The 57671-nt window shown below is 48.4% G+C and carries 45 protein-coding genes, 2 pseudogenes and 1 CRISPR repeat array (1 of these 48 running past the window's edge); of the genes and pseudogenes, 24 read left to right on the top strand and 23 right to left on the bottom strand.

Annotation, left to right across the window (positions count from 1 at the left end; genetic code table 11):
• Both ACQ4M4_RS04425 and ACQ4M4_RS04420 read left to right on the top strand, forming a co-directional pair.
• A protein-coding gene (locus tag ACQ4M4_RS04425; protein WP_430683257.1) for an NACHT domain-containing protein crosses the window boundary here: on the top strand, positions 1 to 1801 show its 3' portion. 527 nt of this gene lie to the left of the window's left edge; the window shows 1801 of its 2328 coding nt (coding positions 528-2328); its start codon lies beyond the left edge, outside the window; the stop codon is at positions 1799 to 1801.
• A gap of 5 nt (positions 1802 to 1806) precedes the next feature.
• Entirely contained in the window at positions 1807 to 2514 is a 708-nt protein-coding gene (locus ACQ4M4_RS04420) for a cupin domain-containing protein (RefSeq protein WP_430683256.1), read from the top strand.
• A 765-nt stretch (positions 2515 to 3279) separates the two neighbouring features.
• On the opposite strand, the gene ACQ4M4_RS04415 is transcribed toward ACQ4M4_RS04420, so the two are convergent.
• The 15 genes and pseudogenes from ACQ4M4_RS04415 to ACQ4M4_RS04345 all read right to left on the bottom strand — a co-directional run bounded on the left by ACQ4M4_RS04415 (position 3280) and on the right by ACQ4M4_RS04345 (position 30462).
• On the bottom strand, positions 3280 to 5064 hold the full coding sequence (locus ACQ4M4_RS04415; protein WP_430683255.1) for an ABC transporter ATP-binding protein: 1785 nt from the start codon (positions 5062 to 5064) through the stop codon (positions 3280 to 3282).
• On the bottom strand, positions 5061 to 6041 hold the full coding sequence (locus tag ACQ4M4_RS04410; protein WP_430683254.1) for an iron-siderophore ABC transporter substrate-binding protein: 981 nt from the start codon (positions 6039 to 6041) through the stop codon (positions 5061 to 5063). The genes ACQ4M4_RS04415 and ACQ4M4_RS04410 overlap by 4 nt, the downstream gene beginning before the upstream one ends.
• Before the next feature lie 54 nt (positions 6042 to 6095).
• Complete coding sequence (locus ACQ4M4_RS04405; protein WP_430683253.1) at positions 6096 to 8687, bottom strand: TonB-dependent siderophore receptor; 2592 nt, start codon at positions 8685 to 8687, stop codon at positions 6096 to 6098.
• A gap of 90 nt (positions 8688 to 8777) precedes the next feature.
• A complete protein-coding gene (locus ACQ4M4_RS04400) occupies positions 8778 to 9791 on the bottom strand; it encodes a helix-turn-helix transcriptional regulator (RefSeq protein ID WP_430683252.1) in 1014 nt (337 codons plus the stop codon).
• A 387-nt stretch (positions 9792 to 10178) separates the two neighbouring features.
• Positions 10179 to 10421, bottom strand: a pseudogene (locus ACQ4M4_RS04395) (ISKra4 family transposase); the annotation flags it as partial.
• A gap of 4 nt (positions 10422 to 10425) precedes the next feature.
• Positions 10426 to 19831: a CRISPR direct-repeat array (repeat unit 37 nt; unit sequence GTTTCAATCCCTGTAAGGGTTTTGGGTTGAGAGTGAC).
• Between the two features lie 248 nt (positions 19832 to 20079).
• Positions 20080 to 20352: a CRISPR-associated endonuclease Cas2 gene (gene cas2, locus ACQ4M4_RS04390; protein ID WP_430683251.1), complete on the bottom strand. Its 273-nt coding sequence runs from the start codon at positions 20350 to 20352 to the stop codon at positions 20080 to 20082.
• A 62-nt stretch (positions 20353 to 20414) separates the two neighbouring features.
• Positions 20415 to 21419, bottom strand: a complete 1005-nt coding sequence (gene cas1d / locus ACQ4M4_RS04385) for a type I-D CRISPR-associated endonuclease Cas1d (protein ID WP_430683250.1) — start codon at positions 21417 to 21419, stop codon at positions 20415 to 20417.
• A gap of 15 nt (positions 21420 to 21434) precedes the next feature.
• Entirely contained in the window at positions 21435 to 22028 is a 594-nt protein-coding gene (gene cas4 / locus ACQ4M4_RS04380) for a CRISPR-associated protein Cas4 (protein WP_430683249.1), read from the bottom strand.
• Entirely contained in the window at positions 22025 to 22192 is a 168-nt protein-coding gene (locus ACQ4M4_RS04375; protein WP_430683248.1) for a hypothetical protein, read from the bottom strand. Before ACQ4M4_RS04375 ends, cas4 begins: the two co-directional genes overlap by 4 nt.
• 40 nt (positions 22193 to 22232) lie before the next feature.
• A complete protein-coding gene (gene cas6, locus ACQ4M4_RS04370; RefSeq protein ID WP_430683247.1) occupies positions 22233 to 23078 on the bottom strand; it encodes a CRISPR-associated endoribonuclease Cas6 in 846 nt (281 codons plus the stop codon).
• 2 nt (positions 23079 to 23080) lie between these two features.
• Positions 23081 to 25405, bottom strand: a complete 2325-nt coding sequence (cas3, locus tag ACQ4M4_RS04365; RefSeq protein WP_430683246.1) for a type I-D CRISPR-associated helicase Cas3' — start codon at positions 25403 to 25405, stop codon at positions 23081 to 23083.
• A complete protein-coding gene (gene cas5d / locus ACQ4M4_RS04360) occupies positions 25386 to 26186 on the bottom strand; it encodes a type I-D CRISPR-associated protein Cas5/Csc1 (RefSeq protein ID WP_430683245.1) in 801 nt (266 codons plus the stop codon). Before cas5d ends, cas3 begins: the two co-directional genes overlap by 20 nt.
• A gap of 3 nt (positions 26187 to 26189) precedes the next feature.
• Positions 26190 to 27200, bottom strand: a complete 1011-nt coding sequence (cas7d, locus tag ACQ4M4_RS04355; protein ID WP_430683244.1) for a type I-D CRISPR-associated protein Cas7/Csc2 — start codon at positions 27198 to 27200, stop codon at positions 26190 to 26192.
• Between the two features lie 20 nt (positions 27201 to 27220).
• A complete protein-coding gene (locus ACQ4M4_RS04350; RefSeq protein ID WP_430683243.1) occupies positions 27221 to 29971 on the bottom strand; it encodes a hypothetical protein in 2751 nt (916 codons plus the stop codon).
• Between the two features lie 197 nt (positions 29972 to 30168).
• Positions 30169 to 30462 carry a hypothetical protein gene (locus ACQ4M4_RS04345; RefSeq protein ID WP_430683242.1) on the bottom strand — a complete coding sequence of 98 codons (294 nt, stop codon included), beginning with the start codon at positions 30460 to 30462 and terminating at the stop codon, positions 30169 to 30171.
• Between the two features lie 132 nt (positions 30463 to 30594).
• Between ACQ4M4_RS04345 and ACQ4M4_RS04340 the strand changes: the two genes are divergently transcribed.
• Entirely contained in the window at positions 30595 to 31431 is an 837-nt protein-coding gene (locus ACQ4M4_RS04340; protein WP_430683241.1) for a helix-turn-helix transcriptional regulator, read from the top strand.
• A 224-nt stretch (positions 31432 to 31655) separates the two neighbouring features.
• Here ACQ4M4_RS04340 and ACQ4M4_RS04335 read toward each other — a convergent pair whose 3' ends face one another.
• From ACQ4M4_RS04335 to ACQ4M4_RS04325, 3 genes are read right to left on the bottom strand one after another with little or no spacing between them, the layout of a single operon-like run.
• Positions 31656 to 31958 (bottom strand): IS1/IS1595 family N-terminal zinc-binding domain-containing protein, encoded by a 303-nt coding sequence (locus ACQ4M4_RS04335; RefSeq protein WP_430683240.1) that lies wholly within the window; start codon positions 31956 to 31958, stop codon positions 31656 to 31658.
• 49 nt (positions 31959 to 32007) lie between these two features.
• Positions 32008 to 32202, bottom strand: a complete 195-nt coding sequence (locus ACQ4M4_RS04330; protein ID WP_430683239.1) for a hypothetical protein — start codon at positions 32200 to 32202, stop codon at positions 32008 to 32010.
• A 12-nt stretch (positions 32203 to 32214) separates the two neighbouring features.
• Positions 32215 to 32847, bottom strand: a complete 633-nt coding sequence (locus tag ACQ4M4_RS04325; protein WP_430683238.1) for an FMN-dependent NADH-azoreductase — start codon at positions 32845 to 32847, stop codon at positions 32215 to 32217.
• Positions 32848 to 33384: 537 nt separating this feature from the next.
• Between ACQ4M4_RS04325 and ACQ4M4_RS04320 the strand changes: the two genes are divergently transcribed.
• Both ACQ4M4_RS04320 and ACQ4M4_RS04315 read left to right on the top strand, forming a co-directional pair.
• Positions 33385 to 34263: a helix-turn-helix domain-containing protein gene (locus ACQ4M4_RS04320; protein WP_430683237.1), complete on the top strand. Its 879-nt coding sequence runs from the start codon at positions 33385 to 33387 to the stop codon at positions 34261 to 34263.
• 40 nt (positions 34264 to 34303) lie between these two features.
• Positions 34304 to 35008 carry a hypothetical protein gene (locus tag ACQ4M4_RS04315; RefSeq protein ID WP_430683236.1) on the top strand — a complete coding sequence of 235 codons (705 nt, stop codon included), beginning with the start codon at positions 34304 to 34306 and terminating at the stop codon, positions 35006 to 35008.
• Here ACQ4M4_RS04315 and ACQ4M4_RS04310 read toward each other — a convergent pair.
• Together ACQ4M4_RS04310 and ACQ4M4_RS04305 are read right to left on the bottom strand one after the other, a co-directional pair.
• Positions 34977 to 35381, bottom strand: coding sequence for a VOC family protein (locus ACQ4M4_RS04310; protein ID WP_430683235.1), 405 nt, complete (start codon positions 35379 to 35381; stop codon positions 34977 to 34979). The two genes, ACQ4M4_RS04315 and ACQ4M4_RS04310, sit on opposite strands and share 32 nt — an antisense overlap.
• A 52-nt stretch (positions 35382 to 35433) precedes the next feature.
• Positions 35434 to 36351 (bottom strand): macrolide 2'-phosphotransferase, encoded by a 918-nt coding sequence (locus ACQ4M4_RS04305; protein ID WP_430683234.1) that lies wholly within the window; start codon positions 36349 to 36351, stop codon positions 35434 to 35436.
• 551 nt (positions 36352 to 36902) lie between these two features.
• On the opposite strand from ACQ4M4_RS04305, the gene ACQ4M4_RS04300 reads away from it, so the two are divergent.
• Complete coding sequence (locus ACQ4M4_RS04300) at positions 36903 to 38234, top strand: MFS transporter (RefSeq protein WP_430683233.1); 1332 nt, start codon at positions 36903 to 36905, stop codon at positions 38232 to 38234.
• Complete coding sequence (locus tag ACQ4M4_RS04295; protein ID WP_430683232.1) at positions 38231 to 38731, top strand: GNAT family N-acetyltransferase; 501 nt, start codon at positions 38231 to 38233, stop codon at positions 38729 to 38731. Before ACQ4M4_RS04300 ends, ACQ4M4_RS04295 begins: the two co-directional genes overlap by 4 nt.
• A 251-nt stretch (positions 38732 to 38982) precedes the next feature.
• Here ACQ4M4_RS04295 and ACQ4M4_RS04290 read toward each other — a convergent pair whose 3' ends face one another.
• Positions 38983 to 39936, bottom strand: a complete 954-nt coding sequence (locus ACQ4M4_RS04290) for a DUF5996 family protein (protein WP_430683231.1) — start codon at positions 39934 to 39936, stop codon at positions 38983 to 38985.
• A gap of 315 nt (positions 39937 to 40251) precedes the next feature.
• Between ACQ4M4_RS04290 and ACQ4M4_RS04285 the strand changes: the two genes are divergently transcribed.
• The 16 genes and pseudogenes from ACQ4M4_RS04285 to blaOXA form a co-directional block, all read left to right on the top strand.
• Positions 40252 to 40923 (top strand): TetR/AcrR family transcriptional regulator, encoded by a 672-nt coding sequence (locus ACQ4M4_RS04285; RefSeq protein WP_430683230.1) that lies wholly within the window; start codon positions 40252 to 40254, stop codon positions 40921 to 40923.
• Between the two features lie 48 nt (positions 40924 to 40971).
• Positions 40972 to 41706: a CPBP family intramembrane glutamic endopeptidase gene (locus ACQ4M4_RS04280; RefSeq protein WP_430683229.1), complete on the top strand. Its 735-nt coding sequence runs from the start codon at positions 40972 to 40974 to the stop codon at positions 41704 to 41706.
• Between the two features lie 157 nt (positions 41707 to 41863).
• Positions 41864 to 42877: a CPBP family intramembrane glutamic endopeptidase gene (locus ACQ4M4_RS04275; RefSeq protein WP_430683228.1), complete on the top strand. Its 1014-nt coding sequence runs from the start codon at positions 41864 to 41866 to the stop codon at positions 42875 to 42877.
• A gap of 39 nt (positions 42878 to 42916) precedes the next feature.
• Positions 42917 to 43657 (top strand): CPBP family intramembrane glutamic endopeptidase, encoded by a 741-nt coding sequence (locus tag ACQ4M4_RS04270; RefSeq protein ID WP_430683227.1) that lies wholly within the window; start codon positions 42917 to 42919, stop codon positions 43655 to 43657.
• Positions 43658 to 43834: 177 nt separating this feature from the next.
• Positions 43835 to 45604 carry a CocE/NonD family hydrolase gene (locus ACQ4M4_RS04265; RefSeq protein WP_430683226.1) on the top strand — a complete coding sequence of 590 codons (1770 nt, stop codon included), beginning with the start codon at positions 43835 to 43837 and terminating at the stop codon, positions 45602 to 45604.
• A gap of 261 nt (positions 45605 to 45865) precedes the next feature.
• Positions 45866 to 46546 (top strand): stage II sporulation protein M, encoded by a 681-nt coding sequence (locus ACQ4M4_RS04260; RefSeq protein WP_430683225.1) that lies wholly within the window; start codon positions 45866 to 45868, stop codon positions 46544 to 46546.
• Between the two features lie 71 nt (positions 46547 to 46617).
• Positions 46618 to 46905 (top strand): hypothetical protein, encoded by a 288-nt coding sequence (locus tag ACQ4M4_RS04255; RefSeq protein ID WP_430683224.1) that lies wholly within the window; start codon positions 46618 to 46620, stop codon positions 46903 to 46905.
• Between the two features lie 20 nt (positions 46906 to 46925).
• Positions 46926 to 47297: a hypothetical protein gene (locus tag ACQ4M4_RS04250; RefSeq protein WP_430683223.1), complete on the top strand. Its 372-nt coding sequence runs from the start codon at positions 46926 to 46928 to the stop codon at positions 47295 to 47297.
• 153 nt (positions 47298 to 47450) lie between these two features.
• A complete protein-coding gene (locus tag ACQ4M4_RS04245) occupies positions 47451 to 48347 on the top strand; it encodes a beta/gamma crystallin-related protein (protein WP_430683222.1) in 897 nt (298 codons plus the stop codon).
• 545 nt (positions 48348 to 48892) lie between these two features.
• Positions 48893 to 49240: a hypothetical protein gene (locus ACQ4M4_RS04240; protein WP_430683221.1), complete on the top strand. Its 348-nt coding sequence runs from the start codon at positions 48893 to 48895 to the stop codon at positions 49238 to 49240.
• A gap of 135 nt (positions 49241 to 49375) precedes the next feature.
• Positions 49376 to 50239, top strand: coding sequence for an SDR family oxidoreductase (locus tag ACQ4M4_RS04235; protein ID WP_430683220.1), 864 nt, complete (start codon positions 49376 to 49378; stop codon positions 50237 to 50239).
• A 179-nt stretch (positions 50240 to 50418) separates the two neighbouring features.
• Positions 50419 to 51033: a hypothetical protein gene (locus ACQ4M4_RS04230; RefSeq protein WP_430683219.1), complete on the top strand. Its 615-nt coding sequence runs from the start codon at positions 50419 to 50421 to the stop codon at positions 51031 to 51033.
• Positions 51034 to 51400: 367 nt separating this feature from the next.
• Positions 51401 to 52294 (top strand): AraC family transcriptional regulator, encoded by an 894-nt coding sequence (locus ACQ4M4_RS04225; protein ID WP_430683218.1) that lies wholly within the window; start codon positions 51401 to 51403, stop codon positions 52292 to 52294.
• A 116-nt stretch (positions 52295 to 52410) separates the two neighbouring features.
• Positions 52411 to 53247, top strand: a complete 837-nt coding sequence (locus tag ACQ4M4_RS04220) for an alpha/beta fold hydrolase (protein WP_430683217.1) — start codon at positions 52411 to 52413, stop codon at positions 53245 to 53247.
• A gap of 140 nt (positions 53248 to 53387) precedes the next feature.
• Positions 53388 to 53789, top strand: coding sequence for a RidA family protein (locus ACQ4M4_RS04215; RefSeq protein WP_430683216.1), 402 nt, complete (start codon positions 53388 to 53390; stop codon positions 53787 to 53789).
• 280 nt (positions 53790 to 54069) lie between these two features.
• Positions 54070 to 54807: pseudogene (blaOXA, locus tag ACQ4M4_RS04210) on the top strand (class D beta-lactamase); the annotation flags it as partial.
• Positions 54808 to 54951: 144 nt separating this feature from the next.
• On the opposite strand, the gene ACQ4M4_RS04205 reads toward blaOXA, so the two are convergent.
• Positions 54952 to 55812, bottom strand: coding sequence for a cytochrome c biogenesis CcdA family protein (locus ACQ4M4_RS04205; protein WP_430683215.1), 861 nt, complete (start codon positions 55810 to 55812; stop codon positions 54952 to 54954).
• An 89-nt stretch (positions 55813 to 55901) separates the two neighbouring features.
• A complete protein-coding gene (locus ACQ4M4_RS04200; RefSeq protein ID WP_430683214.1) occupies positions 55902 to 56507 on the bottom strand; it encodes a TlpA family protein disulfide reductase in 606 nt (201 codons plus the stop codon).
• Between the two features lie 364 nt (positions 56508 to 56871).
• Here ACQ4M4_RS04200 and ACQ4M4_RS04195 point away from each other — a divergent pair, with 364 nt between their 5' ends.
• A complete protein-coding gene (locus tag ACQ4M4_RS04195) occupies positions 56872 to 57483 on the top strand; it encodes a cupin (RefSeq protein ID WP_430683213.1) in 612 nt (203 codons plus the stop codon).
• Positions 57484 to 57671 lie beyond the last annotated feature (188 nt).

The raw sequence follows: 57671 nt of genomic DNA, 5'->3' as shown, positions 1-57671 counted from the left end.
GGAGCGTATGTCGGGTCTGGAGGCGGTGCAAAAGTATCACAGGCTGATCATTGTTGGAAAACCAGGGGCCGGAAAAACAACATTTCTCAAGCATTTAGCGATCCAGTGTAACCAGGGAGCTTTTGAAGCAGCTCGGCTGCCTATTTTTGTGACCTTAAAGGACTTTGCCGAAACTCCAGAGCAACCAGGGTTATTGCCCTATATTCTTCAGCGCGATTTCAGTAACCATCCCGCTTCCGAAGCAACCATCATCAGTCTCTTCCAACAGGGCCACGCCTTAATGCTGCTGGATGGGTTGGACGAAGTTCGCGCCGATGACCACGATCGCATCCTGCGGGAAATTCGCACCTTCTCAGAACAATTCTGCGACAATCGCTTCGTGATTACCTGCCGAATCGCCGCCTGGGAATACACCTTTGAAAAATTTACCGAAGTCGAGGTTGCCGACTTTGACAGTGCCCAAATTACAGCTTTTGCCGCGAAATGGTTTCATCAAAAACCTGTCAAACCCGGTAGCTTCCTGCGTGCATTAAACCATCATCCGAAGATTCATCAACTGGCGGTCAGTCCTTTACTGCTCACGTTGTTGTGTCTTGCCTTTGAAGAATCAGGAGAGTTTCCCGCCAGTCGTTCTGAATTATATAAAGAGGGCGTTGACGCGCTGTTAAAGAAATGGGATGCGAAGCGTGGCATTCAGCGGGATCAGGTCTACAAAAAGCTTTCCCTTCAGCATAAGCAAGACCTGCTCAGTTTCATTGCCTTATTGACCTTCCAACAGCAATCCTACTTTTTCAAACAATCCGTTTTGGAAGAGTATATTGCCGACTATATTGCAGATTTGCCGGATGCCCAGGCCGATCCTGAAGCGTTGCAACTGGACAGCGAAGCCGTGCTGCAATCCATTGAATCTCAGCATGGTCTCTTGGTGGAGCGGGCTAAAGGCATTTACTCCTTCTCCCACCTCACCTTTCAAGAGTATTTTGCCGCCCGTGAAATTGTCTTTAGCGCAACCCATCTCGATCAATCTCTTCACGATTTGCTGGAGCACCTGCACGATCGCCGCTGGCAGGAAATCTTTCTACTCACCACAGAAATGTTGCGGGATGCGAGTCGGTTGCTTGTTCCCATGAAACAGGCGATCGATCACCTGTTGGCCGGAGAACCCAAGCTTCAGCAATTCTTGTGCTACGTGCGCGATCGCGCCACATCCCCCACATTTACCTTCTGCAAACCCCTGGCAGCTCGTGCATTTTGTTTTGATATTGATTTTGATATTGATAAGCGACGGGCGATCGCCCTTCTGGCAGATCCCACGGCTAAAATTCTTGTCTGTGCTAGTTTCTTTACCCGTGTTCTCAATATTCACCTAGATGAGGCCATTGCGATTGCCCAGGATTACGAAGCATCTGCCCCTGCCGACCAAAAAATTACCGCCATGCGCTCCGCCGATGAGGCCATGTGGATTGGCATTCAAGTTGTCCTCCAATCCAACCACATCAAACCAAAATTGCGAAAACGGTTAGAGACCTTCACTCAACAGACGGAGGAAATATTACAGGATGAGGAAGCTCTGGAACAAATGGCAGATGATGCTCGAAAAATGGCGAAAGATAACTTGCATCATATTGGCAATGACGCTTGGAAACTGAGCGATCGCCAATTCACCGATCATGAGAAACATCTTCTCCGCCAGTATTATAAAGCCACTGAATTATTGCTCCGCTGTCTCAAGAGTGAAGGGTGTCGGATGGATCGCCAAACCCGCCAGCACATCGAAGAAAACCTACTGATGCCGAGTTAAACCCTATGGATATACAGTCCATTCACACCCCGTTTGTTCAATCTCTCAACTCGAACCTGACCCTAGCAACCTGGCAGAATCATGCCCTGGAACTGCCCGACAATGGAACCCATTGGGGCTTTGTATATCAGGGAAATCCCCAACTCCATCGCTACCGCGAAGCCCAAACGTTTTCCCTCTACCCTGGCATGTACTTCTGCTTACCAGGCGGGGGGCGTATCGGGGGCGAACAGTCCTGCGGGATGGTGATGACCTGTTTAAATACGGACGGGGCCTTTAGTATCGGGGGGCCAGTGGAATCAAACGGACGTTTTGCATACATTGATGGCGCAACAAACAGCGTTCTCATTCCACCGCTGCGCCTGGGGGAACCCTGCCTCAATGCACTCTACTTCCCCGCCGGATGTCATCAAACCTTGCACACCCATCCGAGCGATCGCCTGGGTGTAGTTCTGAGTGGATCGGGAGAAGCGCAAACCCCCGACCAGGTGGCTCAACTCCACCCCGGTATGATCTTCATCATTCCTCCTGAACACTTACACAAGTTTCGTACAGACACCAGCACCCTTTCCCTGGTCGTCTTCCATCCAGACAGCGACCTAGGCTTCTCCCATCGCAATAACCCAATGCTGAACCGCACTCTGGTGGAAGGGGTGAGTGCTGCCAAAATTTCCCATATCCAAACACCCCTGGATTGCTTCAAAACGGATTGATGTTTGGGTATTGTTCTAACCTGAGTTTTGGTTAAGGGCATTTTGGAAAGTAGCACGCTGTGCTGTCCTCCAAAATGCCTATTTTTATGTGCACATCTTGCAAGCAAAAATAGGCACTTCAGCTGATTCAGAACCATCGATGCCAGCGAGTTTGCCATCCAGCTAATCCATGATGGTGATACCTGCGGATTGCAACCCATCGCGAATGCGATCGCTCTCGATTGACCGCCTCAGCGTCCAGTTCGTTAGGAGATTTAGCTTCCTTGTCACCCCGTAAGGCCCGCGACTTCCTCATAGTCTGCCTGCACGTCGGGAGTGGCCGGGATCAAACCCTGGAATTGCCGGACAGATGAAATTTCGAGATCAGTGGAAAGGATTCACTGTGCGGGTTCTCAAACCGGGTTGCTTGCCGTAGCCGAGCATCTCGTACCTTAACGGTTCGTCCATGATGCAATCGCAGGGTACGATCGCATCCCTGACCGAATGCTTGAGGTAAATACTCCCGGCACTCTCCGTCCGCTTGATGGTATAGCGTTTCGCCTTGCTGGTGAGCGAGTTCATCTATTTCCCGGCAAGCGCCTGAACTAAGAACGAGAACCATGCAGTAAAAATTGAAGGTAGCTTAATAGAAGTGAATCTCATTAACGTCATATGTCATAAGGGTTCCCCTACCTTACTTGGTAAAAACCAACAGCTTCAGTCACAAACGGAGCCAAATTTGCATAACCTACCTCATTGGCTACGTTTGTGTTTCAACCAAATTGTTTATTGACCCAGCATTAGTGAGAGTCCAGACTGAACAGACCAGAGATTTGCATAAATTCCATTGAAAACTAACAACTCCTTATGAGTTCCCTGTTCCACAATCTGCCCCTGATCCATCACATAGATGCAGTCTGCATGGCGAATGGTGGAAAGCCGATGAGCGATCGCAATCGTGGTTCGGTTCTGCGTAATCTTTGCCAGGGATTTCTGAATTGCGGCTTCAGTTTCGTTATCCACCGCTGAAGTGGCTTCATCGAGAATCAGAATGGGTGGGTCTTTGAGGATGGCACGGGCGATCGCCAATCGTTGTCGTTGTCCTCCCGAAAGCTTCTGTCCTCTTTCTCCCACAATGGTGTCGTAGCCTTGCGGCAGTTGCGCAATAAACTCGTGCGCTTCCGCTAATTTTGCGGCATGAATAATTTGGTCACGAGTCGCGTCAAAACTGCCGTAGCGAATGTTTTCGGCTACGGTGCCGTGAAACAAAAACACGTCCTGACTCACCCAGCCCATACACTGTCGTAAATCCAGTAAGTTGAGTTCGCGAATGTCTACACCGTCAATCAAAATGCGTCCGCTTTGCACTTCATAGAAGCGCAGCAAAAGTTTAACGAGCGTACTTTTTCCTGACCCTGTTACGCCAACAATACCAATAGTTGCACCCGCAGGAACTTGAAGAGAGAGATGTTTGAGAACTGGGTTGCGACCGTTGTAGGCAAAGGTAATATCCTCGAACTGCACCTCTCCTCGAACCGTGTTGAGCGGTAGTGGGCGATCGCCATGCGGAATTGAGATCGGAGTATCCAGCAGCCCCATCACTCGCCGCACCGATGCCATCGCTCGTTGATACTCATCCATAATTTCGCTCAGCTCCGTAAAGGGCCACAGTAGGCTTTGGATGATGAACACCATGAAGCCATAGGTTCCCACTGTGAGCTGATCCTGAAGCACCTCTCGACCACCCAGATACAACGTCATCACGAATCCCAACAGGATGAGAAATCGAATCAACGGTTGAAAGGCAACGCTGAGGGCGATCGCCCGTCCATTACTGCGCCGATAGGATTCACTTTCTTGATAAACGCGATTGCGCTCATAAGCTTCAGCGGTAAAGCTTTTGATGGTGGCAATGCCAGAGAGGTTATTGGAGAGGCGATCGCTGATGAGACCTGCCTGGTCACGCACGGCATCATAGCGAGGAGCCAACCGCGATTGAAACAGAAAAGTTCCCCACAGAATGAAGGGAATGGGCACCATAGCAAACCAGGCAATACTAGGAGCCAGCAGCACAAAGCTAATGCCAACGGCAAAGACTCGCGTGAAAAAGCCGATCAAATCCTGGGCACCAAAGTTGAGGAAGCGCTCAAGCTGGTTGATGTCGTCATTGAGGATAGACAGCAACGTTCCCGTACTGCGGTCTTCAAAGTAGGCGAGTTCGAGGTCTTGCAGGTGATTGTAGGTATCAACCCGCAGTTCGTGTTGGAGCGTCTGCGCCAGGTTACGCCAGAGTTTATCGGCTCCGTATTGACTAAGGGACTCTAAGCCCCAAGTGGCGATCGTCAAGATGGACAGCACCAACAACTGAGTCAGCGGATCTTGAATACCAAACCGAGCAATCAATGAGGCTTCTTGTTCAACGACGATATCCACCGCAACGCCGATGAGATAAGGGGGAGCCAGATCAAACAGATTGCGGAAGATTGAGCAAATAATTGCGCCGATGATTTGCCCTCGATAAGGGTTTCCATAGCGAAGGAGACGCTGAAGTGGATGAATCGGATGAATCACGTTTCAGAAGTATTAAGAAGGTATTTGGATACGTCATCAAGAACTCTTTGGGCAGCGAAAAAATTCAAACCGCGCCATACCGAAAAATCAACTATATATACCTGATCTTTCTCCGCAGCTTTAAGCTGTGACCAAAGGGGATCTTTTCGGAGTTCATCAATAACGGCGCGATCGCCCTGCTGCAAAGATGCAAGAAAAATGACATCACTATCCACCTCTGGTAGAACTTCCTCAGAAATCGTTAGATCGAGATCACCTGATCCTTCAAATAGTGGATTTAGAATGTCAAGCTCTTTTAAGATTGCACCTGCAAAGGAGTTTTCACGGGCTAAAACCAACTGCCCTGTAGCCACAAACATGAATGATGTTTTAATCTCCTGTTCTTGAGTGAGCTGTTGTTTCAGCTCACTGATTCTCTGGTGGTAATCATACATTTTCTGAGTGAGAACATCTGACTTCTCCAAAATTCTTGCCAGTTCCTCTGTTTGTTGTTCCCAATCACCCGTAATCTCCTCCCAAGGCAAAATCACGGTCGGTGCAATGCTGGGCAAATACTGATAAACCGCTTCAAACGCTGAATGAGAGATAGTGACAATCAAATCAGGACTGAGTGCTACAAGCTTTTCTAAATTAGGTTGACCCGTTGGACTACGAAGAATTTCGACCTCCCTTGATTGGGTGTTAAAGTAATCGAAATCATCTTCAATCTCAGTCGTGATCCAGGTTGCAATGGGTTCAACATCCAATGCGAGAGCCGCCGCAAAACTATTAAAGTCTAATGTCACGATTCGCTTCGGATTGAGAGGAATACAAGCTTCTCCTCTCGCATGTTTGACTACACGACAATCAGTTGCGACCTGTTTGGACTCCGACTCTGTAGAAGTCTGGGACCCATGTTGAGTACATGCTGAGATGAGCAGAAATACCAAGGTTCCCAACAAAACCAGGGACAGAATACGGCGCACAGAACGTTTCATAAACCAGGCTCATCTTGGTGTTTTAGCGGCCAGCATTAGTTAACAGGAGAAACATCAAAATGTCCAAGAAATAGTTCCTTGTAAGGTAAAGGGTGCTCCAGGAGAAACTCGCAATCGACTAAAGGCGTTCTCAAAATAGTCTACATCGAAAATATTTTTGAAATTGAGAGCGGCACGGAACCTGTCTCGTTCATAGAAAATTGCGGCATCCGTTGTTAAATAGCTGGGAACTTCAAAGGTATTGGCTGCATCTCCAGCGCGATCGCCCACATAAAAAAGCCCTAAACCAAATCCCAACCCTTGTAAATTTCCTCGCTGAATTTCATAGGTTGTCCACAAGCTGGCAGCATTAGGGGTGGTTCGCTGCACCCGATTGCCGACAGGAATAGAATTATCTTCAGTGACGCGAGCATCGTTATAGGCATAGCTAGCAAACACATTCCATCCTGGTAGAATTTCGCCTGTGAGGCTCAGTTCAATTCCCTGGCTTTGCTGTTCTCCCGTTTGAATAGAGAAGCCCGGATTAGCTGGATCATCGGTTAGAACATTGGATTGGGTGATATCGTATAGCGCCAACGTGGCTGAAAGATCGTCTGCAATATCGCCTTTAACGCCAATTTCAAATTGAGTCCCTCTTGTCGGCTCAAAGTCTTCACCAGCAAAAGAAGTGCCGATCGCAGGCTCAAACGAACGACCGTAACTTGCGTAAAGAGAGATCGCTGGAATGGGTTGATACACAATCCCCACTCGCGGACTAAACGCCTCTCCTGATTGACTCGTTTCTGTATTTGCCAGGAAGTCTTTATTGGTTTGGCGAAACAAATCAAACCGCCCGCTTAAAAGTAGATTCAAATTATCCGCAAGCTCTATCTGATCTTGTAGTACGAAACCCAGTTCATCGGTTACGGTATTTGTATCCAGCTCAAAGGTAATGTCTCCTGGCGGTTGACCATAAATGGGATCAAATAAATCAATCGGCGCACCTGATCTGCCTGTGAACCTTAAGCTGTTGTCTAACCTGCCCAAATCAATTCTAAACAACAACTGATGATCGATCGCACCCGTTGAAAATCTCCCCAAGATATTGGTGACAAACCTGTAATCGTAGTACCGATCTTCTAGATTATTAAAGGTTCGCAGCAACGTGCGATTATCTGGCAAAAGCTCAGTGCCAATATTGATTCCATCCCCGTCAAAGTTCACATATCCATATCGAAAGGTGTTATTTAACGACCAATTTTCGCTGAATTGATGCTCTAATGTGTATCCAATTCTTGTCGCCTCAACACCAAGTTCCCCTTCATTAGTGATGCGATCGCGAGGGATGTCACCATTAGGATTAGAAAATAGGGTTCCAGTTGCTGGCAAGCCCAAATTATAATCATCCTGGTACAGGTTTCTGTACGCTCCTTCAACGATTAAGTCGGTGTTTTCTCCAAGTTCAACGCTGATGACAGGTGCAATAACTAAATTCCTAGTTTCACTAAAGTCGGTGAAAAATCCTTGATCCCTGTAAGAAGCATTGAGTCGATATAAAACTCTTTCGGAATCATCCAACGGTCCCGATAGATCGATTTCGCCCCGATAAAAGTCAAAACTTCCAGCCATCGCCTCAATGAAGTAATACGGATCGCTCAAGGGGCGCTTCGTCACAAAGTTCACAGTTCCCCCCGGAGAGGATGTCCCAAACAGGACAGAGTTGGGTCCCTGTAAAACTTCGATCCGCTCAATTCCGGTCAGATCAGGTCCAAGGTTAGAGGCTATACCGTTTGTGTCCCGAATGCCATTCAGCGTTGGTTGGCTGAAGAATCCCCGCACTTGCAACCGAAGGGAATCGAAGTTACTTGGGGCGGAGTTACGCACGCTTGGCGCATTGAGGAGCGCACTGGAAATGTCAGCCCGTTGATCGCGGAGTACTTCTTCAGGAATCACCTGAATGGACTGGGGAATATCTCGCAGCGGTGTCTCCGTTCGCGTTGCCGTAGTTGTGCTGGACGGGTTATACCCTTCATCCTGCTCTCCGGTCACGACCACCTGAATGGCATCTTCCTCTGCAACGGCATCTGCATCTCCCTGGGTCACCCCCAGTACCAATCCTTGTGCTTCTGTCGTCACCTCAGCCACAGGCGGCGCATCCGTTCCGGTAATGACAACCCGCACGCTGTCACCCGGCAACTGCGACACGCTCACCAACGCGATGCCGTCGCTGGGATTGGCTTGAGAAAACTCTTCGGCAAGAGTGGCATTGGCGATATCCACGATCAGGGCATTTCCGACCGATCGCGTTTCCGATACGCTCAGATGCCCCTCTGCCGCTTCCAGCACAATCTGCAATCCCGCCTCGGTTTCCTCTAGGCGCACTCCTGTAATTTGCACCAGCGAGGTTTCGATCTGAGCCATCCACTCTTCGATCGTGGTAGTGGGTTGCTCCAGTTCACTCAGTTGGGGAATCTCAGCAACGGATAAGGGCAATTCAGCCGCTTGGCGATCGGGTTGTCCGTTCAGCGCATCGCCTAACACTAAACCTTCATCCCGTTCTTGTGCGTCCTGCGCCCACCCCGGCAAAGCCAACGCACCCACTAAACTCCCCACCAAAGCCACCATCAACGCTAACCGCACTGAAACCGAAAACCACAATCTGTGCATCTCAACTACTCTCACACCAAGGAAGCTGTTTTATTGGCAATTATTCTTAATAGCAATAGCGAGTAGTGTAGAGAAGTTGATTTAGCCTGTCTATCTAAAATCCGCCTTTGATCTAAAAACCGTCTTTTCCCCTGCCAAACATTGACGCGGTGTAATGCCAAACTGCCGCTTAAACGCTGCCGAAAATTGCCCTAGATGCTCATAGCCGACGAGATGGGCAACCTCTGTCACCTTCAGATTCCCCTGCCGCAACAACTTTTCTGCCTGCTCCAGCCGTTGCTGAATCAAATACCCCACGACCGTTGTGTTGAAGAGTGCTCGAAAGCCCCGTTGCAGCGTGCGATCGCTCACACCCACCTGTCGCGCCAAGTCTGACAACAAGGGCGGATTGGCAAATTGGCTGGTCAAAATCTCTTTGGCGTAATTTAGACGAGCGATCGTCTCTGGTTTCAGTCGTGAACTCGGCGCTTGATTGGAGTAATCCGCAATGATTTCCAGGTGCATCGCCAGCAGTTCCAGCACCTTTGCCTGAAGATACATCCGCTTTGCTGCACCGCGATACGGGGCATTCCACATCTGTTGAACCAGCGATCGCATCTTGTGAGTCACGGTTGGGTAAAACGAGACTTTCCAATCCTCCCCTTTAAATAAGCACTTCAGAATTTCAGGATCGTACTGTTCATCGACTAGAAATGACTCCAACCATTCCGGCTCAATCTCGATATTCACATCGATCAGTCGCTCTCCTGCCCTGTATTTTTCAACGTAGGCAGGCGAGATGCCGCTCCCCGAAAAGTAGCTGCAAGTTCCACCTAAATTGGGATGAACGGTATCAAAGTAGATAAAGCCTGACAGGTGAATTCCGATTTGAATCGGATGATTGTGGATTGGTGCTTTCACCATGAAGTCTTGATGGTATTCCCGGTCTGCAAAATGCAACCCCATTCCAGGTGATAACTCAATGTTTCGGATATAGCCTCGGCCCAAGCGTTCTGGCACACCCATTAACTCTTCAACATCATTGAGCACCGGATTGCCACAGTGCGGTTTAGGAGCCTGTTCACACAGTTCGTCCCAATCTGATTGGTTAAGAATGAGCGTCATGGTGGAGACGGCAGAGAAAAAGTCTAGTTGAAATCTATTCTCAATAATTTATCACCATCCATACAATTCTGGGCGATCGCACTTTTCTATATACAAAACCTGCTCGGCTTTGCCGTCTTGTAGAGAGAGTGGAAAAAAGTTGGGGATTGCAACGACAAGTGAATTAGCACACAGGCTGATCAAAAAAGCATTGGACTACAAAAGGACTATATCTCTATCGAGTTATAGTCTGAGTGCCGCATTCTCTCGTTGCCTAATTGGCACAACGACAACGCTACAATGCAGGTTCCAGCCTTGATGACCTGCTTCCCGCGCAGATAGTCCATTGCACTCTGCATCTGTTTTCGGTTTCAAAATCCTGGCCAATTCTATCGCCCTTAACCCCTGTCAAGCTGCTTTGACTTCAGCCTTTGAGTACCAATGCTCAAATGTATTGCGCCACTCTCCATCTAAAACACGAGTTCTCACCTGCAGCAGTAAATGGGCTCCTTTGCGGCTCCACCGCACCTGCTGTTTCTTGACCATCCGCTGGCTGACAACTTGATTGACCGTAGACTCCACAAATCCCGTTGAAATCCGCTCTCCATTTCGATAGCGATCGCCATAGTTGGGGATGAAGGGACGGTTGTTGGGGATTTCAATCCCTGTAAAGGTTTTGGGTTGAGAGTGACTCAGCCATGTACGCCAATGGCTGGGTTAGTGTTCGTTTCAATCCCTGTAAGGGTTTTGGGTTGAGAGTGACGCTGAGGCGATCGGGTTTAGCCGTGTTTGGTTAGCCGTTTCAATCCCTGTAAGGGTTTTGGGTTGAGAGTGACAACTGTTGGGATTACGTCCCAAAGTCAATTTTGAGTTTCAATCCCTGTAAGGGTTTTGGGTTGAGAGTGACCGCAGTGTGTCATGCCCTCACGATGATGATCCGCGTTTCAATCCCTGTAAGGGTTTTGGGTTGAGAGTGACGCATTGAGCCGAGCCGTGCCAATCAGGGCTTCTAGTGTTTCAATCCCTGTAAGGGTTTTGGGTTGAGAGTGACGTTTCCTCAAAATAGATGGCGGCTAAATCTTCAATGTTTCAATCCCTGTAAGGGTTTTGGGTTGAGAGTGACATCGGGTGAAGGTTGCCAACGCCACGAACATCTACGTTTCAATCCCTGTAAGGGTTTTGGGTTGAGAGTGACCCAAGATGGTTGAGCGATGGGATCTTAATGTTGAGTTTCAATCCCTGTAAGGGTTTTGGGTTGAGAGTGACCATGTTGGGCAAAAATGGCATCCCTGGTTTTGATGGTTTCAATCCCTGTAAGGGTTTTGGGTTGAGAGTGACGCCCTGTCGCTCCCTGCGGTCCAGTTGCACCTTGCGGTTTCAATCCCTGTAAGGGTTTTGGGTTGAGAGTGACCTAGTAATACCTATGTATGCAGTTTCATCTACCCGGTTTCAATCCCTGTAAGGGTTTTGGGTTGAGAGTGACCGAGCAAGAATTGCACCATTGCCGTGCTGAGCTTGTGTTTCAATCCCTGTAAGGGTTTTGGGTTGAGAGTGACGTGAATCACCCCACGTACAGCCTCAACACACCAGGTTTCAATCCCTGTAAGGGTTTTGGGTTGAGAGTGACTCTTTCGCTCGGCCACAATCTTGGCGAGTACTGCTGTTTCAATCCCTGTAAGGGTTTTGGGTTGAGAGTGACAATGTATTCTTTTGTCCAGCCCAAGCGTGGGAGAGTTTCAATCCCTGTAAGGGTTTTGGGTTGAGAGTGACGGTCATCGATAAAACTGCCATCAGGCGTTAGATCGGTTTCAATCCCTGTAAGGGTTTTGGGTTGAGAGTGACTAAGCCAACCAGAACTTTTCAGGCAACCAGCTTTTGTTTCAATCCCTGTAAGGGTTTTGGGTTGAGAGTGACTGAAGTTGTTACTCTTTCGAGGATCAAAAAGTGAGTTTCAATCCCTGTAAGGGTTTTGGGTTGAGAGTGACAGCGCTGGTGACGTTGACCGTGTTGTTTTGCACTGGTTTCAATCCCTGTAAGGGTTTTGGGTTGAGAGTGACTACAAGCCAAAAGATCGTGCTTGTCTTTGGGTCGCGAGGTTTCAATCCCTGTAAGGGTTTTGGGTTGAGAGTGACTGCACTTCGCCAGCATCAGGCGCATCACTAACCATGTTTCAATCCCTGTAAGGGTTTTGGGTTGAGAGTGACTTGAGTGGTAAATCACGAATGCTATAATTCGTTTGTTTCAATCCCTGTAAGGGTTTTGGGTTGAGAGTGACGGAAACAACGGCTGGATAAAGTTATCAGCACCCAGTTTCAATCCCTGTAAGGGTTTTGGGTTGAGAGTGACCTACGAACACGACGATCGCCCCAAGGACGAGAGCGGTTTCAATCCCTGTAAGGGTTTTGGGTTGAGAGTGACATTGGTTCACGACAGGTGTTACGGCATTTGGAGGGGTTTCAATCCCTGTAAGGGTTTTGGGTTGAGAGTGACCCAAATCTGGCAAGGCTTCAGCATTGTCGAAATTGTTTCAATCCCTGTAAGGGTTTTGGGTTGAGAGTGACGCTTACCCATGAGAGGGGGTTGCTTCGGTCGGGGTGTTTCAATCCCTGTAAGGGTTTTGGGTTGAGAGTGACTTCCTAAAAGGTGCTGCCCAAGAATGCGATCGTCGTGTTTCAATCCCTGTAAGGGTTTTGGGTTGAGAGTGACTCGTCCAGCGTTGCCACCCTGCAAGCCAGCGTCACCCGTTTCAATCCCTGTAAGGGTTTTGGGTTGAGAGTGACGCGTGAAGCAACTGAAGCTATCCGCGAATCAAACGGTTTCAATCCCTGTAAGGGTTTTGGGTTGAGAGTGACCATTCAAAAAGCATAAGAGGAAACCCGTAAATAGGTTTCAATCCCTGTAAGGGTTTTGGGTTGAGAGTGACTTAGATACATTGAGCGCTCAATACCCCAACCCCAAGTTTCAATCCCTGTAAGGGTTTTGGGTTGAGAGTGACATTGTCGCGGCTTGGTTTTGGTTGAGCGAAAATCTGGTTTCAATCCCTGTAAGGGTTTTGGGTTGAGAGTGACGCATTCGATACGTTCAACAAGATTGGCTCTGCCGATGTTTCAATCCCTGTAAGGGTTTTGGGTTGAGAGTGACCTCGTGACTCCAAATGGTTCTACTCTTGTTCGCTGGGTTTCAATCCCTGTAAGGGTTTTGGGTTGAGAGTGACTATCTGGTGTGCTCAGTTTGAAGAGCAAGTCGATAGTTTCAATCCCTGTAAGGGTTTTGGGTTGAGAGTGACCTGCGATAGATTATATTGCGGTCTTGTTCCCTTCGTTTCAATCCCTGTAAGGGTTTTGGGTTGAGAGTGACGAGCTATGGCTATTCGTATTGGTGTCAAGTTCGTCGTTTCAATCCCTGTAAGGGTTTTGGGTTGAGAGTGACGCTTGTGTAGATCATCCATACAGAAATCTATCCGAGGTTTCAATCCCTGTAAGGGTTTTGGGTTGAGAGTGACGCTCACCCTAGAGTGAGCCCGCGTGTTGGAGATTGTTTCAATCCCTGTAAGGGTTTTGGGTTGAGAGTGACCTCGGATCCGCCATATTATTTTCTCTGATGAGAGTGTTTCAATCCCTGTAAGGGTTTTGGGTTGAGAGTGACAGCATCAGCAACGATCGCAGCCTAAAATTACCTGTGTTTCAATCCCTGTAAGGGTTTTGGGTTGAGAGTGACGTGACCCGTCTCCCCGTTGGGTTTGAGGCAAAATTTCTTGTTTCAATCCCTGTAAGGGTTTTGGGTTGAGAGTGACGCATTGTTCGCCTCCTGTTCGCCTTGTTCGCCTGAGGTTTCAATCCCTGTAAGGGTTTTGGGTTGAGAGTGACCTATCTCATCGCTCAACAAAAATCTCAAATTGGGTTTCAATCCCTGTAAGGGTTTTGGGTTGAGAGTGACCTTGAGCCTGTGGAACCCTTACTTGCTCCGCTAATGTTTCAATCCCTGTAAGGGTTTTGGGTTGAGAGTGACTAGAGATTCCTCTATCGGCCTCTATCGCTTGCAGGTTTCAATCCCTGTAAGGGTTTTGGGTTGAGAGTGACCATAGGCTTATGTCTTCGACATAAGAGTATTGTCTAAGTTATGTCATGTTTCAATCCCTGTAAGGGTTTTGGGTTGAGAGTGACATCGATTACGGCGTACGATCGATCTCTTAAAAATGTTTCAATCCCTGTAAGGGTTTTGGGTTGAGAGTGACCAGACAGCTCGTGATCTTCCGAAGCTTCTTGAAAGTTTCAATCCCTGTAAGGGTTTTGGGTTGAGAGTGACGAAAATAAACATTAGAAACCATGCCATTTAAGGTGTTTCAATCCCTGTAAGGGTTTTGGGTTGAGAGTGACATCATCAATTTACTGTTGATGTCCGCTCCAAACGTGTTTCAATCCCTGTAAGGGTTTTGGGTTGAGAGTGACATGAACTCTTACGGTAAACCCCATGCAATCAGCTTTGTTTCAATCCCTGTAAGGGTTTTGGGTTGAGAGTGACCAGCTTTCAACGTGCCCTAGAATACGCGCTGAATGTTTCAATCCCTGTAAGGGTTTTGGGTTGAGAGTGACGAAAAGGTACTCAGAATCGGACTTGCCACTAAAGGTTTCAATCCCTGTAAGGGTTTTGGGTTGAGAGTGACGGAAGTTTGACAGACTAAACCTAGGCGTGTTAAGTTTCAATCCCTGTAAGGGTTTTGGGTTGAGAGTGACCTGTATTTGCGCTGCAAGATTGGCCAGAATTTCATATGTTTCAATCCCTGTAAGGGTTTTGGGTTGAGAGTGACTAGGGTTTTGGATTGAGTTACTACTATAAACCTTAGTTTCAATCCCTGTAAGGGTTTTGGGTTGAGAGTGACCTTTTCTTGAATAGTGCCATTTTTCCCCACAGCAAGTTTCAATCCCTGTAAGGGTTTTGGGTTGAGAGTGACCAATTGTTTTTGAATCGCGGTATCTTCGTCAATCTGTTTCAATCCCTGTAAGGGTTTTGGGTTGAGAGTGACTTGTTTAAACCTCTATAATATCGTCTTCGGTTTCGTTTCAATCCCTGTAAGGGTTTTGGGTTGAGAGTGACGAAATTATCAGCACCCAAAGTAGTTGTTTTGGCATAGTTTCAATCCCTGTAAGGGTTTTGGGTTGAGAGTGACGAGCCCAATCTGCTCCGGTAGTTGATGGCATCAGGTTTCAATCCCTGTAAGGGTTTTGGGTTGAGAGTGACACTCACAGTCATATGTTGGCGGAGGTCAAAAGGTGTTTCAATCCCTGTAAGGGTTTTGGGTTGAGAGTGACATCTCCAAGTTCAAACTACCTAAGAGGTTGCTAGGTTTCAATCCCTGTAAGGGTTTTGGGTTGAGAGTGACGGATCAGGTTTTCCTGAGCCTTCGTATCGTTGCAGGTGTTTCAATCCCTGTAAGGGTTTTGGGTTGAGAGTGACTTTACCAATCCATTCGCCATCGTTCTATCTCCTAAAAGTAAGTTTCAATCCCTGTAAGGGTTTTGGGTTGAGAGTGACCTTCCATCGTCGATTGTGTTTGCAATAGACACAATCGTTTCAATCCCTGTAAGGGTTTTGGGTTGAGAGTGACCAGGGCGATCGCTTTGTCGAAGTGTGGGTATTGAGTTTCAATCCCTGTAAGGGTTTTGGGTTGAGAGTGACGCTCCCAGTCTTCGCGTTCTACACCATATTGCAAGGTGTTTCAATCCCTGTAAGGGTTTTGGGTTGAGAGTGACGGTGATAGATTTCCTCTGCCATTTCGGGGAGGTTGGTTTCAATCCCTGTAAGGGTTTTGGGTTGAGAGTGACCCCAACCTGTAAGAATTCGGCAGCAAATGATATTTGTTTCAATCCCTGTAAGGGTTTTGGGTTGAGAGTGACGGATAGCGGTGATGATGATCGGCGGGTTTTGGCCGTTTCAATCCCTGTAAGGGTTTTGGGTTGAGAGTGACTTGAGCGACGTAATTGCAGATGCGATCGCACTTTCGTTTCAATCCCTGTAAGGGTTTTGGGTTGAGAGTGACCAATGGGCGAACAATAGCTTTATGCGATTTAGCTGTTTCAATCCCTGTAAGGGTTTTGGGTTGAGAGTGACGCGATCGCCTTTTGCCTTTCAGGTGATGAAAATGGCTTTTGTTTCAATCCCTGTAAGGGTTTTGGGTTGAGAGTGACTCGTCACGACCTAGTGATTGTTCAAGAAAAGTTGGTTTCAATCCCTGTAAGGGTTTTGGGTTGAGAGTGACGGAAAATGAAACTGTTGTACCGGTACCAGCGTTTGGTTTCAATCCCTGTAAGGGTTTTGGGTTGAGAGTGACGGGTTTAGTCCAGTACCGGGAGTAAGTAGAGATGCGTTTCAATCCCTGTAAGGGTTTTGGGTTGAGAGTGACTCCGACGAAATCACCGAGTGTAAAGGGTTTCGAGTTGTTTCAATCCCTGTAAGGGTTTTGGGTTGAGAGTGACTTTTGGGTAGTACCAGCACGGCTATAGGATACGGTGTTTCAATCCCTGTAAGGGTTTTGGGTTGAGAGTGACTTAATGTGGTGTACGTGGAATTCTTCAGGTATGGGTTTCAATCCCTGTAAGGGTTTTGGGTTGAGAGTGACTTTGTCGGGCTCCCTCTTTTTTGAGGCCTTCTTGGTTTCAATCCCTGTAAGGGTTTTGGGTTGAGAGTGACTGTGCCCTATTAGTTTGGGTTAAGCAGATTAAGCGTTTCAATCCCTGTAAGGGTTTTGGGTTGAGAGTGACAGCAGGTTCTAAAGCGATTGCCCTAGCTAAAACTGTTTCAATCCCTGTAAGGGTTTTGGGTTGAGAGTGACGTCTTAGTATCAATATTAGAAATTGTGGAATCCAGGTTTCAATCCCTGTAAGGGTTTTGGGTTGAGAGTGACGCTGTAAGATTTCCCCAAAAGATAGCCCAGTAAATTGTTTCAATCCCTGTAAGGGTTTTGGGTTGAGAGTGACACTTGCTCGATTAACCGGGTATACTGCCAATCATTGTTTCAATCCCTGTAAGGGTTTTGGGTTGAGAGTGACGTTTTCTTATCACACCAAATAGCGCAATAAAAGAGTTTCAATCCCTGTAAGGGTTTTGGGTTGAGAGTGACCTAGGGTTTCATTTTGGGAGAAGGGAACTACTAGTTTCAATCCCTGTAAGGGTTTTGGGTTGAGAGTGACGGGTGATCCCGCTGCGGTTAGTTTGTTATTAGCAGGTTTCAATCCCTGTAAGGGTTTTGGGTTGAGAGTGACTCACCGCCTTGCAAATGTAGAGATTCCAAAAATCTGTTTCAATCCCTGTAAGGGTTTTGGGTTGAGAGTGACAAGACTGTGTTTTTGAAAGCAGGAACCTATGTTTTTGTTTCAATCCCTGTAAGGGTTTTGGGTTGAGAGTGACAATAAGGTCTCATTTTGGGGGAAGGGCACTAGTAGTTTCAATCCCTGTAAGGGTTTTGGGTTGAGAGTGACGTAACGACAGAGATCACAAAAATGATCAGCATCTTTGTTTCAATCCCTGTAAGGGTTTTGGGTTGAGAGTGACTTCTTATAGGTTTAAAATTCCAACCCAATCTTAAAGTTTCAATCCCTGTAAGGGTTTTGGGTTGAGAGTGACGTTTATACTTTGGTGGCATCAACTCAGTATCGGGTGTTTCAATCCCTGTAAGGGTTTTGGGTTGAGAGTGACTTGGTTTGAGTACTTCGCTTGATGGAATTCTAGGGTGTTTCAATCCCTGTAAGGGTTTTGGGTTGAGAGTGACAAGCCACGTTTATGTTTAATTGGGTTTCTAATAAAGTTTCAATCCCTGTAAGGGTTTTGGGTTGAGAGTGACATTTTAGGATTAGGGTTGTCATCAACTAGCCAATAGTTTCAATCCCTGTAAGGGTTTTGGGTTGAGAGTGACTTAATCGATCAATTTCCCGGTTTTGCTCTAGTAATGTTTCAATCCCTGTAAGGGTTTTGGGTTGAGAGTGACTTTAGCTGATCTCACCAAAGTGTCAACCCTAGCTGTTTCAATCCCTGTAAGGGTTTTGGGTTGAGAGTGACCCTGTATGAGCAGCTGAAAAATGATAAACCTCAAGTTTCAATCCCTGTAAGGGTTTTGGGTTGAGAGTGACGATGTGCCATTAGGGTTAACTTTTTTCAAGTGGTAGTTTCAATCCCTGTAAGGGTTTTGGGTTGAGAGTGACGCCAGCTTTTTCTTTATTGATTCTCTCATCCAGTGTTTCAATCCCTGTAAGGGTTTTGGGTTGAGAGTGACCAAAATTAACCTATTCGATTGGAATCAGATTGCTAGTTTCAATCCCTGTAAGGGTTTTGGGTTGAGAGTGACCACACTTGAAAGATGCCTTCATTTCGGTATACTCTGTTTCAATCCCTGTAAGGGTTTTGGGTTGAGAGTGACCAGGTTTTTACCCATTTCGGATGAACCAACTCCAAGTTTCAATCCCTGTAAGGGTTTTGGGTTGAGAGTGACAGCGGTTAATTCTCAAATCTGCCAAGTATTAGGAGTTTCAATCCCTGTAAGGGTTTTGGGTTGAGAGTGACTCGCATAGGTCTAAAGTTCCAACCCAATCTTAAAGTTTCAATCCCTGTAAGGGTTTTGGGTTGAGAGTGACAATAAGGGATCAGCGTTTAATGTTGTTTCTTCTATGTTTCAATCCCTGTAAGGGTTTTGGGTTGAGAGTGACGGCATAGTAGAGCTCAGGAGCATTCTTAAAATCGGTTTCAATCCCTGTAAGGGTTTTGGGTTGAGAGTGACACCTGGAGATTAAACCTAATACCTGCGCTATATAGGAGTTTCAATCCCTGTAAGGGTTTTGGGTTGAGAGTGACTCTTTTTCTCTGCCTTTTCCTCTGGTGTTAGAATTGTTTCAATCCCTGTAAGGGTTTTGGGTTGAGAGTGACGGGGTGTAGGGTAGTTCAAGATAATAGGCTCTTCTGTTTCAATCCCTGTAAGGGTTTTGGGTTGAGAGTGACAACTATCTTTTGAATAACAGCCAAATTTAGAAACATGTTTCAATCCCTGTAAGGGTTTTGGGTTGAGAGTGACCATTGGCACACTTCTATAAATCCTTTCCACACCTTGTTTCAATCCCTGTAAGGGTTTTGGGTTGAGAGTGACTGCCAGGTCTCCCCTAGAAATTGCCCTCCTAATAGGGTTTCAATCCCTGTAAGGGTTTTGGGTTGAGAGTGACGTCTGGATTCACAATAAAGGTATCCTGTTCATCAGTTTCAATCCCTGTAAGGGTTTTGGGTTGAGAGTGACTTGAGTAAATGTCTACCCATTCGCCTGAAATCTTAGTTTCAATCCCTGTAAGGGTTTTGGGTTGAGAGTGACCAGAATTAGGCTCAGAAGTCGATTCAGCTTTTGTGTTTCAATCCCTGTAAGGGTTTTGGGTTGAGAGTGACAGATTCACCCCAATCCGGAGGCATCTCAGATTTTGTTTCAATCCCTGTAAGGGTTTTGGGTTGAGAGTGACAATCTTACACAAAAAACAGTGAAAAAAACTTTTATGTTTCAATCCCTGTAAGGGTTTTGGGTTGAGAGTGACCCCATTAGGTCATGATAAATTAATCATTGGTCACGTTTCAATCCCTGTAAGGGTTTTGGGTTGAGAGTGACTAAATAAATCCGTTTCCTGTTAAACCCCCCGTTGGTTTCAATCCCTGTAAGGGTTTTGGGTTGAGAGTGACTCCTTGTTCATGTTTTGATTCATCATTAATATTTGTTTCAATCCCTGTAAGGGTTTTGGGTTGAGAGTGACTCTAGTAGGATTACTATTTTGAAATCCCAAGCTTTGTTTCAATCCCTGTAAGGGTTTTGGGTTGAGAGTGACCTAGCTTTCCTTACCCACACAAAAATGTTCAGGAAGTTTCAATCCCTGTAAGGGTTTTGGGTTGAGAGTGACATTTTAGAGATTGGCTCTGGATTCCAAAATGTAGGGTTTCAATCCCTGTAAGGGTTTTGGGTTGAGAGTGACCTAAATAGGATGATAGGGGTTAGTGATTGGCAGTAGTTTCAATCCCTGTAAGGGTTTTGGGTTGAGAGTGACGGCGGGAACCTGGAATAGTTGCTGTATGCAGTTTTCAAGGTTCGACTGCGCGAATCGTTGAAATTGTAGCATTTTTGAGTGGGATTCGGCTGCAATTTCATATGAGCTGAATCTTTGTATGTCAGAGAAGGCAAGGCTTTCAAGTGGTGCGCGAATCTCATTTGGATGAGCAGGCATGAACAGCAGGAGTACAAGGCATTTCGGCTTTTGTCAGCATATTTCCTTCCAAACACCTACCCCTCCGCGCATCAAACAAAGAAGATTGTGTCATCTCGTAGGGCTTCTCCGCCAATCCGCTCTACTTTAGCCTGACAACAGCGGCAGAGAAAATAAAAACGAATGCTGTCTTGTTCCGGTTTTATCAACTTGCTCAAGCGCGATCGCAACTTGGCATACTGAGTTTCGGTTAATTCGCACTCAAACACGCTGTACTGCATCCACTGCCCATAGGATTTGAGGATTTTATGGATTTTGGTACGGCGCTTATCCTCAGGAATGTCATAACTAATAACAACATACATAGGAGTGAATGAGTGAATGATTGAATTATCGGATTAATGGATGAGCGGATTTTTCCAATTGTTTATTTCAAAACCAGGGGAGGATACTTATCGGTTTCCGCCATCAGGTACTTGGCCAAAAGACGCGCCTGGATTTCAAATGCTTCCTGATACGTGCATTGGGTTTGCAGAACGGGATGCTTAAATTTGGATTGCTTTTTTTGCTCGTACAGCCGTAGGAACGTGCGTAGTCCATCTGATGTTAAGGAAACAGCATTACTGAGGGGTTCAGTGACAAAATCTTGGGGAGCGATCGCCCGTCGATTGATACTACTGAGCACGACTGCATCCACCACCAGGGGCCGAAACTCTTCCATCAAATCCAGTGCCAGTGAGGGTCGCCCGTAGCGTTGAGTATGCAAATATCCTAAATAAGGATCAAACCCCACCAAATTCACCGCGCTTTGTACATCATGGCGTAGCAGAGCATAGCCCAGACTGAGCAGGGCATTCACCGGATCGGTGGGAGGACGACGGTTGCGAGACTTGAACTGAAAGCCATCGGCACGAATCAGGCAATTAAAGCTGCCAAAGTAAGCAGCACTGCCACTGCCTTCCAAGCCTCGCAAAGAGTCGATGGTCTGAGTCCGTTCAATGGGGGCGATCGCTTGCTCTAACTGAGTTACTGCAGGTTGAAGTAGGAATTCCGGTGATTCCCGTTGGGCACGCATCAGGGCATTACGATAGTTCTTCAGCTTGCCTCGAACGAAGCCACGCACCACATGGAGGGCAGGCTCGGAGGGGGCAATCGCCTTCCACTGCGCCGCTCGAACAAAAATATTTTTCGTTAGCTCTGGCTCCAACCGTCCCAAATAACGTCCGGTCTGGGTCAAAAAGCTGAGCGCGATCTTGCGTTCCAACAGCTCTATGACAACCGCCGGAGAAACCGTCGCTCGTCCCAGTACAACAACACCATCCAATTTGATGAGAGGCACATCAAGGAGAGTTTGTTTGTTAGCGCGAACGGTTAGACGCTCATCTGTTTTACCGATGTAGCTATCATCCTGAGTGATATAAAGAGTTCCCATAGGTATTTGTCCTTCTCAATCTACTTCTCGGTAGCGGGCCACTTTATCAGCTGCTTTGGGTAAACATTGGCTGTAGAGGCTACAGCCCTTGCAGCGAGGTGAGTACACAGCAGGGGGCATTTCGCCTGTGGTCAGGATGTGGTGAACTGCTTCAATGGTGGCGATCGCTTGTTGTCGTAGCTCTGGGGTAATTTCTACGGGCTGCCGTTGATGAGACTGAGCGTAGTAAATGTAGCCCAGAGTTACCGACTGTCCGGTCATCTCTTCGATACAGAGAGCCTGGGCGCATACCTGCAACTTGTCATTGTCAAACTCACCTCGGTGTCCCCGTTTGTATTCCACCGGAAACCACTGGCCATCACTTTCCTCAATGAGATCTGATTTTCCGATCAAGCGATACCGTTCGGACTTGAGCCAAACAGCCCGAACTTGCCATGTATCCTCTCGTTGTCCTTCGCCTGTGGTATGAACGCGATCGTGCAGGCTTGTTCCTTCGATGGTGTACTGGTTATCGACAAACCCACCCATACAGAACATGCGCCAACAGCGATGCGGGCAATAGGCATATTGATTGAGAGCGGCAATAGGACTGTAGTCGTTTTCAGTCATGCCTCACACTCCTGCTTCTCCAGTGGTAACCAGATTAACGCTGGCAGGCATCTAGCGATCGCTCCCTCCAGTTCCTGGTGAATGATGTTCGATGGTGTTTTCTTTATCCATGCAGACAGCACAAAGCCTGCCGTCATAAACGGCAAAATGGTTACTCCTTCCATCGTTCTTCCTAGGATTAAAAACCGAAAACGTGAATAGAACTTACTTGCTCAAGCGGCGAACCATCCCCATGCCCATCGGAGTTTTGCGACCAACGCCACTATAGAGAGCAAAATCAGCTAGGGCATTGATTTGGCGGATGGTTTCGGGAGAGACATCGCCCAAAATGCGGTAGCTAATGGTGCCAATGCATCCGGCCCATTTGCCATCTGGATGATTAACTAATTCGGTCTGAATGTCAAAGAAGCTGGGAAACAGGCACTCGGCCAGTTCATCTTGAAAGGGAATGTCACTATACCGTTTCCAGCGGTGAAGCAGGCTATGGAAGATGCATTCGCGTGTAGGGAGGGCAGAATCGTATTTTCCCTGACGAAACGTGGCCGGAGTACAGAAGACGAAGCTGATCTGGCGATCGCTCTCCGATGCCTGTTCATAAAGCTGAGAGTAAGAACTAAAGTTAGCCCAGGGCTGTGTAGATTGGGGTGTGCCTAAGACGCTGGTAATTTGTAAGTCGGCTGGTCCCAAGTGCCAGGGTTGAGTGGGGTTGAGGTTGAGCCAGAGAGGGGTAAGGTGTCCAAACAGGGTGTCATCGAGCAGAGAGATGCGCCACCAGCAGGAAGTTCCAGCAGGGATAGGGCGGCTGTGAGTCCATTGCAATTGATGGCCTCTGGGATGGCGTTGGCATTGCCTCTCCGCAGGAGAATCGCTCACTTGCAAAGGACTGAGGGTAAAAGATTTCTCGGTCTTTTGTTCGTGAAGGCGATCGCCCAATTCCTGATCCACAGAACTCACTAATGTTAGGAAAAGGGCATGGAGGTGCTTGCCTGTAAGATAGCCGGGAGGGATGGGCGATCGGGGTTGGAGGTTAAGAATGAGACTGTGTGGCATAGTTAAACTACCCAAAAATCTTCTTCATCGGGACATTTCAGGGCAACTCCAGCGGAGGCGATCGCCAAAATTCCAGACAGGCTAGGGAAGAATAGATAATTATCATCTTTAAAGCCATCTGAAACTTTGATGGAATACCGCTCTATTCCTTGTTTTCTCAACCGTGCAATTGCCCAGCAATTTTTACCAGATTCTGAGACAACTAACCCAGGTATTAGACTATTTTGGATTTCTTCTCGAAGGGACTTAGGTAAAGTTGTCGGGCGAATACTATCGCCTGAAGAACGAACGATTGAGCAATTTCTAAATGCAGAGAGTTTACTGAGGCAGGTATTTCTGAACCTTCCCAGATCATCAACCTTTAAAGTGAATGACAATTGATAGGGATTTTTAGCTCTTTCAAGAACTTCAATCCGTCTATCATCACATTCAAATTCATAGAACCGTAAAAGATGAATTGGGTCTAAGTTCGTTTCACCCGAGTTATCCAGAAGCAATTTACGAGGATCATAAATTGCTAGATTCTGAAATAGACTATCTCGGAAATGAAATATAGGAGACCACACTGTTTTCCAATAAATTGCAAATTCTCTAAGCTCCGTTGCTGATTCTTCATATTCTCGAAATTCATCTTCGATCTCTTGGATGGGGAACTCCTGTCTGAGTAATGCATCAAGCTGTTCTGGATAGTTGAGTTCCAGAAACTTCTTAATGAATTCGTGTCGTGAGTAGGGTGATTGCTTGAATAGAGTTCTCACGAAAGACCACTGTTCTGGTTTTGTTGTCCTTATTGGGGCCTTTGATAGAATCTCAGCCGTAGCAATTTGCATCATCCGGTACTTATAGTGCTTCCAAGAACGAGAACCTCCTAAAACTTTTTTGAGTACTTCATACAAATCATGAATTAGATGTTCTTGCTCTAAATTGTGAAGCGAACTCTCCATTTCAAGTAAAGGACTAGCAACTTCCAAAAACGCTTCCGATTTCCAATAGATTTCTAGAAATGGGCGTTTCATACAGTCCAGATTTTCTAGAGCAGTTCTTAATGCGTTTCGTCCGCCAGAGCTATCTAAGTTTTCAATGCCTTGTTCCCAAGCTTTCTCTGGTAAGTAGGAGATTGCCTCAGATGGTATGTCAGCCTGTTTTTTGCCGAGAACCCGTCCAACCCGTCCAATTCGCTGCCAAAACGAGAAGCGATCGCGTGTTGAGAAAATGAGCCAGTCCAGATTTTGTCGATCGGGAGCGTTGTCCCGTTCAAAATTAAAACCAACATCTACTGTGCTAGTTGCAAGGATTACTTGGCTCTGAGCTGCCTTATGTCGTTTTTCTGGTGATTTTTCTGGCCCTGTAATACGCCCCCGAAGATCCTCAATACCTGCATCACATAACCATTTATTGAGCAAGTTTACTTGATCAAGAGAATCAAGAATGACAGCACCAAATTGGTTAGGCTTCTGCTCAATTCGTTGCAGTACTTCGTTGGCTATTTCCTTGATGAGAGATTCTTTATCCAACTGCTTCCGAATCTCTAGGCTAACTGCCGTTTGAGAAGGAAGCATTTGGTCTGTTTCTTTTTCGCCATCAACACTATAGATTCTGACACCTGTTTCTTTGAGCTTCCCTAACGCTGCTTCACATGCAGGCTCAGGAGTTGCTGTCAAAAGTACAACTTTGCGATTGCACTGGAAGTAGCCAAAGACTTTTGAAAGTGCAAGGTAGAACAATAAGCCAACAAGTTGTTTTGCATCATAAAGATGAAACTCATCAAAGATGATGGTGGCAAAGCTGTTATAGAAAACGCTGGCAATATTGCTGCGATCGAGGGGGCCGTATTGAAAGAACGCTGCATAGTAGAAAATATCTGGATTTGTTACCAGTAGCAGGGGTCTTCCAACACATTCAGGAAAAATGGTAGCAGGTTGTCGCAGTACGTTATACAGTTTCTCCCCAGACCGACGACCAACAAGATCATCAGGCCACTCTTTAACGTGTTGTGCTGAGGCAGCTTTCACGATATGAGGTAGCCCCGCATCACGTACGAATTTTCTGGCCGCTTCCGCTTGCTGTTCAATCAATGCATTAGTCGGCGCGATGTAGATGGCGTTGCGATCGCAATTATAGGCGATAACGCTGAGTCCCGCACTAGTTTTCCCGGTTCCTGTAGGGGCGAGATCCAGGATAATGTCATGGTCTTCGGCTGCCTGATAAACCTCGACCTGATGTTGCAGCATCCCATAAGGAAATGCGTTTTGGATAGTAGGCGGAACGTCGGGATTTGGACAACTGGCAATGCTACGCGGTTCCAATTCAATTTTGAGATGGCTCATGCTGTCCCCCACAAAAGTTAAGGTGGGCAGGTAAGATAAAGTCGCCGATTTGCCACGCTACTCCGCGAAACTGGAGATTTTTCAGCAGTGAAGCGGGAGGCATGGAAATGAGGTCAAATGAAAGCATTTCCAGGTTGAAAGGAATATCGGCAACGTTCAGATAGGCACTGCATCGATAAATTCCTTCCTCAAGTTCGGTGATGGGCCAAGTCTGAACTAGATCAACCCGAACTTTGCTCATGAATTTTCCAACCCGAATGTATTCCGGCAAAGGGCGATCGCCAAATACAAGTGTCCGAAACCGATTGCCCCGTTCAATCACTCGCAGCCGTCCGGTTTGAGGAAAGTTACTGGGGCGAAAGGTATTGGGCTTTTTCCCCGTGCGCTTGAGGGGCAAGTCCTCCCGTGCTGTTGCCACTCGGTTGTTGGTCATAGTGTACCAATAGGAGTCAGACAAGGCATTAAAGCGTTCAAACCGAAAAGAGGCTGCTCCCTCAACGGGCCAAGCGGGTAGGATATAGCACTGATTTGCTAAGGGGGAGAGGTCTTCCAGATACCTCGGTCGCCCAGTATCAGTGCCCAGCAGACGGTAGGGCGATCGCGCCCAGCCCAAGGCGTAGGCTAGAGCGTAATTGCCGATCACTCCTTCGGTGTAATACGTGTCAGATAGTTCCCGTGATGCAAAGAAAACGGGTTCCGCGCACCATAGTTCAATCAGTTGAGCCGTTTGAAAGCCCATATCAGGTGTGGAACTAGATAAGGGCAAATCTAGCTGAGGCATGACTTACTCCTCTTTTTTCCCTTTCTTCTTGCCCTCACTCTTCACTTTACGAAGCGGCGCGTAGGACTCATCCAGTCGCTTTAGGAACGTTTCCTGTTCCTCTGGTGACCAGTGGCGATCGACATCGGCGATCACATCATTTTGCTCGTCCGTAGAGAGTTGAAGGGAAATCCCTCTTTTGGTTACCCAGTTTGCGATAACGGTTTGGGTTGCAGACGCTAAAGCATCCGTATTAAAAGGATGTTCGAGGGATTTCCCGTCTGTAATCAGTTTGTCGTAAACCCCTTGAACGAGTTCTAGTGAACTGGGAAGTTCGGCTATACCCCCGAAGATACCGAGAATTCTGTTTTCCATACGCCCAACCCGACTGGAGACAGCACCGTAGCGGGTGGTCAGGAGGATATTGCCGAGGGCGTAGCGCAGCTCGTCAGCTGTTACATCCTTGAGGGTAATGATGTCGAGGAAATGGACTCCAGGCTTGATGTACTCACTGGTGTTAAGGGCTGTTGAAGCATTACCCTTTTCATCCCGCATCGTGCCAGTTTCAAAGATGGCGTTGATGGTGCGATCGCCAATCAGCTCTGTAGCAGGTAGGACGCTGAAGGCATCCTCTGTCCAAACACGGCTTTTTTGTGCTCCTTCTCCCCCGGCAGCAAAACCATACAGAAAACAATCAATGCACATCTCACAGGGGGCATTGGTGTTGAGAGCACAGATGGTATCCCCTTTGGGAGCGTTGTAAAGCAGATTATGTGAGCGTAGAAACTCACGTCCTTTACGCCGCTCAGGGGCAACTTGTTTCCGTTTGGTCATGACTAGGCGTGGAATTGAGGCATCGTGTTCAGGGAGCAGTCCGGCTTGAACATACTCACTGCACATGGGTTCCCCTGTGCCCTCCGTGCGGAAGATAGTTTCAGATTGGGTCGTGCGTAATACCACAACGCCAACCGTCCGCCCCTTGGGGAAGTTTTCGTATTGTTCAGCTAAGAAGGGTTGTAATTTTTGAATCGACATGATGACTTCTCCTGTTCAATTTAAGATTCTTGAGTTTCTTTAGGAGCGGACTTGTTAGCGTCGGCTTGAGTTTTCAAATCCTTGCGGGCATCCTGTAAGAAAAAGAGATAGGCTGCTTCTAGAGTCTTGCTATCTGTTAAAAGTCGCTCAGGGCGAGAGTGATAAACTTCATCGAATAGTTGCTTCAGCACGTCATAAAATTGCTTAACCTGTTCATACTTTGTTGCCCCAACCCCATGTTCACGAATGCGATCGAGGCGAGTATGGTAATCCTGCACCAGTGCTGCAAAGATAGTGTCCCAGTCCATGTGGGATTTGCGCGATCGCACAGCTTTGATGAATTCTGAGAATGGCTCAGCTTGAGCGGTGCGACGGAAAGAGCTACCCCGAAGTTTGCCAACTTCAGCCAAGTACGCTGCCTTTTTGAGATAGCTTGAAACGCGATCATGTTCTTCTGACATTAGGCTCTCCAGCAAATGAGTTAATGGTTCCTTTATGCGAGTCCAGATAGCTTCTAAATTTGGATCATCTTGTTCTCGTAAAATCCATCGAAATATGACGTGGTAAAGGTCAAGGGGCCGCTGTGCGGCTCTTGCCAAGTCATAGAGGCAATCATCTTTCTTCTGAAGACTGGCAATGCTGACCGTGAGCTTGCCGATGTACTGCAATCTCTCTAAAACCTGCTCTGCTGTTACAGAAAATCGTTCCTCTGATCTCGATAAATGCACTTGCTGGTAGTAAATTCCATTTCCTAAAAGTGGCTGAAGCGATGATGGAATACCTTCAACTCGACCAAACACATAACAGTTGGGTTCAACTTCAAGATTTGAGGTAAGAACGAAAGGAAATCCAGTATCTATTGCAAGAGATATTTCTAATGCTAATCGCAATGATTTCAGTAATCCTGTTGAGTTATTAACGTCGCCCCAAACTATCGGAATAACAACATTAGAAAATATAAACTCTGGGCGTTTTGGAAATGAGAAACCTTCAAATTTATCAGATTCAAATATGAACTCATTTTCTTGATATAGTTTCCACTCATTAACTTTAACTGCTCCATTACTTAAATTGTTTCTAGCAGCATTTTTAATCCATTCCCTTAAAATCAACTGAAATTCAGGACTTGAGTTTCTGGGCAATGAAAAATGTAAGTAGTAGACGTATGTTGGAGCCTCCCCTCCAGTTTTTGACTTTTTCTTCGTGCTTGGAAAGCCAGCACCTACTTGTAATAGCTGATAACCTATTGAAGAAATAAAGTCAGCACATCTAACAGGATCGTTGCTACTTCCTCCTAATAAACGATTTGAAAACATTTGAACTTTTGTTTCAGGAGGCATTTGAGGTTTTCTAAGGGGTTTGACTTCCGCGCGAATAGATCCTAGGGATGATCTTTTATTCGGGCTGGACTCAATATATGAGGTTAACTCACTGTAGAAATCTACCTGCATGTTTCCAGGCAAGTTTAAAGTAGTTTTAACAGCATCTATAAGTTCTTTTGGTGCCGCAATATCCTGTTCATGAATTGATAACTCTGATAGACGCATCTGAAAGGATTCTCGAAGAGCTTTTTGAACACCAGTCATTCCTTCCGTCGAGGCTTTAACAGCAAATAAGCAGCGTCCATATTGTTCCTCAAAAATCTCTAACGCTTTTCTTTGCTCTAGAGATAATCCCATATGCTCACAGAGCTTTTCCCATACTTGATTAGGTTTTAGTTCTGGCTTAACTTGTCGATAGCTCACATAAGCAGCTTTAAGTCCTTCAGAAATAGCAAATTCTTCTGCTGTACTTACTGGTAATAAACCATTTTTTTTCGCATTATCTACTGCGCCTTGACCAGCCTTGATTGAATACTTTTCAATAGACTCACTAACCTTCTTCTCTTTGTAGCCCAAGTATTTCTTTGCTAATAAAGCATCTACTCTTTCAAGAGTAGCTTCTACATCTTGCTCAATTGCTTTTTGATCAACCTTGATCCCATTCGTGCTTTTATCTGTAACTAGCTGCTCAATATTATTGGCAAAAACTCGGTCAATATGCTTTTTCCAATTCTTGGCAATTTTAAGAGATAGATCTTCTTGTGGGAAAGATTCTCCTTCATAAATCTGACTGTCAGGATTAATGAATAAGATATGCAGACCCTCGCTGTGTAAAATCTCTTTGCAAGCTAATAGCAGTAGGGCCGTTAGATACCCTCGATTTTCGGACAAGGTTACTTTAAAGAGATGACTAGGACGACCAAAGGCAACCGTCAACTCGTTTTCAACCTTACGAATTCGTTTATCTTCTTCAATACCTAAATCGAATAAATCTCCTCCAATTAGCATTGCTGCCCACTTGGCAATGTTGGGATCTTCGGGAAGAAACCGAGTACCATCACTGACGTTATGCCCAGAGTGCCGCTCAATCAGCTTTCGCACCAATTCTAGGTCTTCATCATTCTTGACTAATCCTTTAACCCCTGCACGTTCAAGTTGTTCTTCTAAGAAGGCGCGATCGCGCGCCAAAGTTTTTACATTCCGTTGCTTTGGGTCTAGCTTGTTCAAATCATGAACAGCCGTTGCTGCAAGGATGCAGCCGCGTTTTTCTTCAGGAACCTGAGCAATTTTGCTAACGGTTAGAACGAACTGACATGCAGAATCTAGGTGTTCGGCTAACGTTCGTCCTTGGCGCGACCCTCGCTGTCCATGCGTTCCGTGCAACTCATACAGTTTGGGGCGAACCTGTTGGAAATAAATATCGTCTAGGCTGTTTGGCTCTTGTGCCATGAGCCGACGTCGTTTTAACACCATAGTCTCTCTCGACAGTCAAGGTTAGATAAATAGACGATTAGTACAATCAGCTCCGAACATCATGGAAACTTAGGCAACCCACAATTCATGTTTCTTTGTTTGAGGAAAGTACAAATATAGTTTTCCCAAAGAGAACTAATTTCAGCCGTGCGATCGCCTTCTCGTCTTGGTAACTACTCAGCCCTTAGATTTGGTGGGTTCAGCTTAGCCGCAATTTTTATCTTGAGTTTCCAATCATCACAACTTTTAATCCCCTCAAGTCTTGAACGGGCAGAGCTTACAGCGGACAGCATCCGATACTCATACTGCCGATCGCCCCCATGTCGTTTCTCGAAACGGTAGCCCTGTTTCTTAGTAGCCGCATGCATCTTTGCCAAGAAGCGGTGTCCCACTTGCTGCACTAGTTCTTCCGTTGAATGCCCGCGGCCATCCGCCAGTACTGCAGACAGCTTTTCCAACCGCGCCATAGCTATCTCCTTGGCTAAAACGCCAATTGTTTACCAGTGAGCTTAGTAGAAAAACGATATAATGCAATTACAATAGGAAGTATCACACAGTCTTCTCAAAAGTGCAAGTATATTTTTAGTTCTTTCTAAAAAATGGCTAGAAAAAAGGAAACCTTAACGCTTTCGGTTCCTCCAGGAACAAAGGAAAAGCTGGAGGCGATCGCAGAACGTCTCAACATCCGTTGGGGCAGTAATCCCAGCCCTTCTGGCCTAGTTGCTGCGATCGCCCAGCAGGAGTTTGAGGTCGGGCAACCCTTCAAACTTAATGCCTCACAAGTTAAGGCGTTGCATCAGGGAGTTCGAGATCTGATTGATGCAGGACATATTGAAGAAGCCAAAAGTGTACTTACACTTTTGATTGATAAAGGAGAGATCGAAGCTCCTTTGCGCCAGAGCCTTATCCAACAGATCAGTCAACCCCTTGAAGGTTGGCGAATCCAAGTTGATGCCTACATTGCTCAACAACAGCCGTTTCATTTGCTTTACCAAAATTCCCAGGGGCACCCTCTGGAATATACGGTTCGCTATGCCGAAGTCATCTTTTATGAGAAACGGTATTACTTGCAAATTTGGTGCGATGAAACCGAAGATAGCGATGACTTGCCAGAATTAAGCCATAATCGCTGCTTTCGGCTCGACCGCATTCAGGGTATTTTCCCAATTAGCGGAGAGTGGCGCGGTAGTTTCGACACTATTCAAGTTCAATTGCACCTCAAGGGTTGGCTTGTGCGGGCCTATGAGCCTAAAGAAGATGATATTCATGATGAAATCCTTGCTAATGTCCGGCAGGTCACTCGGAACGTTGTAAACCCCTTTTGGCTCATTCGAGAGGTTCGTCGTTACGGCCCGGAGTGCGTCATCGCCTCGCCTGATGCAGTGCGCGATCGCTTCAGGCAGGAACTGTTAGCGATGGTAGAACAATACACCTAAGCGATGCAGAACAATCTCACTGCATCACCTCTCGCACCCAACTCCATCCCGCTCACTATTAAATGGATCGGCGGCAACGATTCCCACAATTGGCGAGCAGCCGCTTCATCGCGTGCACCAATATAAACCCTGACAATCTCACGAGTGTTGGCATCAAGGCCACCAGACCCATTGTTTGTTCCCCTTGTTGTCTACGAAGGACCACAATTCATCACATTGAATCGTCAGCCTACCCTTATTTTGGGTGTCACCTGCACTTGTTGGGGCACCTTGGCATATTTCTCGTTGACGTAGGTTTGCAGCCATTGTTCAGAGACCTGAGCAGCACGAGCAATGCCAGCCAAAGAGATTCGTTCTAACAGCAACCGGTCAATTAGTTCTCGTATGGCTTGGTCAAGGACTTTTTTGTTTGGTTGTTCGATAAACTGTCGTCCACAGTCATGGCATTTGAAGCGTTGTTTATTACCGTTGTGGATGCGACCGTTCTTAACCGTTTTGGCGGATGCACAGATGGGGCAAGCAGGCATGATAGAAGAACAGCAAAGACTCTACTTCCCCATCATTACATCTTGGGCACTACCCAGTCATAAACCAGGGATTGATCACCGTAATGTTGATCGATTGCATCGTGGCGATTCCCTGAGCGGGGGGCTGTTGAGCCAGAGCGTTCATGACAAAGGTTGAGAAAGCGAAAAATATTCCAGCAATCAACCCACATCCAAGATCTGCAAACAGTTTTAGGACATACAGGTATTCAATCCCTACCATCATCAGTACTGACTCCTATGCAGCAACTAGCTCAGTAATTTTGTGGCGGGCATTAGCAATCGACTCCGCCAACTTTTGTCCCCCAGACTCATCATTTTCGACATGAATAAAGGTAATATCCGTGATGCCCAGAAAACCGAAAACAGTTACAAGATAGGGATCGTGGTGATTCATCATTTCGTAGCGTCCACCCGGTTGAAAACCAGAATCTCCCCGGGATTCAATAATAAACATTTTCTTACCGAGGACGAGCGGTTTATACACACTACCAGCTTCATTGAATTCAATATCAACCGTTCGCCCAATGCGAACAATCTGGTCGATGTATGCCTTAAATCCACTAGGAACACTGAAGTTATACATGGGAACACCAATGACATAAATATCTGCTGCTAGAAATTCATCCACCAGTTGATCACTGAGGCGAATCGCGTCTTGGAGTTGGGGCGTGTATTGTTCAGGGGATGAAAAAGCTGCTGCAATCCAGGCTTCATCTACATGGGGAATGGGATTACGTCCTACATCTCGATAGGCGATCGCATCATCAGGATATCGCTGTTGCCACTGTTGAACAAACTCACGAGTCATACGACGAGAATGAGACCGCTCTCCACGAGGACTCGCATCAATGTGTAGTAAATGTGCCATCGTTTCTCCTACCTAATTCACGTATGATTCCTTCAGACACATTTAGATTAGAAAAATGCTTTATTGTTTCGCTATCTAATTCTTGCGGAACTATCACATTCTTGAGATGAGTTACAAAGTAGTACCCGTACAAAAAACTATCCAAAGATAGAGAAAATCTGCTCCCACCTTGTTGGGTGAAGTCGATAGAGAAGGCACGACTCCTTCCGGTAAAGATATTTGGTTGTGTGGTGAGGGGATTTAGTCACGGTTCTTTATTCCAGCGATTGATAAGATGATTCTGAAGATACATCCTTCTCTATTTGGCTCAGGAATTCCACTTTTTTCAGGAACAATTCCACGGACCTCTCTGGAATTAACCGACAGCAAGATTTACAAGAATGGTTTCATGTTTTTGCACTATCAAGTGCAACATTAACTGATCGGTGAGACCTATCTGATTCTTGCAATACTATCAAAATCTTGCGGTCAATTTTCACAATTCTGAGTGAGCGGTGCAAAAGTGACTACAATCAAAACTAAGCGAGTTGGTTTTGCATGATGAATTTTCCTTCTAGCCCTGATGCTGCAACAGATAGTTCGCTCATTCTATCCAGTCAAAATCAGGGTTGGAGAAACCTCTTGGTAGAGCAATTTCGTGAGCCACCTGGAGAAGGAAACTGTCACCACAGTCATGAACACACCATTTGTTTAGCCCTGGATACCCGTCCGATTCGGATGTTACAAATTCGTGAAGGGAAAACCTACACTGGGCTATATGCCAAAGGTGATCTTTCCATTACGCCTGCTCAAATGCCCCTTTTCGCCTGTTGGGATGGTGAAGATCACCATCTTAAAATTCGTTTGACCTCTCATTTTATTCAACAAATTGCGAGAGAGGCTTTGGGAATGGATAGCGATCGCCTGGAATTGCTACCTCAAGCGCGAATTCGCGATCCTCATATTGAGGCGATTGGTCTCATGCTTTTGGCTGAACTGCAACAGGGCAATACTGCTAACACACTCTATGTTGAATCTTTGGCAAATGTCCTGGCGGTGCATTTAATTCGTCAACACACGACCGATCGCCCGCAACCTGTAATGTATGAGGGTGGTTTGCCTCAGCGACAACTCTTGCAAGTGTTGGATTATATCGATGCTCATCTCCAGCAAGAGATTAAGTTGACCGACCTAGCTTCGCTGGTGGGAATGAGTGAGTTTCATTTCGGTCGTCAGTTTAAGCAGGGGCTTGGAACCACCCCTCATCAATACTTGCTTCAACAACGTATTGAACGAGCAAAGCAGTTGTTGAAACAAAGCGATCGCTCCATTTCAGACATTGCATTGACTTGTGGATTTAATAGTCACAGTCATCTCAGTAAACAGTTTCGACAGTTAACTGGAACAACACCAAAAGCGTATCGGTTGAATTCGTAATTTGTTATTTGCTGCTAATAACCAAAAGTAGAGAAATCCTATGGTTTGGCAAGAGGTACTTGAAAAGAGCAACGTATGGGTTTATGAATACGTGGCCAATGGGTATAAAGCCAATGCTTTTGCCTTTGCCTTCAATGGCGATCATCTAGCCGTCATTAGTCCACCGACTGGACTTTCTGACGCAGATTTTGCAGCGATCGACGCAAAGGGACAGGTCACCGCTTTAATTGCGCCTCATTCGGGTCATGATTTGGGTCATGCAGTATGGCAGGCTCGTTATCCGACTGCTGTTTCCTATGCTCCAGAGGTTGCCCTGAAGCAAATTAATCAAGATGGTCTCCGCTCTTTCCTACCGCTTACAAACCTCGCGACTTCCCAAGTGGACTTTCGAGAAGTTCCTGGTACGAAAAAAGGGGGTACGATTGCAATCGTGAAGCGGGGAGAACGTCCAGTTGTGTATCTCGATGAAATCGTAAGTCACTGGATATCTTTACCTGACAATTGGCTGGCAAAGTTTTTGTTTTGGTCAACGAGTAGCGCGCCTGGACTCAAGGTGAATCGGGTGTATCTAAAGGCGCTTTGCTCAGATGTTCAGGTAGTAGCTCAAACGGTCCTGGAGGCTTTGGTGGATGATCCAGTCATTGTTCCCGCCCACGGTATACCCCTGGCTGATTTGGGGGATGCAGACCGAGTGCGATCGCTGGTGGAACCATTCACGCAGTCTTCTCGTTATCAGGTGTCGTAATCCACTGAACAAGTTGAATCACGACACCATTGGGGTCTGTCACTTGAAAGAAGCGTTCACCCCAGGGTTCAGTCTCAATGGGAGTCGTGATCGGTACACCTTCCGCCTGTAGTCGTTCATATTCCGTGTCAATGTCATCGACGACAAACGCGATCAGCAATCCATCGGCTCGATGGTCACGCAGATGAATGGGTTTGAAGCTTTTCAATCCCGTTTTTAGAAAAACTAGGTTGAAGCCAGCATCTTCTCTCCCAAGGGATACAAAGCCATCGGCTGACATTTGTTCCTTAAAGCCAAAATGCTGTTTGACAAAGGTAGCTGATGCGGTGACATCATCCACGTTCAACGAAATAGCGGAGGCAGTAATTTTCATTTTTTACCTCAGTAGGATGATGGAGGGCGATCGCAATGATTCATTCAGCCCATCAGTTTTGCGCATTCTCGCAAAGCGACTGTGTAGCCATCTGTTTGTACTCATCCAATCCCGACTTTAGCGCGAATTCAGCAATTTCTATCGCAAAAGTAGCATTCAGTTCAATTACATGCTCTGCCATGGTTGACCACGTGTACCCCCCTGCCTCAGCATAGCCTGAGATCAGTTTATTGAGAGCGGCTTGACCAAACGTGCGGTAATGAGCGACAAAATCTCTTGCTGGATCAGCGACAGATGCCTCAGTCCAATCGATGAATCCGGTTGCTTGTGCTTGTTCATCAATCAGAATATGCCCAGCATGTAAATCACCGTGAATTAGTGTCGTTTCCTGCATCCACATTTCATCGTTATGAAGCCAGTTTTGCCACCGCTCCCATAACGTCTGACCAACCCCAAACTCACTCTTGACGGCATCCATTCTCTGCTTCATATCAGCTCTTATGGCTTCAGCAGTTTTAACCGGAAGACCGCTTGCACGGACTCTCTCTAGACTAATTTGATGTAGGGACGCCAACCCCTTCGCTAGGGACTGGTGGAATCGATCGGGTATATTTGCCGGAGCAATTTCCCACCTATAAGCTTTTGCTTCTGGATCGATCGTGCCCATTGGTACACCGTTTAATGCCGGATAAGCAATCAGTTCATCGGAGCAAACCGTCCATTGGGGCACTTCCACACTTAAAAGCGGAGCAATCAGTTCTAATGTTCGTTTTTCCTGATCGATTGATGGCAAAACATCGTCCCGTCGAGGAAGACGCAAAACCCAACGTTCTCCAGCATTGTCTGTTGCCAGCACAACTTGAAAATCGAGACCCGACTCATTAAATTGCAGTGAACTTTCCCGGAGGGTCAAACCATTCTTATGAGCTAACTCCAGCACTTCTTGCTGTGACTTGATACGTTCGACCATACCTCTTACCTCGTACCCCAAATGCTTAACTCTCTGTATAACAGCTAATCGTTTTGGGTTGTCATACTACAATAATGCTACAAGATGTAAATTCCACCATCCACAGCTTTGGCGATCGCGTCAATATAGTCCAAGAGATTTAATCGAGGCCTAGCATTCACACAAGCACTCTGGACAATGAAAATCTGTCTAAAGATAGGAAATCACTCGTTTTACCTGACTGGGTGAAGTGGAAAGTAGGCGTGATCGCTACTCTAAAAAAGCTCTATCAGACAGAGGAATGATGCTTTTCCATCTCTCGATTCCGAGTCAATCTCAAAACCCAAAAACTGCTCCTGAGATCCCTAGCACAACGCAATCTCTAAGGCAGAAATTAACCCTATGGCATCGCCAGATGACCTTGAAAGGTAGACACCAAAAAACAAGAGAAGATTACTTTCCAGAGCCTCGTTTGCTCACTCAAAGAGTATAAAAAATCCAGTAATTCATTACCGCTGATGATGAGCAGCGCTCGCTCAATGGCTAGACAATCAGTGAACCAAGCATATCCAATGACCAAAACGTTTTACGCTATCTTAGCCAACTCACTGGTAGCTGCACTGACTAACACCTTTGTCTGGTTTGCTGTTACCTTTTGGGTCTTTCTGCAAACTCAATCGGTACTGGCAACCTCGGTCATGGCCGGTGTATATGTTGGAACCGTTGCCCTCTCTGGTTTCTTTCTCGGATCGCTGGTCGATCGCTATCGCAAGAAAAAAGCGATGTTATTATCCAGCGTCTGTTCTCTTATGCTGTATCTGTTGGCTCAAATCATTTTTAGTTCTACGCCACCCTCTGTTTTCACTGATGTATCCAGCATTCCGTTGTGGATTTTTATTGTACTGACTCTGATGGGGGCGATCGCAGGCAATATCCGCACCATCGCCCTGCCAACCCTTGTCACCCTGCTAATTCCAGAGGCCGAGCGAGACAAAGCCAATGGGCTTGTGGGAACTGCAAACGGGGTGTCGTTTCTCATCGCTTCTATTTTCAGCGGACTGGCGATCGGTTTTCTAGGGGTCTATTGGGTCATGGTGTTTGCGATTGCGCTGACGGTTGCGGTCATCCTGCATCTGGCAATCCTCCCTATTCCCGAACAAACGATTCTTCATTCGGAACATCACACTCAACATATTGACATTCGCGGTACGATTCGGGCGATCGCACTCGTTCCAGGATTATTTGGACTGATTTTCTTTAACTGCTTCAATAACTTCCTAGGCGGTGTCTTCATGTCCCTGATGGATGCCTATGGTCTATCCCTGGTGTCAGTGCAGATGTGGGGAATTTTGTGGGGGCTTTTAAGCTTGGGATTTATTCTAGGTGGCTTGATGATTGCCAAACGCGGTTTAGGGAAAAGCCCATTACGAACCCTATTTCTGGCAAACATCATCATGTGGGTGATTGCCACTGGCTTTACGATTCAAGCTTCTGTTGTATCGTTGGCCGTTGGAATGTTTATTTATCTCTGTCTGATTCCGGTGGTTGAAGCCGCAGAACAAACAATTCTACAAGCCGTCATTCCATTGGAACGTCAGGGGCGCGTCTTTGGATTTGCCCAGAGCATTGAGCAAGCCGCATCCCCCCTGACCGCGTTTATGATTGGACCGATCGCCCAGTTCATTTTCATCCCATTTATGACTACGGGAGAAGGCGTAGACCTGATCGGCGGTTGGTTTGGCACTGGAGCCAGTCGCGGTATTGCCCTTTTATTTACATTCACCGGACTCATCGGGTTAATCGTGACGTTATTGGCAATGCGATCGCATGCCTACCAGAAACTATCTGCAAATTATCAAAAAAACAGCAACATTTCTCCCATTCAAAAATCACCTCTGCAATGAACTTACGCCCTGCCACCTCTGCTGATTTAGATCTCCTGCGCCATTGGGATGAACAACCGCATGTGGTCGCTTCGGATCCAAATGACGACTGGCACTGGGAAACAGAACTGGATCGCACCCCTGATTGGCGAGAACAATTGATTGCAGAGATCAACGGTCGGGCGATCGGATTCATTCAAATTATCGATCCGGCGCGGGAGGAAAGCCATTACTGGGGAGATGTAGCAGAAAATCTTCGGGCGATCGACATCTGGATTGGAGCGGAGGCCGATTTAGGCAAGGGCTATGGCACCCAAATGATGCAGCTTGCCCTCGCCCGCTGTTTTTCTGATTCATTGGTAACGGCAGTCCTCGTTGATCCGTTGGCCAGCAACACTCGCGCTCATCGCTTTTATGAACGGTTGGGTTTTCGTTGTATCGAGCGTCGCCAATTTGGGGACGATGATTGCTTTATCTATCGCCTCAATCGAGAGAATTGGCATCTCGATTATTTGTAATTCAAGAAAACATCTAATTCCCATGCTTGGTAAGGAAAATCAGATGTTTTCTTGAATTGCTAGCCGAATCACTGAAATTAGGGAATGGGGCGATCGCCTCTAGGGTGGGTCCACACGTTTTACTGAGCGATCGCAGCCTGTTCAATGACTGCGGCGACGGCCTCTGGATGGGAAACCATCACGACATGGGGCAAGCCATTGACAACGCCTGTCTCACTAGAGTTAATTCGCTTTGCCAGTTAAACGCCCATTTAGGAATGCAGTTGTGACTTAAACGTCAACTGCTGAAGTTCCTTTTGATTCCAGTTGCCTAATCTGGCGGCAGCTTCGTAGGTGCTTTGCAAAAACTCTAACAACATCTGATCCGGTGATTCTGCCTCGCGAACCGCGTCATAGGGCAAAATAAATTCGCCCAGTTCTTTACTGTAAAAGGCAGCATCGGGACGAACCTCAGCCTGCTTAAATCCATCGGGTTCTGGGTATGCATAGGAATAAAACGCTGGGTATGATAATCCGGCTCCAGGCCAAAATCCGGCACTACTGACTTCCTGGGAATAGGCTTCCTGCGCCACAGCATCCGGTAGATTTGGCACCCCTCCCGGATGCTTAGGAGCTGGCCGCCCCGAAAAGCGCGTCACGGCTAAATCAAAACTCCCCCAGAAAAAATGAACCGGACTAACCTTGCCGGAAAAATGGGAACGAAATTCACGAAAGACGCGATCGGACTGGAGCAGCACTCGCCAGCATCGATTGGCGTAATCCGCATCATAGGCGGCATGAGTTTCATCCTGCTCAAATCGAATTGGGTCAGGGACTTCATTTGGTTTGGTGTTAATGGTGATGTGAAGATCGAGTTCTCTCAACGTTTCCATCACAGTCCGATAAATATCAGCAACAGAACGAGGGTAGAGGGCGATCGCCCGTCTTGCCCCTTCGCTAGTTTGAATCAGCAGCTCATGATCAATGAAATCAAAGTCAATTTGAAAGATACGGCTGCCATAGGGAATCGTGGAAGTAGTCAGTCCCCGAACGGTTAAATAAAGGGGAATATGCCAGGAATGATTAATCCACGGAGTTTGGGCCAATCGGATTTTGCCGATGATTTGAGTCCACATGTGCAAGGTGGCATAGGTCTCTTGCCATGCATCCAGGGGTAAACTCGGCCAACTATCTGTTGAAGGCAGGGCAGGCTGATTTGACATCATGATTTCCTCGCGAGTAGAAAAGGGGCACGTGATCAATAGTTCTTCTGTTGTTCATCCACAAAACACCACAGCCATTGTTCTCCCAATTCGGCTGAACTGATCACCGCATGTCCACTTTCTTCATAATGACGGTGATCTCACCCCTTCCGACTGGGGCAGAGTCGCTCAGATGTCATTCCCTGACCCGCATTTCCAGAGTTTGAATTGCTATTGGCTCAACTTGAACGTGCTGATTCGTAAAGCAATCGGTTGTCGGTTGGTGTCACTAAGCGTTATATTGTCACTTAGTGACAGACTCTTAAAAAGAAGGCTGCTGTGGGGAGTGACGATACCAACAACAACAACAAGAGCGACCGCAGACCAGGGAGGATGAGTGAGCAGCGGCAGCAGCGGATACGTCTGGAGATTTCGCGGGAGGCGGCGCGTTTGTTCTGGGAGCAAGGCGTCGCTGCCACGACCGGCGAGCAAATTGCCGCTGCAGTGGGTCTCTCAGTGCGCACTCTCTGGCGGTACTTCCGCAACAAGGAGAGCTGTGTCGAGCCGGTCTTGGCGCAGGATGGCGAAGAGTTTGTGGCGCTATTGCGTCGCTGGCCTCGCGATGTCTCCCTTGAAGATCACCTTATGGAGTGGGCGAAGAATCGTACTACAGATCCCGATCAGCAGGCCTTTGATCAGGCTGTGATCAAGATGACTGTGCTGGCCGAAAAAGAGCCGGATCTACGAACGGCCTGGCTGATGACCAACGACCGAATAGAGCGTGCTCTGGTCGAGATCTTCGCAGATCGCCTGCGGCGATCGCCTGACGATATTGAGGTGCGACTGCACGCTGCGGCGGCCACGGCAGTCGTGCGCGTTATCAGTGAAGACATCAGTGCTGCCCTGATGGCAGGAGCCGATCCCACCTCGCTTGGCAACACGCTCGGGCAGATGGCCCGCGCCGTGCATACAGCTACAGGTGGGGCGGTCGGCGATCCTGTCGATCCTTAAACCCATTAACAACTGAAATCAGCAACAAGAGCAAAGGAGTTGATCCTCATGTCTCAAGTTCCTTCTGACCACTCGCGGGAGTCAGAGAAGACCGTCGTGTCTTCATCTCGACTCAATACGAGTCCGCGTCCAGGGTTGCCCGAGGGCATTATTGGTCTTATCGTCTTTATCGTAATCGGGTATGTAGGTGGCTTACAGCTCTCGCGGTTCGGCCTCGACCCCGTGGTCTACGGATTGGTCTTCACCGCGCTGTCTGGTATTGCTGGCATCGCCGGGTTTGCCGCCGCTGTACTGCTCCGCATCCGTTTCCTCAGCGCCTTCGGCGTCCGTCGCATCTCCAGACGCTGGCTTCTCATCGGGGTCGGGGCGGGAGTCGTCGCCTTCATGGTCAAGGGGCTGGCGGTTCTGACCTACATCGCTATCACCGGGGATAGCTCAACCCCTCAGACCGTGTACGCCGAAGGTGGTAGTGGTGGGGTGCTGTCCTTGATCTTGGCGACGCTGTTTCTCGGCCTCCTCACGCCCCTGGGTGAGGAGCTGCTCTTTCGGGGCGTCATCGCCAACGTGCTGCTTCGCCACGGCCCGTTTTTTGGAGTCGTCGGCAGCGCCCTGCTCTTTGCCTTCATGCACGGCATCAATATCGTTTTCCCGACGGCCTTGGTGATGGGGCTTGTCGGTGCCGAACTGCTGCGCCGCAGTGGATCGGTCTGGCCCGCCGTCGTCGTTCACGTCGTCTTCAACCTGCCCACGGTTCCGGTGATGGTAGCCGCTGGCATGGGCTGACCCATCGCCGACACTCGGATTGTAGTTCGACTAGGGGCAAGCGCAGATCCAACGATGCCGGATCTGGCGTCACCAGATCTATCCAGGTCACCGTTAAATCCTGAAACTATCGGCAACTGTGATCAGTAATCCGACCCAAGCACTACATAACTTACTCATGAAGAAAACGGAGATGGAGATGCAAAACACTGAAAGAACGCAGGGAATCACGGCAGAAGCGAAAAAAGTTACCTACGTGGAGGCTGCCGGGTGGGGTAAGTATCGGTGGTGGCGGTATGTTCTGGGATTAGTCGTCATCTTCTTTGTGGGGCTGGTCGTCAACGGCATCACCGTCCCGCGCGTCGCGTTCTTGCTCGGCGGTCAGGAGGCGCTTGCTGCGTTCAATCGGCTGGATTACGCTGCGCTCGGCCTCGTGGGGGGCTTCGTTGCGTTCAGGGCGAGTTTTCTGTTCTTCCTCGCGGGAATCCTGATCGCCGTCACCCTCATTCACCAGCGTCATCCCCGGACGCTGGTCACAGCGCGGGAAAAGATTAGCTGGCGGCGTGTCGGTCAGGGGTTTGTGGCGTGGTTCGTGCCAGTCTGGCTGATCGCTGGGCTGGGACAGTACTTCTTCTATCCCGATACCTTCTCTTTTAACTTTGACCTCACAACGTTCGCGCTCTTCGTGCCGATCGCACTGATTGTCGTTGCGATCCAGACCACCACAGAGGAGCTTTTCTTTCGCGGCTACATTGTGCAGGGCGCAAGTATTGTTTGGTCTAACCGCGTCTTTCTGGCGCTGGTGCCAGCCGTGATCTTCGCCCTGGCGCACCTGCTCAACCCGGAGGCAAGCGCTGGCGGTTGGCTCACGGTCTTCATCAACTACTTCCTCGTTCCGGGGCTAGTGTGGACCGTGGTTTCTTTGATTGACGGAACCACCGAACTCGCCATCGGCGTACACTTCGCGAACAACATCGGCGGCAATCTCTTGATGGGCGTAGCCGGAAGCGACGTAGCCGGAAGCGCCGTGACCGCGCCGACTCTATTCACAGTCAGCGAGTTTCACGCGACCTACACGGCTCTATCAATGCTGGTTGTCGTACCCGTGTTTCTGGCGATCGCCTACAAGGTGTTCAAACCCGATGGAGTATCCAAACCCGTTTCCCAGAGTTATCGGAGTGGTCGTTGGTAATCTCGTCAGTTCGTAAAACCATCAGCAGAGGATAAAACCATGGTTAAGCATAAAAACTCTAGGCTGCGACTGTTTGGGCTGCTGTGGTTGGCAGGCATGGCTGGGGTGATATCCCTGGCGTTGCTGCCCTTGCCCTCACTCCCAGAGGGTGCCCCGCCTGCCGCCGTGGTCAGGCTCCTGGTGCTGGTGCAGCCCGCGGTTTTGGTGTCGGTGGCGGTGCTGATAGGTGTCCTCTTGGCCCATCGGTTAGAGCTAATGGCACCGGGGACAGAGGCGCTGGCCGAGGGGCGATCGTGGCGGAAAGCCATGGTTCCTCAACTGTTGCCCGGTGTGGCGGGTGGGTTGATCAGTGGCGCACTAATGACGGTGATTACCCTGCTGTCTCGCCCGCTGCTGCCACCAGCCTTTGAGGCGGCTGAGCCCACGCCGCTGCTAGTGCGATTTCTCTACGGCGGTATCACCGAAGAAATTCTGATCCGCTGGGGACTGATGACGCTGCTGCTATGGCTGGGCTGGCGATTTGGGCAGCATCGCCAGGGTAAACCCCAGACCCGATGGGTGGTTGTCGCCATTGCCGTCTCTTCCCTGATGTTTGCTGCGGGCCACTTGCCCGCTGCGATCGCCCTAGGACTACCGCTAACCCCAGTCCTAGTAGGGTATTTGCTCATCCAAAATGCTTTGTTCGCAGGGGTTGCGGGGTATTTGTTCTGGCGCTACGGGCTAGAAACCGCCATGATCGCCCACCTGATAGTTCATGCCGTGCTAGCCCTCATCGGCTGAGGCATCTTCTGGCTACCGGGCAGGGTAGCCGCAGGTATCGTGGCCCCAGGCACCTTGCCAGATGGGCTGGACGGCAAAGCGTTCACCATCATGTCTCAAATTTCTTCTAACAGTTCACGAAATCGTGACCGACTCACGCACGACTCAAGACCAACAGCTTCCATCAGGAGGAGAATTATGCGCGTTCCCAAGACCTACGTCAGGCGCTTATTAACAGGCACAGCGGTGATGTTGCTTGTCCTCGCTGGGGCACCTGCCGCATTGACACAGTCAGAGGCGCAGCAGCCCACAGCCACGTCAGAGGCGATCGCGACTGCTGGGGTTGCTACCGCCGACACAGCGGTCACGTACGCCGAGAACGCCCGCGTCCCCCAAGGCGCGGCCTGGACGCAGCACTACTTTCCGTCCTCAGACGGCTCCGACGTTGAATTGCACGCCGACGTTCTGTTGCCGGAAGGACTGGCCGCAGGCGAGCAGGTGCCGGTGATCCTGTCGGTGGGAGCGTACTTCGGGCACTCCGGCCAACAGGCACTGGAAAACCACGCGCACACTGGCCCCTCGAACCGCTTCAACGACCTGATCGAAGGCACTGATCTATTCAACCGCGGCTACGCCCTGGTGATGGTTGACCTGCGCGGCTTCGGCGGCTCCACCGGATGTCTAGACTTCATGGGTCCCGGTGAGCAGGCCGACGTGAAGGCCGCGATCGCCTGGGCCGCGAGCCAGCCCTGGTCTACGGGTGCCGTCGGCATGTATGGCAAGTCCTACGATGCCATCACCGGTTTAGTTGGCAACAACCTCAACCAGGACGCGCTCAAAGCCGTCGTCGCCCAAGAGCCGATCTGGGATCTGCACCGCAGCGCCTGGTCGAACGGCGTCCCCCGCTCGACCATCGTGGATGTGTCGCGCACCTATAACGAGATTGCTATCTTGCCGCAGCTGCCCGACGACGACGAGCGCTACCGGAGCAATGCCGCCTACGAGCAGGTTAACCCGCTGTGCCTGCCGGTGAACTCGCTCGGCTACCAGGACGCTGACCCGGACTCGGAGTTCTGGCAGTTCCGTAACCTGGCAGCGCGCGCCCAGGGCACCGACACTCCGCTATTGTTCACGCAGGGTTTCCTTGAGTGGAAGGCTGAAGCCGAGGCGGTGGAGGAGTTCCTCACCAACCACCAGGGGCCGCAGCGCGGCTGGCTCGGCCCTTGGGAGCATTACCGGGGCAACGAGCGCACTGCCGATGGGAAACTGGAAATGGGCCGCGAGGACTGGTTCGACGAGGTAATGTCCTTCTACGATCAGCACCTCAAGGGCATCGAACCGACCGTGGACTACCCAGCCTACGTCGTGCAGGACAGTACCGGTGCCTGGCGCGCCCAGGACACCTGGCCGGTTGTGGAGTACTCCGCCACCATCGCGCTCGGCGGCGGGTCGTACCTGGACGACGGCCTGCTCACCGACCCCGCAGCCGAGGCTCCCAACCGCTTCTTCGTCTGGTCTGAGCCACTTGGGCAGTCGGTTCGGATCACTGGTACGCCGCAGGTGTCTCTGAATACCGAGGGCCACGGCAACGTCATGGTTGAGCTGTACGACGTCGCCCCAGACGGCAGTGCCGTTGCGTTCAACCGGCAGGTGGCGGTGGTGAAACCCGGCACGATCAGCTTCGACCTCAGATCAACCGACTGGACGCTGCAGGCTGGTCACGCGTTGGCCATCGAAATTGGCACCATTCAGCCCTCTCTGGCCCCCGACAACGACTGGATTGATACACCGTCGCTTGAAACAATTACCGTCAGCGACGCCCGACTCGAGCTTGCCCTGGACGACCCAGCCAACGACACCGTCATCTCTGGCGATCGCGCGCCCTGGCTGGACATCTACCGGCAGGCGTATGCGGAGCAGATGTCCCCTGGTGCCCCGAGCTTCACGCTACCGACGGAAGACCGCTGACACACATCCTCTGCTGGGGCTTGCTGTATGCACGTGGAGGCTAACGATGCAGTGGTCAGGCTATGTCTCCACTACATGCCCAACCACGCCCCCATTTGGACACAGATGGAGTCGCGGCGCCTGGACTGCCAACGATGCAGATTTCAATCTGCATGACTGCAATTGTCCCGTGAGTTTTGCCTCATCGACAGCCCTGCTCTACGCGGCGGTTCTCACTCTTAATCATCACTACATCTATCACCAAACATTGGAGCTAAAAATATGTCTCGCAAAGCGATCGCCACAAAGCGCCTTATTCACCCGAATCATGAAGCAAGACACATCCGCTTACTTCGCAAACCCTTCCAGATCATTCGCGCCAATTTTCGCGCCTACCTCATCATCAACGCCATAGTGTATGGCTTAGTCATCGCCGGGATGGTAGCAGCGATGGTCTTCCCCGACCTGGGCGCAGCTCAGGCGGCCACCCTGGAAGAGAACGGAACGGCAGATCTTGTCCGATCCCTATTCAATAACCCCTGGCTGTTTTCGACGACCATCCTGGGAGTCAACATCATGACCGGCGCACTGTGGATCGTGCTCCCTTCGCTGATCGTTCCCTTCACTGGCATCGCCCTATTTGCGTATAAAGCATTCACTTTAGGGTTAGCCATGGCCCCGTCTACCGAGATTATGGCGGTGGCACTAATCCCGCACTCGCTAACGATACTCATCGAACTCCAAGCCTACGCCCTATTGATGTTTGGCGCATACATCCTGGGTCGGTCTTGGGTTCGCCCCGCCACCATCGGTGCTCGAAACCATCGTCAGGGTTATGTTCGTGGGCTGCAACAGCTCGGTTGGCTGAGCCTGGCCACGCTCCCACTGTTCATCGTCGGCGCGATCTGGGAGGCGTTCTCGCTCCGCTACCTGGTTCCTCTGCTAACCCAATGGTTGTTGTAGCCCTAAACAAACCCAATCATGATGGTTTCTTGAATCGATTGTTAACTCTGCAATTTTAGATGGTGAATCAAATGATTAAGTACAAAGATTTTGCGCCCGGAATTACTGAACGAGGACCCTTCGGCGGACCTGCCGAGTATGAATCTTTCTCGGAGGTTGTGAGTGCTGTCAATCAGTGGATCGCAAGTACAACGATCCAGGTAATCAATGTTGAAACCGTTGTTTTACCCGATCGGATTGAAGGCACCAGTGATGATGACTACGGATTGACGACCAGTAATGCTTTCCACCCAGTAATGATCAGTCAGGGTCTTGCAATCAATTGCTTTCAATGTGTGCGGGTTTGGTACCGAGAATAAGCGTCACCGGAGAAGAAACAATGAAACGATCTACCTTGTTTACTTTCCTGTATCTTGCGCTGGGAGTTTGTTTGACGGCGATCGCGTTTGGATACCCAAACCTGCCTTCGGGTCTTCAAGCCAGCCTGTTGATCAGTGCAGGAGTGTCCTACATCGCTTGTATTTTCAATCCATTTTGGCGGGAGAAGACAATCCGCTTCTATCGCAGCCGCAGTTCATCGGTCATCCTATCCTCGTTGGTGATTGGATTCACTATTATTGGGATGATTTGGGAGGTTCTGAGTCAGAACTGGGCGATGGAAGCTTTTTTAGGAGCGTTTTCGCGGCTAATCATTGTTCTAGGGTTTGCTGAAAACATTGTGATTATCAGGCAAGTGAATTCTGAACATTAGTAGCTAAATCAAAACAACAATAGTCCGGACATTTGTCTGGGCAAGCGCTGAAACCCCTGATCTTTCGTTGACTAGACCACTGTGGAAGAGGGCTAAAACTCTCATTCTGCCGTTGGCCCCCAAAAACTGTCCGGAGTGTTGATAAATACAAGTATGAAAAAAACATTTTGGCTGTGGATAGTGGTTGGCATACTGGGTGTCCTATTGGCTCAGCCCGGCGCGATCGCCCAAACGACCCAAATTATTCTATTTGATGGGCCTGACTTTAGCGGTGAACAGCGATCGTTTTCCTCTGGGGTGCGTGACTTAAACAACCGGGGCTTTAACGATCGCGCCGAATCAATGGTTGTGGTCTCGGGCACATGGCAAGTCTGCTCTGACTTTGGCTTCCGAGGCAACTGCAAAACCTTTAGCCCCGGCAACTACTCGTCGTTAGGTTCCTTTGGGCTAACCAATGCCATTACCTCCATTCAGCCCGAAACCACCACTACGACGTCGGTCGGTGGCGGCGCTAGCCCCCGCATTACCGTCTATTCAGACCCTGGCTTTAGCGGTAGCAATGCCGTCTTTACCACTTCCATTAACAATTTCATCCCCCGCGGGCTCAACGACACCATTTCGTCGATTCAAATCGATGGTGGCAACTGGCAGCTGTGCGCCGACGTAAACTATCGGGGCAGGTGCCAAACCTTAGGCCCCGGCAGCTACAGCAACCTCAGCGCCCTGGGGCTGCAAGACACTATCAGCTCAATGCAGCTAGTCAGCAGCGATAGCTCAGGCAGTAGTGGGTCTAGCGGTAGCTTGATCACGGTGTATCTCGACATTAACTACGGTGGTAGCAGCATCACGGTCTCTGACTCGATCGACAACCTGATCCCTCGGGGGCTCAACGATCAGATCTCCTCGGTGCGTATTCAAAGCGGCACCTGGCGACTGTGTTCAGACGTCGGCTACCGAGGCAACTGCCGTACCCTAGGCCTCGGCAGCTCCAGCGACCTGAGCGGTCTAGGCTTGCAAGACAACATCAGCTCGATTCAGCGCATCCAGTGATCGCGATTGCTGGAGACCGAACAGCCGGGACGGCTATCCCACAAAAATTGTCCCAAGTATAGAACAAGGAACACCATGAATAAGCTCAAGTTTTTTGTCACCCGCGGCTATGGGGAATACATGCTGAATGAATTGCATTACTCGCAAGCGGCAAGAAACTTTCTTTAAACGCTTGTTAAGTGGTTTCCACCTTCCACCTTCGCTTGTTTTTGACGAGTCTTCGTAGCATCAATCGAATCATCACCACATAAATCATGCCTTCATGATTCTCTGGCAATCGCTCATAGTCTCGATTCAGTATTCGTGCATTCTCTAGCCAAGTCTATGTTCGCTCCACAGTCCATCTTTATGGCTCTACCTGAACCTCAGGACATTATTTGAGGGGAGCTATTTGCTGCGACGAGCCAATAATATTCTCGACTCAACTTCAAAGGAGCGAACATGGCACATCCAATCAGCAAATTTGGCTCCAGTTCGTTAATTTTTGCTCCGAGGAGAACTGCATCCATATTTAACTTCAACAGTACAAAAGAGTGAAATCAACCATGTTCGAGCGATTCTCTAAAGTTTCTATCCTGTTAGTCACAGTTACAGCATTGGTGATGTTTTTTTTACAATCTTTTGGGGCAAAGCCTGCCCTATCTGAGATACCAGATTTAGACTCCTCAAATCATCCAACGCTGATTGCAACAGCCGCTCTTCCCCCTAATCTTGTCCCGGCTGTTTTAGGCGGTAGACCTGTTTATGTACTGTATGTGACCAGAGCCGAAGATACGGTTCTCATCCGTTGTTATCCCGGTTATGAACCTACGATCACCGTTCGAGCGATGGGAAGTAATCCCAATGCCAACACTCAAAAAGAAGGTGTTATGATGTGCCGCCCTTCTGCTTAGAACTGATGCAGCAAATTTACTCTGGTATCGCTACAGGCACATGGACAGAAGCTGCTTAAGATCGCAGCCAATAGGGTGAGCACTGCTCACAAAACTTTAAAGCTTAACTACAACACACCCATCAGGAGGTTTCCAATGAACCGGAAGATTTTAGTCACTGGTGCAACTGGGAGCAACGGTACAGAGATTGTCAAGCGACTCGCAGCACAGAACGTGCCAGTCCGCGCCATGGTTCGTAACCATGATCGAGCAAAGGAAATTGCACTCCCGAATGTTGAAGTGGTGGAGGGGAACTTTGATCGCCCTGAGACCTTGTTGAAAGCGCTGATTGAAGTAGACCGCGCCTTTCTCTTAACAAACTCTACAGAACACGCAGAAGCCCAACAACTCGCGTTTGTTGATGCGGCTCGTCAGAGTGATGTCAAGCATATCGTCAAACTATCGCAATTTGCAGCCGATGCCCGTTCGCCCGTGCGCTTTTTGCGTTACCATGCCGCAGTCGAAACGGCAATTCAAGCATCAGGAATGACGTACACGTTTTTGCGCCCCAACCTCTTTATGCAGGGCTTATTAAGCTTTAAATCGACAATCACGAGCCAAAACGCCTTCTACGCAGCAATCGGTGATGCAAAAGTCAGCGTGGTAGACGTGCGCGATATTGCAGAAGTTGCAGTAGCTGCTCTAACAGAAACAGGGCATGAGGGAAAGATTTACAACCTCACCGGACCACAGGCATTGACTCATGCTGAGATGGCAAAACAACTCTCGGCTGCGCTCAATCGTCAGATTGCATTCGTCGATATTTCATCTGAAGCAATGCGCGATCAACTGCTCAACATGGGGATGCCAGCTTGGCAAGCAGACGGGCTGATTGAGGATTACGCGCATTACCGACGCAATGAGGCAGCAGTGGTTTCGTCTGGTATCCAGGACGCAATTGGTAAAGAGCCGCGCAGTTTTAAGACATTCGCCTGCGACTACGCAACAATGTTTGGCTAGACGCAGCCAATCAGCCTGCTGCACCGAAACAAACCTGATATTGAAAAATAGTGACTTGCATTACTCGCAAGCGGTAAAAATTGGCGATCGCGTGAAGATGGTTAATAAAAACCGTTCTCACACGGGCTAGGCCAAATAGTACAGATATCGAGTTGAAGTGCAACTCTGGGATGAGCAGTATGGTGCAGCATGAATGGCAAGATGAAACACGACAGTTAGCGATTGCGCCTCGCCTGTGGCTCTGGTGGACATTGGCTACTACAATCGCGGGGGCGATCGTCGGAGCACTGGAAGCATCAGGCTTTGAGCTTGTAGCAACCATATTTTTTACAGGTTTGTTGATTGGCGCAGCCCAATGGCTCGTTTTGCGCCAGTACATTCCTAAAGCCTTTTGGTGGATAGTGGTTAGCGCACTGGGATGGACTTTTGGGCTAGTGCTGCTGAGTTATTACGGAAGCCTTTTTGACCCGCTTATTCCATTCCTAATTACGCTGGGCATATGGCGTATTTTTGGGATGAATTTGGTCATACAGCCGATTGTACTGGCTGTTCTTGGCGCGGCTCAATTTCCGATTTTGAGGCGATTTGTCCGTAAAGCGCATGGGTGGATTCTGGTCAGCGCTTTAGGAGGTGCGCTAGAAGGAGCAAGTGGCTCAACTGTCGCGTACATTTTGCAGCCAGGGCTATTGCCAGATCCATTCCCAACAGCATTGATCTATGGATCGGGCTGGCTAAGCTACGGTATCGTTACCGGAATTTTCCTGCAATGGCTGTTGCGTTATCAAGCGCGGTAGGGCCAAGTATTTCATCGGGTATGCATAGGAGAGATTCAGGTGTCAGAGAACAAGAAAGCTATCCCCGGGTAAGCGCAAGAAAATTATATCTAAGGTGTGCATTAGCTTTCGGGCGATGCGGACGTGGCTAGAAGCCTCATTTACAAGTACAAGCTAATAAAATTGATAGCATAGAGGTAATAGACGGAAACATTCTTGCTGAATGATCGACTCCTGACTGAGTTGAAACAGTCTGCCTAAGGAGAGATAGGGCCTAACATTTTTGTTGCTATCTTTACTTCCTGACTGGCAAACGCTTTTTTGTGCCATAGTTGATTTAGAAAATTTCAATTTTTGTAACTGCGAGAAATCGGTGAGAGCAAGTTCTATGGCCAACAACCAACTCAACTCGCTCGATCTCAGCCGCCAGTGGAATAAAACGCTGATGCTCTCCAGTCGCCAAATGAACTGGAATGGCATTTTGGTGGAGCAGTGTCAAAGCCCTGCTTCAGCATTTGAAATGGAACTTCCTGCTTTATCCGATTACTGGCTCTACTTTCACACGGGAGAACCTGCCCCTTTAGTTCAAAAACGCGACGATCGCCTGCATGAATCCATTCTGTACAAAGGGGACAGCCTCTTCGTTCCAGCTGGACAATCAAGCTATTGGTGTCAATCTCCAGACATGAGTGATGTCATTTGTGCTCCGCTGCACATTTGCTTAAAGCCGGAATTGATTCAACACGTTGCTGAAGCCTCTGAAGTTGATTCAAAACGGTTTGAACTCGTGCATTGTTTTGGTCAGCAAGATTTGCAACTTCATCAGATTGGCATGCTAATGTTCGCTGAATTGAAATCAGGCGGGATGATGGGGCAGTTATATATCGAATCACTCACTCAGGCTTTAGTGATTCATTTACTACGACGCTATTCGACCCTAGCGAAACCGATTGCATTACCAAACAACCGCTTAACTCATACCCAGTTGCAGCAGGCGATCGATTACATCCACGCTCATTTAAATCGAGATTTATCCTTGGCTGAACTGGCAAGCGTTGTTAACATCAGCCCGACTTACTTTGCAAGCCTGTTTAAGAAAGTAATGGGGATTTCGCCGCATCAGTATGTGATTAAACAGCGAGTGGAACGGGCAGAAGTAATGTTGAAGGGAACAGATTTGGCGATCGCCGACATCGCTCTACAAGTCGGCTTCTCCAGTCAAAGCCATCTGACGCAACAGTTTAAGCGACTCACCGGAGTAACACCGAAACAGGTTCGCTAATACCTTAAGAATCTGACAATTTACCCTAAGAATCTGAAAGAAGCTGAGCATTAGAACTCACTACACTTCGGTTAAATCAGATAAGAACATTTTGCGATGTTCCTTAGGAGGTCAATATGCCTTACGTGACTGTTGGTCAAGAAAATTCTGCAACCATTGATATCTATTATGAAGATCTTGGGGCCGGTCAACCCATTGTTCTCATTCATGGATTTCCCCTCAACGGCCATTCCTGGGAAAAGCAGGTTTTGGTGCTGCTAAATGCGGGGTATCGAGTAATTACCTACGATCGCCGAGGATTTGGTGCTTCCAGCCAGCCCTCGCTGGGCTATGACTACGATACCTTTGCAGCCGATTTGAACACGCTGATGACCAAGCTTGACTTGCATGATGCGGTGCTGGTCGGCTTCTCTATGGGAACCGGCGAAGTCACGCGCTATCTTGGCAACTATGGCTCAAAGCGGGTGCAAAAAGCCGTGCTGATGGCTCCAGTGCCGCCCTTCCTGCTGAAGACCGCTGATAATCCTGAAGGCGTTGACCAGAGCGTTTTCGATGGCATTATGAAAGCGATCGTTAAAGACCGCCCCGCTTACTTTTCTGAATTTTTCAGAGAATTTTTTAATGTGGATGTGCTGCTGGGCGAACGCATCAGCAACTATGCCATTCAAGCCTGCTGGAATGTAGCAGCCGGGGCCTCTGCTAAAGGAACCTTGGATTGTGTCCCATCCTGGCTCACCGATTTCCGCGATGATCTGCCGCGCATCGATATACCCACCCTGATCATTCATGGCGATGCCGATCGCATTTTGCCACTTGAATCCACCGCCGCAAGACTCCCGGCACTGATTAAAAACAGTCAGCTTAAGATTATCCCTGGCGGGCCGCACGCCATCAACTGGACTCACGCTGATCAGGTCAATCCCATGTTGCTGGACTTTCTTCAGCAAAAATAGTCAGTAATCTGCTGCATTTCTGACTGGTGAAAAAATTGTGAATTCAATCTGTTCAAGGTTCCGATCCTGGTGGCTAGCTGGCATTGGCTGAATGTTCAGCATCTAGATCAAAAGAATTAATGACCAAAAAAAGGAACACTATGAATAAGCCCGAGTTTTTTGTCACTCCCGGTTATGGGGAATACATGCTGAATAACTTGCATTACTCGCAAGCGCTAAAAATTGGCGATCGCGTTGAGATATCAGGTCAAGGTGGTTGGGATGATAACCTGCAAATTCCCGAATCACTTGCGGACGAAATTGCTCAAGCGTTTCGCAACGTAGAGCGAACCTTAGCCACTGCCGGTGCAAGTTGGGAGCATGTTGTCCATATCAATTCCTACCATGCTGGCGGGTTGCCTCCGGAGGTTAACGAGGTGATGGTTAAGCTATATCGTCATTACATGCCCAACCATGCCCCAATTTGGACACAGGTAGGAGTCGCAGCGCTTGGGCTGCCAACGATGCGGATTGAAATCCGCGTTACTGCAATTGTTCTATGAGTTTTGGAATGGACTTGCGTAAGTCCTGTTGGATAAGCGGCATCGCCAGCAGTGCCGCCTATGTGTAGAATGAAGACTTTTATCCTAGCAAGATAGCACCATGAAGCATCGTTTTCTTTTACTTGTCTCTTTGGCCATAGGTAATGCGGGGATACTGCTTACTTCGCCTATCTCAGCAAAGCTTGGTAATAGACTATCTACTCCGCAGATTGCACAGCAGCCAAAGATAAGTCATTCGACTGCCATAGATGACAAATCCTTAGACGATGTAGACAGGCAAGAACGCTCGGATTGGGCTGGGTTCTTTGACAGCGCTGAGGCTCAAGGAACTATCGTGGTATTGGATCAGCGTGGAGATATTCAGCGGCTATGGGTCTACGACCAGGAACGTGCTGACAGAGCTTATTCACCAGCATCAACGTTTAAGATTCCGCATTCTCTCTTTGCGCTTGATGCTGGTGTTGTTCGGGATGAATTTCAAGTTTTTGAGTGGGATGGAGTGGAGAGGGATTTCGCCCCACACAATCAGGATCAAACTTTGCGCTCAGCCATGCGAAACTCAGCCGTTTGGGTTTACGAAATTTTTGCTAGCGAAATTGGAGAAGCGAAAGCAAGAGAGTATCTAACGCAAATTGACTACGGAAACGCAGACCCAAGCACTAGCGGAGGGCCGTATTGGATTGATGGAGCGTTAGCAATCTCTGCACAAGAGCAAATTTATTTTCTACAAAAGTTGTATCGGAACGAATTGCCGTTCAGTGTTGCACACCAACGATTAGTCAAGGACATTATGATTGTTGAAGCAGAGCGGAATTGGATTCTACGTGCTAAAACTGGCTGGGATGGGCGCTTGGGCTGGTGGGTAGGGTGGGTCGAGTGGCCAACAGGCCCCGTGTTCTTCGCTCTTAATATAGATACGCCAAACCGACTAGACGACCTCTATAAAAGAGAGGAAATTACACGCGCTATCCTGCAGTCTATTGACGCATTACCGAATGTCGAGCGTCACGCAGAGTAGCAAGGATGAAAATTTTTTGTTGTCCGGCACCGACGACATGCAATGGACATTTGTAGACGACAGAACCTTAGTTCAACCGCTTGGCTGACAGCGAAGGCTTCATCGTCATCTACCCAACGCATTGGAAAAAGTACCGTTGTAGAACTAATCTCCCATAAACCACTGCGTACCCTGAATTAGGTAGTAGCAGCCTGTGATCATCAGCGCCACACTGCCGAAACGAATAATGCCCTCGGAATGTTTCAACAATTGCTTACTTTGTTTTGCTAAGGCGGTAAACAAACTTGCTAGAAAAATCAAGATAGTGTAACCGAGGGCATAGCTAACCATGGTTAAGGTGCCGAGAACTTGAGAGCCTGTCGCAGCGGCCGCCGCCAGCACTGCAAACAGAACCGGGCTAGCGCAGGGAGAACTCACAAGGGCAAAGGTTAATCCCACACCATAGGGGCCAGCTTGGGGGAGATTTACGTTGATCTGAGGCAGGGGGAGTTTGACGATTCCCATCAACCACAGCCCCATGACTCCCATAATCAAACCCACGACGATATTGATGTAGCCCCGATACTCGACCATGACAGCTCCGGCAAAGGAGGAAGCTAAGCCAAACAGGCTCAAAATTGTGATGGCTCCCAACACAAACAAGCCCGCTTTGGTGAATGCATCCCACCGAGATTTGATATTTAAGGTGCCAATGTAGCTGAGGTTGACGGGCAACAGTGCCAAAATGCAGGGCGATACACTGGCAAGTACCCCGCCGATAAATGCCAGGGGCAATAGCACTACGGGATTTGTCGCGTCCTGCTGATCAAACCATTGTTGATAACGGTTTTCGACAATCGAAATTCCTCGCTCGATTGGATAGCTCAGCATAGGTCCCAGGGTGAGCACCAGCACCAGCGCTAGAACGCCTAAGCCCAAGTAAATCAGCCATTTTTTAGAGTTTTTGAACCGAACTAGCGGGCGAACAGGCATGTCCTCATTTGAAGATTGAGGTGGGTGAGTCATATCGTTTCTGAGCTTCACGAAATGGTTGTTTCCTAGTCAAGGGGATGGGCGATCGCATCCCCCTGTTTGTGCATAACGATCTCACCAGCCTATTGAGTCAAGGCATTGTCCAGAACTGTTTGGTAATCAGCAAGATTCGTATTATTGCGATACTGTGCCAAAATTGTGCCCGTGGCTGGGTCGATAATGGTTAACGACCCGGTTTGAGCTTTATTGGCTTCTAGAAATTGGCTGAGTCCGAGTTGTGCTGCTGTTGCTTCAGATTGACTGACAGTTGATTGATCAGTGACATCCAACACCACAAAATGCACTTTGCCCTCATAGTCTTTTTTCAGTTGTGCCACAGTGGGAGCAATGTTTTTGCAAGCGGGACACCAGGTTGCGTATACATCAACAACAACGGGTTTGCCCTGAAGTTCTTGCGCGAGAGGTGCACCCACAGATTTTGCTTTGGCAGCACAGGGATTTGCTTTGGCAGCACAGGGATTTGCTTTTGACGCACAGGGATTCGTTTTTGCTGCACAAGGATTCGCCTTAGCAGCGCAAGGATTCGCTTTTGATGCACAGGGGTTGGTTTCCACTTCAGCGGTTGGGCTGGCGGGGGCTTGAGAGGTGTTGGAGCCAGAACACCCTGCGATCGCGCCAAAACTCAAGATTGAAATGACGGCAAGCGTCGCAAAATAACGAATCTGCATGTTGATTTTCCTTTGAATAACTTAAAGTCTGCCCACGATCCTTAACGCTCAAGCTGCGGATGGACTTACGCAAGTCCACTAAATCTGGTGTATTTATGTTGTGGGTGCCACCCACAACATAAATGCGTAAGTCCTGTGCGGTAGGGATTCCACTCACTCGACGGGTCAACACTGACAGTAAATCCCGGCAAAATGAGTGGCAGATGAAAATTAGATGGATATGAAATAAAACCTGAGAATTGGTTGAGTTGGAGAAGGCAGCACGGCGTGACTCGAATCAAGATTGCATTTTCAGCAAAAATTCATCTAACCATCAGCAAACAATCACCTAAATCCTGGAGCTTATGTATTAGGAGGAAAGCCGATGACAGAACAAGACTGGTTTGTGACCAATGAGGGGCAATGTGAAGCGTGGGAATTCATCAGCCCACCTGAGATGTTGAACCAACCTTACCGACTCTATCGATTCTTGACCGATTTGGAAGACATTCTCACCACGGTTGCCGACGATCGATTGCGGCTTCAGTCCATTTGTCCACTGGTTCGCAAACTGTTGACCAGTTCTTCCTGGTTGCAGATCGTGCCCCTCCATCCTGATCCGGCAACGGGATGGGAAGTATCCATGCTGTATGATGAACCGTTTTTCCCACTCACGGTGCAATTGGTAGCCTGGGCACCGGGTGTTCGATCGCCGATTCATAACCATGCCAGTTGGGGGGTGGTTGCCCTCCTCAGTGGACAGGAGAACAATACGTTCTGGCAGCGTTCCCCAACGCCAGAATTTCCGGATCGAATTGAGCAAGTGGGCGATCGCCTCCTATCTCCTGGCGACATTCTCTGCCTGATGCCCAATGCAATTCATCAGGTAGAAGCCCTTGGGGAGCAACCGACCATTAGCTTTAATGTGTATGGTGAAACAGACTATGATCAACGGTTTGAATTTGATCTCAAGCACAATACCGCCCATGTTTTTTAACGTCAGTTTCGGTTAAGGGCTTTTCTGAAGTTTGCGCGCCGCGCAAACTTCAGAAAAGCCCATTTTTGCGTGCGCAACGCGCACGCAAAAATGGGCACTTCAGCTTATCCAAAACTCAGGTTTTTTTAGATATTTTTGTTGAAGGCGGTTTCTGATGCGCCATTTACCCCACATGATTACTCGCCGAT

It is taken from the genome of Leptolyngbya sp. AN02str, from assembly GCF_050565595.1.
Classification (GTDB): Bacteria; Cyanobacteriota; Cyanobacteriia; order Elainellales; family Elainellaceae; genus Kaiparowitsia.
Note: the sequence above shows the minus strand (reverse complement) of the source record. Positions and strands in the feature narration are given on the sequence as shown.

Bases quoted from the DNA above. Each gene is read 5' to 3' on its own strand.
- ACQ4M4_RS04420 (WP_430683256.1), top strand. From the start codon at position 1,807: ATGGATATACAGTCCATTCACACCCCGTTTGTTCAATCTCTCAACTCG.
- ACQ4M4_RS04410 (WP_430683254.1), bottom strand. From the start codon at position 6,041: ATGAAACGTTCTGTGCGCCGTATTCTGTCCCTGGTTTTGTTGGGAACC.
- ACQ4M4_RS04405 (WP_430683253.1), bottom strand. From the start codon at position 8,687: ATGCACAGATTGTGGTTTTCGGTTTCAGTGCGGTTAGCGTTGATGGTG.
- ACQ4M4_RS04400 (WP_430683252.1), bottom strand. From the start codon at position 9,791: ATGACGCTCATTCTTAACCAATCAGATTGGGACGAACTGTGTGAACAG.
- cas2 (WP_430683251.1), bottom strand. From the start codon at position 20,352: ATGTATGTTGTTATTAGTTATGACATTCCTGAGGATAAGCGCCGTACC.
- cas1d (WP_430683250.1), bottom strand. From the start codon at position 21,419: ATGGGAACTCTTTATATCACTCAGGATGATAGCTACATCGGTAAAACA.
- cas4 (WP_430683249.1), bottom strand. From the start codon at position 22,028: ATGACTGAAAACGACTACAGTCCTATTGCCGCTCTCAATCAATATGCC.
- ACQ4M4_RS04375 (WP_430683248.1), bottom strand. From the start codon at position 22,192: ATGGAAGGAGTAACCATTTTGCCGTTTATGACGGCAGGCTTTGTGCTG.
- cas6 (WP_430683247.1), bottom strand. From the start codon at position 23,078: ATGCCACACAGTCTCATTCTTAACCTCCAACCCCGATCGCCCATCCCT.
- cas3 (WP_430683246.1), bottom strand. From the start codon at position 25,405: ATGAGCCATCTCAAAATTGAATTGGAACCGCGTAGCATTGCCAGTTGT.
- cas5d (WP_430683245.1), bottom strand. From the start codon at position 26,186: ATGCCTCAGCTAGATTTGCCCTTATCTAGTTCCACACCTGATATGGGC.
- cas7d (WP_430683244.1), bottom strand. From the start codon at position 27,200: ATGTCGATTCAAAAATTACAACCCTTCTTAGCTGAACAATACGAAAAC.
- ACQ4M4_RS04350 (WP_430683243.1), bottom strand. From the start codon at position 29,971: ATGGCACAAGAGCCAAACAGCCTAGACGATATTTATTTCCAACAGGTT.
- ACQ4M4_RS04345 (WP_430683242.1), bottom strand. From the start codon at position 30,462: ATGGCGCGGTTGGAAAAGCTGTCTGCAGTACTGGCGGATGGCCGCGGG.
- ACQ4M4_RS04340 (WP_430683241.1), top strand. From the start codon at position 30,595: ATGGCTAGAAAAAAGGAAACCTTAACGCTTTCGGTTCCTCCAGGAACA.
- ACQ4M4_RS04335 (WP_430683240.1), bottom strand. From the start codon at position 31,958: ATGCCTGCTTGCCCCATCTGTGCATCCGCCAAAACGGTTAAGAACGGT.
- ACQ4M4_RS04330 (WP_430683239.1), bottom strand. From the start codon at position 32,202: ATGATGGTAGGGATTGAATACCTGTATGTCCTAAAACTGTTTGCAGAT.
- ACQ4M4_RS04325 (WP_430683238.1), bottom strand. From the start codon at position 32,847: ATGGCACATTTACTACACATTGATGCGAGTCCTCGTGGAGAGCGGTCT.
- ACQ4M4_RS04320 (WP_430683237.1), top strand. From the start codon at position 33,385: ATGATGAATTTTCCTTCTAGCCCTGATGCTGCAACAGATAGTTCGCTC.
- ACQ4M4_RS04315 (WP_430683236.1), top strand. From the start codon at position 34,304: ATGGTTTGGCAAGAGGTACTTGAAAAGAGCAACGTATGGGTTTATGAA.
- ACQ4M4_RS04310 (WP_430683235.1), bottom strand. From the start codon at position 35,381: ATGAAAATTACTGCCTCCGCTATTTCGTTGAACGTGGATGATGTCACC.
- ACQ4M4_RS04305 (WP_430683234.1), bottom strand. From the start codon at position 36,351: ATGGTCGAACGTATCAAGTCACAGCAAGAAGTGCTGGAGTTAGCTCAT.
- ACQ4M4_RS04300 (WP_430683233.1), top strand. From the start codon at position 36,903: ATGACCAAAACGTTTTACGCTATCTTAGCCAACTCACTGGTAGCTGCA.
- ACQ4M4_RS04295 (WP_430683232.1), top strand. From the start codon at position 38,231: ATGAACTTACGCCCTGCCACCTCTGCTGATTTAGATCTCCTGCGCCAT.
- ACQ4M4_RS04290 (WP_430683231.1), bottom strand. From the start codon at position 39,936: ATGATGTCAAATCAGCCTGCCCTGCCTTCAACAGATAGTTGGCCGAGT.
- ACQ4M4_RS04280 (WP_430683229.1), top strand. From the start codon at position 40,972: ATGTCTCAAGTTCCTTCTGACCACTCGCGGGAGTCAGAGAAGACCGTC.
- ACQ4M4_RS04275 (WP_430683228.1), top strand. From the start codon at position 41,864: ATGAAGAAAACGGAGATGGAGATGCAAAACACTGAAAGAACGCAGGGA.
- ACQ4M4_RS04270 (WP_430683227.1), top strand. From the start codon at position 42,917: ATGGTTAAGCATAAAAACTCTAGGCTGCGACTGTTTGGGCTGCTGTGG.
- ACQ4M4_RS04265 (WP_430683226.1), top strand. From the start codon at position 43,835: ATGCGCGTTCCCAAGACCTACGTCAGGCGCTTATTAACAGGCACAGCG.
- ACQ4M4_RS04260 (WP_430683225.1), top strand. From the start codon at position 45,866: ATGTCTCGCAAAGCGATCGCCACAAAGCGCCTTATTCACCCGAATCAT.
- ACQ4M4_RS04255 (WP_430683224.1), top strand. From the start codon at position 46,618: ATGATTAAGTACAAAGATTTTGCGCCCGGAATTACTGAACGAGGACCC.
- ACQ4M4_RS04250 (WP_430683223.1), top strand. From the start codon at position 46,926: ATGAAACGATCTACCTTGTTTACTTTCCTGTATCTTGCGCTGGGAGTT.
- ACQ4M4_RS04245 (WP_430683222.1), top strand. From the start codon at position 47,451: ATGAAAAAAACATTTTGGCTGTGGATAGTGGTTGGCATACTGGGTGTC.
- ACQ4M4_RS04240 (WP_430683221.1), top strand. From the start codon at position 48,893: ATGTTCGAGCGATTCTCTAAAGTTTCTATCCTGTTAGTCACAGTTACA.
- ACQ4M4_RS04235 (WP_430683220.1), top strand. From the start codon at position 49,376: ATGAACCGGAAGATTTTAGTCACTGGTGCAACTGGGAGCAACGGTACA.
- ACQ4M4_RS04230 (WP_430683219.1), top strand. From the start codon at position 50,419: ATGGTGCAGCATGAATGGCAAGATGAAACACGACAGTTAGCGATTGCG.
- ACQ4M4_RS04225 (WP_430683218.1), top strand. From the start codon at position 51,401: ATGGCCAACAACCAACTCAACTCGCTCGATCTCAGCCGCCAGTGGAAT.
- ACQ4M4_RS04220 (WP_430683217.1), top strand. From the start codon at position 52,411: ATGCCTTACGTGACTGTTGGTCAAGAAAATTCTGCAACCATTGATATC.
- ACQ4M4_RS04215 (WP_430683216.1), top strand. From the start codon at position 53,388: ATGAATAAGCCCGAGTTTTTTGTCACTCCCGGTTATGGGGAATACATG.
- ACQ4M4_RS04205 (WP_430683215.1), bottom strand. From the start codon at position 55,812: ATGACTCACCCACCTCAATCTTCAAATGAGGACATGCCTGTTCGCCCG.
- ACQ4M4_RS04200 (WP_430683214.1), bottom strand. From the start codon at position 56,507: ATGCAGATTCGTTATTTTGCGACGCTTGCCGTCATTTCAATCTTGAGT.
- ACQ4M4_RS04195 (WP_430683213.1), top strand. From the start codon at position 56,872: ATGACAGAACAAGACTGGTTTGTGACCAATGAGGGGCAATGTGAAGCG.